This window comes from Streptomyces sp. NPDC054849 (genome assembly GCF_053610945.1).
Window position 1 is genome coordinate 1 of the sequence record NZ_JBSGZI010000076.1, and the last position, 41270, is coordinate 41270.

At 72.1% G+C, this 41270-nt stretch carries 37 protein-coding genes; 14 read left to right on the forward strand and 23 right to left on the reverse strand.

The window, feature by feature from the left end; translation table 11 throughout:
- Nucleotides 1-39 precede the first annotated feature (39 nt).
- The 4 genes from ACWGIF_RS27050 to ACWGIF_RS27065 all read right to left on the reverse strand — a co-directional run bounded on the left by ACWGIF_RS27050 (nt 40) and on the right by ACWGIF_RS27065 (nt 2315).
- Nucleotides 40-492, reverse strand: a complete 453-nt coding sequence (locus ACWGIF_RS27050) for a nitroreductase/quinone reductase family protein (protein ID WP_453501296.1) — start codon at nt 490-492, stop codon at nt 40-42.
- An 89-nt stretch (nt 493-581) separates the two neighbouring features.
- Nucleotides 582-1178: a dTDP-4-dehydrorhamnose 3,5-epimerase family protein gene (locus ACWGIF_RS27055; protein WP_453501297.1), complete on the reverse strand. Its 597-nt coding sequence runs from the start codon at nt 1176-1178 to the stop codon at nt 582-584.
- A gap of 18 nt (nt 1179-1196) precedes the next feature.
- Nucleotides 1197-1859: a sulfotransferase family protein gene (locus ACWGIF_RS27060; protein ID WP_453501299.1), complete on the reverse strand. Its 663-nt coding sequence runs from the start codon at nt 1857-1859 to the stop codon at nt 1197-1199.
- Nucleotides 1860-1877: 18 nt separating this feature from the next.
- A complete protein-coding gene (locus tag ACWGIF_RS27065; protein ID WP_453501300.1) occupies nt 1878-2315 on the reverse strand; it encodes a carboxymuconolactone decarboxylase family protein in 438 nt (145 codons plus the stop codon).
- Nucleotides 2316-2584: 269 nt separating this feature from the next.
- Here ACWGIF_RS27065 and ACWGIF_RS27070 point away from each other — a divergent pair, with 269 nt between their 5' ends.
- The 6 genes from ACWGIF_RS27070 (at nt 2585) to ACWGIF_RS27095 (ending at nt 8739) form a co-directional block, all read left to right on the forward strand.
- Entirely contained in the window at nt 2585-3898 is a 1314-nt protein-coding gene (locus tag ACWGIF_RS27070) for an amidase (RefSeq protein WP_453501301.1), read from the forward strand.
- 2 nt (nt 3899-3900) lie between these two features.
- Nucleotides 3901-4086 carry a hypothetical protein gene (locus tag ACWGIF_RS27075; protein WP_453501303.1) on the forward strand — a complete coding sequence of 62 codons (186 nt, stop codon included), beginning with the start codon at nt 3901-3903 and terminating at the stop codon, nt 4084-4086.
- Nucleotides 4087-4088: 2 nt separating this feature from the next.
- Nucleotides 4089-5594, forward strand: coding sequence for a glutamine synthetase family protein (locus ACWGIF_RS27080; protein WP_453501304.1), 1506 nt, complete (start codon nt 4089-4091; stop codon nt 5592-5594).
- Nucleotides 5595-5702: 108 nt separating this feature from the next.
- Nucleotides 5703-6497, forward strand: coding sequence for a DUF3050 domain-containing protein (locus ACWGIF_RS27085; protein WP_453501306.1), 795 nt, complete (start codon nt 5703-5705; stop codon nt 6495-6497).
- A 29-nt stretch (nt 6498-6526) separates the two neighbouring features.
- The gene (locus tag ACWGIF_RS27090; protein WP_453501308.1) at nt 6527-6862 is read left to right on the forward strand and encodes a 4Fe-4S dicluster-binding protein; all 336 of its coding nucleotides are present in this window, start codon (nt 6527-6529) and stop codon (nt 6860-6862) included.
- Nucleotides 6859-8739: a hypothetical protein gene (locus ACWGIF_RS27095; RefSeq protein WP_453501310.1), complete on the forward strand. Its 1881-nt coding sequence runs from the start codon at nt 6859-6861 to the stop codon at nt 8737-8739. Before ACWGIF_RS27090 ends, ACWGIF_RS27095 begins: the two co-directional genes overlap by 4 nt.
- Before the next feature lie 67 nt (nt 8740-8806).
- On the opposite strand, the gene ACWGIF_RS27100 is transcribed toward ACWGIF_RS27095, so the two are convergent.
- Genes ACWGIF_RS27100 through ACWGIF_RS27125 form a run of 6 tightly spaced genes read right to left on the reverse strand, consistent with a single transcriptional unit; the run spans nt 8807 to nt 15836 of the window.
- Nucleotides 8807-9547, reverse strand: a complete 741-nt coding sequence (locus tag ACWGIF_RS27100; RefSeq protein WP_453501311.1) for an antibiotic biosynthesis monooxygenase family protein — start codon at nt 9545-9547, stop codon at nt 8807-8809.
- A gap of 54 nt (nt 9548-9601) precedes the next feature.
- On the reverse strand, nt 9602-11107 hold the full coding sequence (locus tag ACWGIF_RS27105) for an FAD-dependent monooxygenase (protein ID WP_453501313.1): 1506 nt from the start codon (nt 11105-11107) through the stop codon (nt 9602-9604).
- Nucleotides 11076-12263 (reverse strand): FAD-dependent monooxygenase, encoded by a 1188-nt coding sequence (locus tag ACWGIF_RS27110; RefSeq protein ID WP_453501314.1) that lies wholly within the window; start codon nt 12261-12263, stop codon nt 11076-11078. Before ACWGIF_RS27110 ends, ACWGIF_RS27105 begins: the two co-directional genes overlap by 32 nt.
- Nucleotides 12260-13219, reverse strand: a complete 960-nt coding sequence (locus ACWGIF_RS27115) for an aromatase/cyclase (RefSeq protein WP_453501316.1) — start codon at nt 13217-13219, stop codon at nt 12260-12262. Before ACWGIF_RS27115 ends, ACWGIF_RS27110 begins: the two co-directional genes overlap by 4 nt.
- A gap of 41 nt (nt 13220-13260) precedes the next feature.
- Nucleotides 13261-14748, reverse strand: coding sequence for an FAD-dependent monooxygenase (locus tag ACWGIF_RS27120; RefSeq protein WP_453501318.1), 1488 nt, complete (start codon nt 14746-14748; stop codon nt 13261-13263).
- Between the two features lie 59 nt (nt 14749-14807).
- Nucleotides 14808-15836 (reverse strand): methyltransferase, encoded by a 1029-nt coding sequence (locus tag ACWGIF_RS27125; RefSeq protein ID WP_453501320.1) that lies wholly within the window; start codon nt 15834-15836, stop codon nt 14808-14810.
- Between the two features lie 218 nt (nt 15837-16054).
- Here ACWGIF_RS27125 and fabG point away from each other — a divergent pair, with 218 nt between their 5' ends.
- Together fabG and ACWGIF_RS27135 are read left to right on the forward strand one after the other, a co-directional pair.
- Nucleotides 16055-16840, forward strand: a complete 786-nt coding sequence (fabG, locus tag ACWGIF_RS27130; RefSeq protein WP_453501322.1) for a 3-oxoacyl-ACP reductase FabG — start codon at nt 16055-16057, stop codon at nt 16838-16840.
- A 34-nt stretch (nt 16841-16874) separates the two neighbouring features.
- Nucleotides 16875-17492, forward strand: coding sequence for a mycothiol-dependent nitroreductase Rv2466c family protein (locus ACWGIF_RS27135; protein ID WP_453501323.1), 618 nt, complete (start codon nt 16875-16877; stop codon nt 17490-17492).
- Between the two features lie 10 nt (nt 17493-17502).
- On the opposite strand, the gene ACWGIF_RS27140 is transcribed toward ACWGIF_RS27135, so the two are convergent.
- The 3 genes from ACWGIF_RS27140 to ACWGIF_RS27150 form a co-directional block, all read right to left on the reverse strand.
- Nucleotides 17503-18381: an NmrA/HSCARG family protein gene (locus ACWGIF_RS27140; protein ID WP_453501324.1), complete on the reverse strand. Its 879-nt coding sequence runs from the start codon at nt 18379-18381 to the stop codon at nt 17503-17505.
- Nucleotides 18382-18471: 90 nt separating this feature from the next.
- Nucleotides 18472-18741: an acyl carrier protein gene (locus ACWGIF_RS27145; protein ID WP_453501325.1), complete on the reverse strand. Its 270-nt coding sequence runs from the start codon at nt 18739-18741 to the stop codon at nt 18472-18474.
- Between the two features lie 34 nt (nt 18742-18775).
- Nucleotides 18776-19504 carry an SDR family oxidoreductase gene (locus ACWGIF_RS27150; RefSeq protein WP_453501327.1) on the reverse strand — a complete coding sequence of 243 codons (729 nt, stop codon included), beginning with the start codon at nt 19502-19504 and terminating at the stop codon, nt 18776-18778.
- A 261-nt stretch (nt 19505-19765) separates the two neighbouring features.
- Here ACWGIF_RS27150 and ACWGIF_RS27155 point away from each other — a divergent pair, with 261 nt between their 5' ends.
- The 3 genes from ACWGIF_RS27155 to hemG all read left to right on the forward strand — a co-directional run bounded on the left by ACWGIF_RS27155 (nt 19766) and on the right by hemG (nt 24450).
- Nucleotides 19766-21274 carry an FAD-dependent monooxygenase gene (locus ACWGIF_RS27155; RefSeq protein WP_453501329.1) on the forward strand — a complete coding sequence of 503 codons (1509 nt, stop codon included), beginning with the start codon at nt 19766-19768 and terminating at the stop codon, nt 21272-21274.
- A gap of 49 nt (nt 21275-21323) precedes the next feature.
- Nucleotides 21324-22814, forward strand: a complete 1491-nt coding sequence (locus tag ACWGIF_RS27160; RefSeq protein ID WP_453501331.1) for an FAD-dependent monooxygenase — start codon at nt 21324-21326, stop codon at nt 22812-22814.
- A 157-nt stretch (nt 22815-22971) separates the two neighbouring features.
- A complete protein-coding gene (gene hemG / locus ACWGIF_RS27165; RefSeq protein WP_453501332.1) occupies nt 22972-24450 on the forward strand; it encodes a protoporphyrinogen oxidase in 1479 nt (492 codons plus the stop codon).
- A 91-nt stretch (nt 24451-24541) separates the two neighbouring features.
- On the opposite strand, the gene ACWGIF_RS27170 is transcribed toward hemG, so the two are convergent.
- The 9 genes from ACWGIF_RS27170 to ACWGIF_RS27210 all read right to left on the reverse strand — a co-directional run bounded on the left by ACWGIF_RS27170 (nt 24542) and on the right by ACWGIF_RS27210 (nt 36108).
- On the reverse strand, nt 24542-26293 hold the full coding sequence (locus ACWGIF_RS27170; protein ID WP_453501334.1) for an FAD-dependent monooxygenase: 1752 nt from the start codon (nt 26291-26293) through the stop codon (nt 24542-24544).
- Between the two features lie 151 nt (nt 26294-26444).
- Nucleotides 26445-26897: a pyridoxamine 5'-phosphate oxidase family protein gene (locus tag ACWGIF_RS27175; protein ID WP_453501335.1), complete on the reverse strand. Its 453-nt coding sequence runs from the start codon at nt 26895-26897 to the stop codon at nt 26445-26447.
- Between the two features lie 16 nt (nt 26898-26913).
- Nucleotides 26914-28050, reverse strand: a complete 1137-nt coding sequence (locus ACWGIF_RS27180; protein WP_453501337.1) for a threonine aldolase family protein — start codon at nt 28048-28050, stop codon at nt 26914-26916.
- Between the two features lie 6 nt (nt 28051-28056).
- A complete protein-coding gene (locus ACWGIF_RS27185) occupies nt 28057-29460 on the reverse strand; it encodes an aldehyde dehydrogenase family protein (protein WP_453501338.1) in 1404 nt (467 codons plus the stop codon).
- Complete coding sequence (locus ACWGIF_RS27190; protein ID WP_453501340.1) at nt 29457-30557, reverse strand: hypothetical protein; 1101 nt, start codon at nt 30555-30557, stop codon at nt 29457-29459. Before ACWGIF_RS27190 ends, ACWGIF_RS27185 begins: the two co-directional genes overlap by 4 nt.
- Nucleotides 30496-32337 carry an asparagine synthetase B family protein gene (locus ACWGIF_RS27195; protein ID WP_453501342.1) on the reverse strand — a complete coding sequence of 614 codons (1842 nt, stop codon included), beginning with the start codon at nt 32335-32337 and terminating at the stop codon, nt 30496-30498. The genes ACWGIF_RS27190 and ACWGIF_RS27195 overlap by 62 nt, the downstream gene beginning before the upstream one ends.
- Complete coding sequence (locus ACWGIF_RS27200; protein ID WP_453501343.1) at nt 32325-33338, reverse strand: alpha/beta hydrolase-fold protein; 1014 nt, start codon at nt 33336-33338, stop codon at nt 32325-32327. Before ACWGIF_RS27200 ends, ACWGIF_RS27195 begins: the two co-directional genes overlap by 13 nt.
- Complete coding sequence (locus ACWGIF_RS27205; protein ID WP_453501345.1) at nt 33335-34741, reverse strand: MBL fold metallo-hydrolase; 1407 nt, start codon at nt 34739-34741, stop codon at nt 33335-33337. The genes ACWGIF_RS27200 and ACWGIF_RS27205 overlap by 4 nt, the downstream gene beginning before the upstream one ends.
- On the reverse strand, nt 34741-36108 hold the full coding sequence (locus tag ACWGIF_RS27210; protein WP_453501346.1) for a formylglycine-generating enzyme family protein: 1368 nt from the start codon (nt 36106-36108) through the stop codon (nt 34741-34743). The genes ACWGIF_RS27205 and ACWGIF_RS27210 overlap by 1 nt, the downstream gene beginning before the upstream one ends.
- A gap of 313 nt (nt 36109-36421) precedes the next feature.
- Here ACWGIF_RS27210 and ACWGIF_RS27215 point away from each other — a divergent pair, with 313 nt between their 5' ends.
- Nucleotides 36422-37219 carry a phytanoyl-CoA dioxygenase family protein gene (locus ACWGIF_RS27215; RefSeq protein WP_453501348.1) on the forward strand — a complete coding sequence of 266 codons (798 nt, stop codon included), beginning with the start codon at nt 36422-36424 and terminating at the stop codon, nt 37217-37219.
- Between the two features lie 55 nt (nt 37220-37274).
- Here the strand turns inward: ACWGIF_RS27215 and ACWGIF_RS27220 are convergent, their stop codons facing one another.
- The gene (locus ACWGIF_RS27220; RefSeq protein ID WP_453501350.1) at nt 37275-38552 is read right to left on the reverse strand and encodes an ATP-grasp domain-containing protein; all 1278 of its coding nucleotides are present in this window, start codon (nt 38550-38552) and stop codon (nt 37275-37277) included.
- A 79-nt stretch (nt 38553-38631) separates the two neighbouring features.
- Between ACWGIF_RS27220 and ACWGIF_RS27225 the strand changes: the two genes are divergently transcribed.
- Both ACWGIF_RS27225 and ACWGIF_RS27230 read left to right on the forward strand, forming a co-directional pair.
- Nucleotides 38632-39831, forward strand: a complete 1200-nt coding sequence (locus ACWGIF_RS27225; protein WP_453501351.1) for an MFS transporter — start codon at nt 38632-38634, stop codon at nt 39829-39831.
- Between the two features lie 130 nt (nt 39832-39961).
- Nucleotides 39962-41230 (forward strand): nucleotide disphospho-sugar-binding domain-containing protein, encoded by a 1269-nt coding sequence (locus ACWGIF_RS27230; protein WP_453501353.1) that lies wholly within the window; start codon nt 39962-39964, stop codon nt 41228-41230.
- Nucleotides 41231-41270: the final 40 nt, after the last annotated feature.

Genomic DNA, 41270 nt, shown 5'->3' on the forward strand with positions numbered 1-41270 from the left:
GCCGGTGTCCGAGGACACCGGCTGCCGCTTCCTGTCGTACTACTGAGGGGTGAGCTTGACGATCGGGTACTCCCGCTCGGACTTGCTCTGGTACTTGGCGATGCGGGGCTGGGCGCTGGAGATGAGCTTCCACGCCTCCTCGCGCTCGGCACCCTCGAGCCGGTGCGGCGTGATCTTCACCGCGCCGCGGCCGGGCAGTTCGACCGTCGCCCTCTCCGGGTTGGCCATCAGATTCGTGTACCAGTCCGGGTGCTGGGTTCCGCCGCCCGAGGCGATGCTCAGCCAGGCGTCGCTACCGTCACCGAACCAGGCCACGGGGGTCACCCGCGGCTGGCCGCTGCGGCTGCCCACCGTGTTGAGGAGCAGCACCTCCATGCCCATGAACTGGGCCTTTCCTTTACGGACCTTCCGAATCATCCGGTCGTTCATCTTCTTCTGCATCCACCGGGAGAACGCCCCGGGCGTACCCGGCTTGCGCTTGGTGTCCGGCATCGCCACCTCCAGTCATTTCCCGCGCCTCACGGCGCGATTTCACGTCGGAATTCTTGTCGTCATTCGTCGTGCCCGCCACCCGAATACGTTCAGAGGGCCAGGAAAGGACGCGGGAGGCACTGTTCCCAGGTCGGCAGGAGGCCGGCGGCCGCCGCCTCGGCCAGGGTGGGGGCCACGGCGTCCTTGTCCGAACGGATCGGCGGCTCCTTCAGATCCCACGGCAGTGCCAGCTCCGGGTCGAGCGCGTCGACGTCGATCATCGTGCCCGGCACGTACTCCTGCGAGCAGAGATAGCTCATGCACGTGTCGTCGGTCAGGGCGAGGAACGCGTGCCCGACGCCGTCGGGCAGGTACACGGCCGTCCCCGTCTCCGGGCTCTGGTAGGTGACGTCGTAGTGTCCGAACGTCGGCGAGCCCACGCGCAGGTCGACGGCGATGTCGAGCGCGCTCCCCCGCACACACGTGACGAACTTCGCCTGGCCGGGCGGGACCTTGGTGCCGTGGATGCCCCGGAGGGTGTTCCGCCTGGACACCGAGTAGTTGACCTGCCGGACCGCGAAGTTCCAGCCGCTGTCCGCCAGCAGGGCGCTGGTCTTCACCGACTCGAAGAAGTACCCCCGCCGGTCGCTCAGGGGCTCGGGTTCGACGCGGTACGCGCCGGGGACCGCCATTTCCGTGATCAGCACCGCATGCTCCTCACTGACTCATCCGGTGGTGACCGGTCCGGCTCCGGCCGCCTCGGCGATCCGGCGGCGCATGGCCGCGGAGTCGTTGGCGTGCGGGAAGTCCTCCTCGGGAACCTCGACGCCGAGGAAGGCGCACAGCGGCTCCCACCCCTGCCTCACGTCGTAGACGAGGACGTTGTCCGGGCCGAGGGTGCGCACGACGTCGTCGTTGTGCCGGTGGTAGACCTCGATGGCGTGGTCCTTGTCGGCGAACCGGCCGCCGAAGAGGCCGTCCCAGACCATGGTGTTGGTGAAGTCGAGCAGCCGGGCCTGGCGCGAGCCGGGCTCCGGCGGGTTCTCCTGGCTGCGCAGGACGAACTGGTACAGGGTGTCGTAGGTGCTCCGGTACCAGCCCTCCGCGTCGCGCACCGTGAGGATCACCTTGGCCTCGGGGAACGCCTCGCTGATCTGCTCGTAGTGGACCGCGCAGGGGCCGTCCACCGCGGAGGTGTAACCGCCGAACAGTGCCGGCCAGTCGGGGCGCTCCCCGTCGCAGACGATCTTCGCCCACTGCTCGAGGCGCTGCTCGTCCCCGACGATGTCGAACATGTGAAAACAGGGGCCGAGACCGAGCCGGTCCAGGGCCACCTGCAGTGATGTCGTGCCGGTCCTGCCCAGACCGGCGTTGATCAGCTTCAACACGGTGCCGTGTCCCCTTCCTCAGCGCCAGGCCGCGGGTTCCTGGCTGCTGGCCACGTTCACGCGGTTCCAGAAGTTGACCAGGCCGATGTGCATGACCAGCGCGCCGAGCTGCTCGTCGTTGTAGTACTGGGCGGACTCCTCCCAGACCTCGTCCGACGCCATGTCCTGGGGGTCGGTCATCAGGGTGACGGCCTCGGCCATCGTCAGCGCGGAACGCTCCGCGTCGGTGAAGCAGGACTCGGTCTGCCAAGTCGCCACCTTGGGAAGGCGCTCGTCCGCCTGCTCCGCCTCGTCCGCGAGCGTGTAGACGCGGCCGTTGATCTGGCTGACGCGCAGCCGGACCAGGTCGAGGGTCGTCTGCGGCACGCCGACCTTGCCGATGACCTCGGTCAGGTCGAGCAGGGGCTGCAGGGCGCCGGGAACGACCAGGGAGGGGTTTTCCATCCGTGGAGTCATCGGGTCTTCTCCTGTGCGATTAAGAACGTGGGATTTACCTCGGAAACATGCTGCTCGCCGCCCGCCCCATTCGCAAGAAAACTTGTTCAACTGCGGATTGCACGCAGATGCAACACCCCACAATCCGTAAGTTGCCAGGAATTCAGACGATGACTTGTAGTGGTCTCGTGTCAGAGTCCACCGCAACGAAGAGTAGACAGCCGATCTGCCGCGGCATTCACGAGACGCGGCAATTCCTTCTCGAGGGTCATTCCACGGTCGCCGGGCACGTGCTGGACGTGCTCACCGCCATTCGTGAGACGGATACGGCGATCGGGGCGTACGTCGAGGTCGCGCAGGCCCGTGCGCTGCGGGAGGCCGAGGCGGCCGACCGCCTCATCGCCGGCCTCGGCGCGGCCGCCTTCCGCGACCGGCCGCTGCTCGGCGTGACGGTGTCGGTGAAGGACCTCATCCAGACACGCGAGATCCCCACCCGGCGGGGGTCTCTGCTGCCGAACCGCCGCGCCGCCGCCGACGCGCCCTCCGTCGCCCGGATCCGGGCCGCGGGCGCCATCGTCGTGGGCAAGACGACGACGTCGGAGTACGGATGGAGTGCGAGCACCGTCAGCCGGGTGTCCTCCCCCACCCGCAACCCATGGGCCCTCGACAGGACCGCCGGCGGCTCCAGCGGCGGCTCGGCGGCCGCCGTCGCGGCGGGCCTGTGCACCGCCTCGCTCGGCACCGACGGCGCCGGCTCGGTCCGCATCCCCGCGGCGTTCTGCGGCGTGGTCGGGTTCAAGCCGTCCTACGGGCGGATCCCCTACGTGCCGCCCTGCCCCGAGCGGCTGTCCCATGTCGGGCCGCTCGCGCGGAGCGTGGCGGACGTCGCCGAACTCATGGCGGTGCTGGCCGGCCCCGACCACCGAGACCCCGACTCGGTGACCGCGGCGTCCGCTGCCGCTGCGGCGGCCACCCCGCTGCGCGTCGGCTGGATCGAGTTCCCGGGGACGTCCGGCGCGGTCCGCGACGTCACCGAGGGCGTCCTGCCGGTACTGACCGCCCTGGGACACCGCGTCGACCGCATCGAGGTGCCGTTCCCCGACCCGTACGGCGCCCTGGTGGACATCCTGGCCGCCGCCGACGCGCACGGCACCGCACCGCAGGACGATCCGTGGTGCGACGAGGGCCGGCTCGCGATCGTGCGGTACGGGCGCTCCCTCAGCGGCGCCGCGGTGGCCCGCGCCGAGGCGGCGCGGCTCGCGCTGCGCACGCGGCTCGGCTCGGTGATGGAGACCTACGACCTGCTGGTCATGGCGACCGTCCCGATCGAGCCGTTCGCCGCCGACGCGATCGCCCCGCCCTGGGCCGCCGACCCGGGGGACCTGCGCTGGCTCGCGTGGTCCCCGGCGGCCCACCCCTTCAACCTCACCGGCCAGCCCGCCCTGTCGCTGCCCGTCGGCCTCACCCCGGCCGGGCTCCCGGTCGGGCTCCAACTCGTGGGCCGGGTCGGCGACGACGACCTCGTGCTCTCGGCCGCCGAACTCCTCGAGGCGGCGCTCGGCCTCACCCTGTCTCCCCCCGGCATCACAACGGAAGGAAAATGATCATGGTTTCCAGGTCGTGGTCCCCGTACAGCGACGACAGCGGCGCCGGCCGCCCTTCGCTCGCCGCCGCCGAGCCCGTGGTGGGCCGGGTCGACATCGACGATCTCGTGTTCTCGGCCGCCGAGCTCCTCCAGGCGGCACTCGGCCTCACCCTGACGCGCCGCGGCGTCCCTACGGAAGGTAATTGATCATGGTTTCCAGGTCGTGGTCCCAGTACGGCGATGACGGCGGGGGCGTCGGACGCCCCTCGTTCGTCGCCGAGTTCGGACTCTGGGACGACCGGCAGGCCGCCGCGGCCGAGCAGGTCGAACTGCAGCTGGACGAGGTCGATCTCGTCCGGGTCGTGTTCTGCGACCCGCACGGCCTCGCCCGGTCCAAGACGGTGCCCGCGAACGTGTTCCGCTCGGTGCTGCGCAACGGCATGGACTTCAGCGCCGGGCCGTTCCTCTTCGACACCGGCCACGCCGTCGCCGTCGACTTCCTCGCCGACGCCGGCGTGGGGGTCGCCGAACTGCTCGGTGCGGGCGACTTCGTACTCGTCCCCGATCCGCGCACGTTCCAAGTGCTGCCCAGGAGCGGGCCGAGGACCGCCTGGGTGCTCGGGAACGAGTACCTGCGCGACGGCACTGCGCACCCGCTCTCCGCCCGGGGCGTCCTGCACCGGGTCCTCGCCGAGTACGCCCGGCACGACCTGTCGCCGGTCATCGGCCTCGAGGTCGAGTGGTACCTCACCCGGCTGACCGGCGGCCCGGTGGGCAACGCCGGCAACGGCTTCGGCCTGCAGGGAGCGGCCCCCGAGGTGGAGGCGGTGAATCCCGGCTACCAGTTCAACCTCGACAGCTCCTACGACTCGGTGTCCGACGTCGCCGACCCGCTGGCCGCGATGCTCATGCAGCTCGGCCTGCCGCTGCGCTCGTTCGAGCACGAGTCGGGCCCCGGACAGCTCGAGACGACCTTCAACCCGATGTCGGCGCTGGACGCCGCCGACGCGATGCTCCTGCTCCGCACCCAGCTCAAGCAGGAGTGCCGGCGCCGCGGCTACCACGCGTCGTTCATGACGCTGCCGCGCCTGGAGAGCTTCGACCCCAGCGGCTGGCACCTCCACCAGTCCGTCACCAGCACGAAGACCGGCCGGAACCTGTTCGCCGAAGGCGACGGCCTGCAGGACGCCATCTCCGCCGAGGGCGAGGCCTACATCGGCGGCCTGCTCTCCCGCGCCCGCGAGTTCTGCCTGCTGTCCGTTCCGACCGTGAACGGCTACCGTCGGCTGGCCCCGGAGTTCACGCTCGCCCCGACCTCGGTCGACTGGAGGTTCGAGGACCGCAGCGCGATGGTCCGGGTGCTCAGCGGCGGCAGCTCGACCCATGTCGAGAACCGGATCGGGGAGCCGTGCGCCAACCCCTACCTGGCCATCGCCTCCCAGCTGCACGCGGGCCTCGAAGGGCTGCTCTCCGGCGTTCCGTCCGACCGCAGCCCCCACCCGCCGCTGCCGCGCTCCCTGCGCGAGGCGCTGGAGGCGTTCCGCTCCGGCGACAGCGCCGAGCGGCTGCTCGGCGCGCCGCTCAAGGCCTGCCTGGCGAAGCTGAAGGAGAGCGAGGCCGCCAGGTTCGACGCCTGGTCCGCGGCCGAGCTCCCCGGGAGCACCGCGGGCGGCGTCACCGAGTGGGAGCACCGCGAGTACTTCGGTGCCTTCTGATCACCCCTGCACCCTCCCGCACCTGCGCGCCCCGCGCCCCCCTTGCCGCACCAGCCCCCGCTGCATGTCCGCAGCCGACCTACACCCGAAAATAAGGAGCAAACCACTATGTCGCGGTACGAATGGGATGGCACCAACCCGGCTATCGAGACGCTCAAGGACGCCATCCAGCCGTCCCGTCAGAAGGTCCTCGGCCACCCGATCTACCACCAGCTGACCAGCGTGGACGCGGTCGTCACGTTCATGGAGCACCACGTGTTCGCGGTGTGGGACTTCATGTCGCTGCTCAAGTCCCTCCAGCGCCGCCTGACCTGCGTCGAGGTGCCGTGGGTGCCGTCGGCCCTCACCGGGAGCCGCCGCCTCATCAACGACATCGTCCTCGTCGAGGAGAGCGACGAGCTCGGCGACGGCTTCATCAGCCACTTCGAGCTCTACCTCGACGGCATGCGCCAGTCGGGCGCCGACACTTCGCGCATCGACGCCTTCATCGCCCTGCTGCGCGAAGGGCGTTCCGTCCCGGACGCGCTTCAGGAGGCGGGCGTTCCGCAGTCGGTGGCCGAATTCGTGGGCACGACCTGGGACTTCATCGACCACTCCCCCGTGCACTGCCAGGCCGCGGCGTTCGCCTTCGGCCGCGAGGACCTGATCCCCGACATGTTCGACCAGGTCGCGGCCCTCAACGCCGGCCACGGCACGCTGTCCACCTTCGTCGACTACCTGCGGCGGCACATCCAGGTGGACGCCGAGGAGCACACCCCGATGGCGATGCAGATGCTCGCCGACCTGTGCGGCGACGACGAGGTCAAGTGGGCCGAGTGCCAGGACACCATCGACCGCGCGCTCGCGGCCCGGACGCGGCTGTGGGACGGCATCTCGGACGCGATCACCGCGCAGTCCCGCTGACGGGCCCCCTCTTGTGAAGGTGAGACACCATGCCGTGGGTAAAAGACACTCCCTCCGTAGCCACCACAGCCCGTACCGAGCGGATCGCGCGGCAGTCCCGCGATGAGAACTGGCGGAAGCCGCCGCGCCGCATCGAGACGTCGGAGTGCATCACGTGTGACACGTGCGTGCGCAGCTGCCCGCCCGAGTTCGGGGCGATCTTCGATGACGGGCTCAACGTCGTGATCGTCCCCGAACTCTGCTCCGGCTGCCCGGTGTGCGTGATGGTCTGCCCCGTCGACTGCATCTACGTGGACGAGGACTGGACCGCCACCGAGGCCCGGATGTGGGACCACGTCGACCTGACGGTGAGGGGATCTTCATGACTCTCCCCACCGAGCGGGACGACAGGCTCCCCCGCAGGGCCGCCCTGGCCAAGGCGCGACAGAGCCGCCGGCCCAGCAGGCTCGGCCGGCCGGCCGGCGCCGCGGGCGAACCCGACTACCTGACCCCCGAGGACGCCGGGTTCCCGGGACTCCTCAAGCAGACCTGGCGGCGGGCGACCGCCGCACCGGACCTGGCCACGGCCGTGGACACGCTGCTCACGCTCGCCGGGCACGTTCCGGCGGACATCCAGCTGCGGGCACTGCCCGTCGAGGACGAGACCGCACTGAAGGTCCTGGTCGGCCGGTCCTGGCGGGGCGACCGGCCCACCGACCGGGCCGAGGGCGCCGCCACGGCGTTCCTCGGCGAGATCGGACTCGACAAGAGCGGCCGGGTCGTCGTCCGGGTCCCGTCGAAGGGCCCGCTGAGCGGCGAGGCCGACCTGGTCGACGGCGTACTGCGGGTTCCGTGGTCCGCCGAGGACCTGGCGGACTACCAGGTCGAGCTGGCCCTGGCCGCCGACCGGTGGGACGCGTCGGTCGCCGACTGCCGCCAGTGGCTGATGGCGGCCGGCGCCGACGGCCGGCGTGGCCTGCTGGAGGACCTGACGGAGGCGGCGATCAGAACCGCCCCGTTCATCCTCTACGCAGGTGGACGCCAGTACACCAATTTCCGCGACCAGAACACGCTGACGGGCAAGACGCTCCGGCCGGGTCACCCCGACTGCGCGCTGAGCAGCCTGGCGTCGGTTCCTCTGGAGCTGTGGTCGGACAGCGACGTGCTCCTGGTCGTCTGCCTGACGCTGCTGGTGCGGTCGGCCGGGTACGCCCGTATCGAGGAGGCCAACGGGACCCAGCTCACGCTGGACCACGTGGCCCTCCTCTTCGAGCGGACGCGTACGGCGTACAACGCGGCCTCCGGAACGCTGCCCCCCGTGCCGGCGCCGGCCTCGCACGGGGTGGCCGCGCTCGGCGAACTCGCACAGGCGCTGGCCGCACGGCGCCGGGAACTCATGGGGAGCGTGCAGCTCTACCGTGAGATCTACGGCCCGCTGATGCACAAGATCGAGCGGGTCGCCGGTCCCGTCAAGGACGACGCACGGCAGCTGGAGGCCGCGCTCTGCGCACGCGTGCGCGAGCGGCTCCCGGTCCGGGGTGGCACCTTCGCCGAGCTGACCGCGGACCTCGAGGCGTCGCCGGGCTGGCTGGCCGAACCGCACGGCGGGTACGGCTCGGGCCTGGAGTCCCTGGTGTACGAGACCGTGCGCGCGGCGACGGAGGTGTTCGACGCCGACTTCGCGATGAGCCGCGGGATGCGGTCGCTGCCCGCGCTGATCGCGGCGCTGCGCTCGGAGGAGTTCCCCAAGATCGCCGCGTGGGACATCCCGCACTTCTTCTGCTGTGTCGTCCCGTCGCAGGAGGCCCGCCGGTTCTTCGGCGGCTCCGCCTCGCACCTGGCCGACACCGCGTGGGCCATCTCCTCGCGGATGCAGTACAACTCGTGGCACTTCCTGGTCGGGAACCTCCCGAAGGTCCCCGAGATCGCGGCACGGGACCACTTCGTGCCGCCGGTGATCCCGGACATCGCGTACTACTCCGACCAGCACCACAACGGCCACGTCGCGGCCCGGGTGCGCTTCACCGTCCGCAGTCCGCAGCCGGTGGAGGTGCTGGGCCGGCAGTTCAACGGGTTCATGGACCTGCGGCTGCTGCGCTGCGAGGGGCTGCCCTTCGACGAGCAGGACCTGCTGGCGGCGCACCGGACCTCCGGGTTCATCGCCAAGGCGACGAGCCTGGCCGCCGCGCTGGTGGCCGGCGGGGCGGACATCGAGATCGCCTCGTTCGACTCCCAGTGGCACTGGGACGAGATCGCCGCGTAAGTACGGACCACGCGTTGGGCCCGTGGCGGGACCCCTGGGGCCCTACGCGTGGTCGGTGTGCGGGGGGTCAGACCTTCACGGGCTGCTCGGCGGACCGGGTGTGGACGGCGCGGTAGCCGTTCCAGTCGGCGCTCACCGTCAGCGAGTCGCGCTTGTCCTGGAACCCGCGCCGGGCGGACGGCCACTCGGACTCGGCCAGCGTGCGGAAGGCGTCGTAGGACTCCTTGCCGTCCCACTGGGAGTAGACGACGACGAAGTCGTTGTCCGTGCCCACGGTCGCCAGGGTGCCCTCGCCGCCCTCCAGGTTGCGGGAGCGGATACCGCGCATGACGCTCTGCGAGCGGTAGCCGGGGACGTCCACCAGCCAGGAGTGGGCGGTGCCCTGCGCGGCGACCAGGGCACCCTGCTCGCCGGGGGTGACGCCGAGGATCTCGACGACCGTGTAGTCGTCGCGGTCGGGCGAGACCTCGGTGACGTCGACGCCGGGGTGGCGCTGGCTCAGCTCCACCTCGGTCTGCATCAGGCGGACGTAGTTGGTGATCTCCCGGAAGACCGGCACGGTGTGGTGCTTGAACTCGCTGTCGTTGTAGCGCGACTCCAGGTCCTGCATGCCGCGCCACTGGATGAAGTTCAAGGTGCCCGGCGTGTGCTCGCCGCGGTGCACCGTGCTGGAGATCCAGCCGGGGTACGCCGCGACGTCGACGATCTTCTTCATCTCCGTGACGAGCGTGTCCACGCGCGCGCGGGTGTCGGTCTTGAACAGGTTGAGGACGGTCAGGTGCCCGTCTTCGGGGTTGATGAACGGCATGGTGTCTCCTCGGTAGCGGTAGAGCGCCCGCGACGGCGGGGCGTCGTGTCTGTCTCAGTGGGTGTCGCGGGGAGCGCCGAACCAGCGGTTCAGGGCGTCCGTCAGGCCGGCCGTCCCGGAGCCGCCGGAGCCGATCCAGGCGATGTAGCCGTCCGGACGGACCAGCAGCGCCTCGACGTCCGCGAGCGCGCCCTCGGGCCGGGAGTCCGTGGTGACGACGTCGATCCGGTCCGTCCACGGCTCCGCGGCGGCGCTCAGCTCGCTGCCGCCGCGCAGGTCGAGGACGAAGCCGCGCCCGCCGTGCAGGAGTTCGTAGGCGGTCGTCTCGCCGTCCGAGCCGGCCGTGAGCCCGAAGTTCGGCAGCCGGCGGCCGTGCAGCGGGTGCTCGCCCGCGGCGCCGTCGTAGGCGATGTCGAGGCCGGTGACCATGCCGACCAGGAGCTTGCGGACGTCGTCGTACGCCATCAGTTCGGCGAAGACCGCCCGCATCGGCTCCATCTCGGGGCCGCCGAGGTACAGGCTGCGCTGGGTGAGGGTGTTGGCCAGGATGCGGGCCCCGACGGGGTGGCGCTCGGTGTGGTAGGTGTCGAGCAGGCCGTCCGGGGCGTGGCCCTGGATCACGGCGGCGAGCTTCCAGCCGAGGTTGACGGCGTCGCCTACGCCCGCGCTGATGCCCTGAGCGCCGATCGGCATGTGGATGTGCGCCGCGTCGCCCGCGAGGAAGACCCGGCCCTTGCGGTACTCGGCGGCCTGGCGGCTGGAGTCGGTGAAGTAGCTGAGCCACACCGGGGTGCCGCTGCTGATGTCCTCGCCGGTCACGCGCTTGAATGAGTCGGCCACCTCCTGGAAGGTGGGGGGCTCCGACGTCGGACGCACGCCCGCGCCGCGCTCGAAGACGACGACGCGCGTGGTGTTCGGGCCGACGGGGAGCACGACGACCATGCCCGTGTCGCCGAGCTCGCCGGTGGGACGCAGCCGCACCTGGACGTCGGTGACGTCGGCCATCAGCATCTCGAGGGTGGCCTCGTAGCCGGGGAAGTCGATGCCGGACAGCTTGCGGACGACGCTGCGCGCGCCGTCCGCACCGACGACGTAACGGGCGCGCAGGGTGCGCGGGCCCTCGGGGGTGTCCGCCGTCACCACGACGCCGTCGTCACCGTCGGTCAGCCCGCTGAGCTCCCAGCCGCGGCGGACGTCGGCGCCGAGGCCGGCCGCCCACTTGTTGAGGATCGCCTCGGTGAACGCCTGCGGCACCCCGCGCACGCCGAAGTTGCCGCCCGGTATGACGGTGTAGTCCAGGGGCATCCCGCCGAAGTGACCGAAGGGGATGACGCCCATGTCGCCGAACTGCTCCAGCAGTCCGCGCTGGCCGAACTCCTCCATCGTCCGGGCCGAGAAGCCGAGGGCGCGCGACTGCCGCATCGGCTCGGTCAGCCGCTCCAGCACGACGGCCCGGACGCCCTTCAGGCGCAGTTCGCCCGCGAGCATGAGCCCCGTGGGGCCCGCCCCCACGATGATCACGTCTGTGTCAAAGTCCTGCACTGTCTTCCTGCCTTCCATACGTGTCGTTCGGTCGAATCCGGTGGTCGAGGTTGCCGGCCATCGCCGTCAGATGGGCGCGGACCCGGTCGAGGCCGATCAGCTCGGAGAGGACCGCGCGCAGCGGCTCGGCCTCGGGGCCTGCGAGCATCAGCTGTTCCTGGGCTGCGACGTGGTCGAGCACACGGGCCGCGACGGGATGCCGTCGGTCGTGGTAGATGTCGAGGGATCCGGGCGCGGCCCGGCCGTGCACGGTCCCGGCGAGTGCGCGGCCCAGGTCGACCGCGTCCTGGAGCCCGGTGTTGAGCGCCTGCCCGCCCACCGGCGGATGCCAGTGGGCGGCGTCGCCGGCGAGCAGGACGCGACCGCGCCGGTAGGTGTCGGCCTGTCCCCTGGCGTTGTCGAATGCGTCCAGCCACAGGGGGGCGGCGGCGGAGATGTCCTCTCCGGTCACCTGCTCCCAGGCGTGGACGACCTCCCCGAACCCGGGCGGGTCCGTGCGTTCGGCCACTCCGGTGCCGAACGCGTGCACCATCACCCGGGTGACGCCGTCACGGGTCGCCGCGACCGCGAAGCCGCCGGCGAGGCGTTCGAACCGGCGGTCGCGGATGCGCAGTCCCGTGAGGTCGGCCCGCAGCAGTTCCTTCGTCGCGGCCGTGGCCGTCACGGGGAACCCGGCCAGCCGGCGCACGGTGCTGTGGGCCCCGTCGCAGCCCACCACGTACTCGGCCCGGATCTCCAGAGGGCCGTCGGGGCCCTGGATCCCGCACAGGACGTGGTCCGGCCCCTGGGCGAGCCCGGTCAATTCGTGCGCGCGCAGCACGGTCGCGCCCAGCTCGACGGCGCGCTCGCCCAGGGCGGCCTCCGTGCGGTACTGGGGCACCTTCCAGTTGCCCGCGTAGGCACTGTCGACGCGGGAGAGTACGAAGCCCAGCCCGCCGAAGTGCGTACGCGGCTCGTGCGCGGCCCCGGCGAGCAGCGCGTCGAAGCCGCGCTCGTGCAGCAGTTCGGCGGTCCGCGTGGTGAGCTGGCTGGCCCGGGACTCCGTCATCGGACCGGCCAGCCGCTCCACGACGACCGCCTGGACCCGGGCCCGCCTCAGCTCGCAGGCCAGCAGGAGCCCGACGGGGCCCGCACCGACGATGACGACCTGCGCATCCGCCCGGGACGGGTTCACCGCGCCGTGCGCCCGCCGCCGACGCCCTCGGCGTAGGCCTTCGCGAGGCCCAGGGTGGCCAGGCTGTTGCCGCTCAGGGCGGTGCGGACGAACTCCTGCGCGGTCTGCACCGTCGCGTCCTCGCCGAGGACCTTGGCGATGTTCCCGGTGTTGATCCGCACCGTGTGCCGCGACGTCACCGACACCCCGCCGCCGTCGCGCTCCTCGATGAGCCAGCGCCCGGTGTGCAGCGTCATCAGCGCGGGCAGGACGATCTGCTTGTACACGATGGCCGTCGCCGACCGGCACACCCGCACGGACCGCGTGGTGTGGGTGCTGCCGTCCTTCGTGCGGGTGTCCATCTCCAGGATCTGGAGCCCGGGCTCGTCCTCCTCCAGCGACACCCGGGCGACGTGCGGCAGCCGCTCCTGCCAGAGCTGCGCCTCGTTGAGGAAGTCGTAGACGTCCTTGCCGTTCCCGTCGACCGTCACGGTGTCGTCGAAGGTGATGAGCTCGTCGGGGCCGGCGGCCTCGGCGCTCGCCTTCAGCGCCTGAAGCTCCGACGCGCTGTTGCGGTCGACCGCCTCGCTGATCCAGTCCAGGTCGGCGGGGTCGTCGGTCGCCGCGCGGAAGTCGTGCAGCAGGAGCACGCGGCACGAGGTGTCGGAGACGGGCTCCACCACCCACGCGCCCCCCATGGCCCCGACCGGGTGCTGCGACCGTTCCTGACGGAACGTCACGCTCATGCCCTCCGGGTCGTGCACGCGCCGGGAGGTCCAGGTCTTGGCGGTGCCGTTGGCGGTCGCCCAGAGCCGGATCAGCTCCGTGTCGCCGTCCTTCTCGACGACCTCGGCGTGCACGGTCGGGGGGAAGATCTCCGGCCACCTGGCCACGTCCGCGACCAGGGCGTACACCAGTTCGGCAGGGGCGGATACGTTGATCTCGTGTTCCGTCTCGCGTAGCGCGTTCTCGGTCACGTTCCTTCTCCTCTCGGTAACGGGGGCCTCTGGGACCCGCCCTAGGGCTCGCCGAACCAGCGCCGCAGCGCGGCCGTGAGACCGCCTCCGTCGGGCGCCGTCCAGGCGATGTAGCCGTCGGGGCGGACGAGCACCGACTCGGTCTCGGCGCCGCCCTCCTCCGGTCCGGCGGGGAAGCTCTTCACCCGGACCACGTCGACCCGGTCGGACCACCCGGCGGCGGTACGGCTCGTGTCGTCCGAGGCGTCGGCGGTGATCAGGACGCCCCGGGCCGGGTGCAGCAGGCGCGCGATCCGGTCGTGGCCGCCGTCGGCGAGCTCCAGCTCGCGATCGGCCATCCGGGTACCGAGCAGGGGGTGCGCCGGCCGGTCGGCCCGGGGGCCGTCCGGCTCGTCGCCCCCGTAGGCGACGTCGAAGCCGCTCACCGTGCCGGACAGGTGGCGTGCCACCGCGGGGAGCGCGATGAGCTCCGCCATGACGGTCCGCAGCGGCTCGACGGACCTGCCGGTGAGGTTGAGCGTCCCCTGGGCGAGCGTGTTGCGCAGCACCCGCGCTCCCACCGGGTGGCGCTCGGCGTGGTAGGTGTCCAGCAGGCCCTCGGGGGCCCACCCCTTGACCGTCGCCGCCAGCTTCCAGCCGAGGTTGAAGGCGTCCTGCACGCCGACACTCAGCCCCTGCCCGCCGGCGGGGAGGTGGATGTGCGCGGCGTCCCCGGCCAGCAGGACCCGGCCGCGCCGGTACTCGGTGGCCTGGCGGGTGGCGTCGGTGAAGCTGCTCACCCAGCGCGCCTCGCCGTGGTGGATCGAGTCGCCGGTCAGCCGCTGCCAGGCGTCCGCGACCTGGGTGAAGGTCACTTCGCGGTTCCGGTCCGGCGGCGTCCCGTTCTCACAGACGATGATGCGGGTGTAGCCCTGCTCCAGCGGCGCCGCCATGACCATGCCGTTCGGCAGCAGCTCCCCGATCATCCGCGGCTTGATGTCGCAGCCGCTGACGTCCGCCAGGTACATCTCGCGGGTGGCGTCGGAGCCGGCGAACTCGATGCCCACCAGGCGGCGGACGGTGCTCCGCCCGCCGTCGCAGCCCACCAGGTAGCGGGCGGTGAACTCCTCGGGGCCCTGCGGCCCCTCCACGACCGCCGTGACGCCGTCCCCGGTGTCGGTCAGGCCGATGAGCTCGTAGCCGCGGCGCAGGGACACGCCCAGCTCCAGCGCCCGGTTCTCCAGCATTTCCTCGATCTTGTACTGGGGCGCGCCGCGCACTCCGAAGTGCGAGCCCTCCAGCACCCCGTAGTCGATCGGGATGCCGCCGAAGTGCCCCTGCCGGGTGATCTCGATGTTCTCCAGGCGTTCGAGGATCCCGCGCTGGTGGAACATCTCGGTGGCGCGGGCGGTGAAGCCGATGCCGCGCGACTCCCAGCTCCGCTCCGCCCGCTGCTCGAAGACGACGACGTCGGCACCGCCGAGGCGGAGTTCGGCCGCGAGCGTCAGCCCCGCGGGACCTGCACCGATCACGATGACATCGGTTTCCATGTTTTCCTGTCCTGAGCCTCGACTTCTGCAATGGGGGGGACCGGCTTCGCCCGCCGGTATCAGGCCGGGATCGCCTCGATGATCGAGATCGGCGCGGTGGTGGGGACGGCCCTGGTGACCTTGAAGCCGGCCTTGGCGAACAGCTCGGTGTACTGGGCGAGCGTGCGGTCCTGGGCGCCGAGCATGAGCATCAGCCAGAGGTCGATGGTGTGGCCGAGGTGGTGCTCGTTGTTCTCGGGCAGCACGTACTCGATGACGAGCAGCTTGCCGTCGGGGCCGATCGCCTCGCGCGCGTTGCGCAGCGCGGTCACGGCGTCTTCCTCGGAGAAGTCGTGGATGATGTGCTTGAAGACGTAGGCGTCGGCGCCCGACGGCAGCTTGTCGAGGGGGCCGCCGTGCTCGATCGTGAGCCGGTCCGCGACGCCGGCCGCCTCGAAGAGCGCCGGCGAGTCCGCGGTCGCGACCTCGGAGTCGAACAGCACGCCCTTGGTGTCCGGCGCCTGCTGGAGGATGCCCGCGAGCAGGCTGCCGCGGCCCGCGATGACGTCCACCACGGTGCCGAACCGGGAGAAGTCGTAGGCGGCCAGGATCGGGTCGGTCTCCGACTCCGAGAGCTCGCCGAACGCGCGGAAGAAGACGCCCATGTATTCGGGGGTCGCCTGGAAGAAGTCCAGCGCGCCCATGCCGCGCAGCTTGGGCAGGTTGGGCTCGCCGGTCTCCACGGTGGTGAACAGGTGGCCCCACTCCTCCCACAGCAGCGGGTGGCTCATCAGCAGGGCGAATCCGCGCATCGAGTCCGGGGCGTCGTCACGGAGCTTGTCGGAAAGCGGCGTCTGCTCGAACCGGCCGTCAGGACGGACCGCGAACAGGCCGTGGCCGCCGAGCGCGCGCAGGATCCGGTGGGTCGCCTTGGCGTCGGCTCCGACGCGCTTGGCGATGTCCTCGACGGGCAGCGGTCCGTCGGCGAGCACGTCCGCAATACCGAGCTTGGCCGCTACGGAAATCGCCTGGGTGACCACGGCCCCCTGAATGAGATCGAGCAGCGAGTACGAGAGCGACTGGTCGCGGACCTCGGACGATTCGGGCATGGCTTTCCTTCCAGAGCGCCTTATTCGTGGATTCCAGACACTAGGTCGACGCTTCTCGGACCCGCAACTCCCGGCCTTTATTGAATTTTTCCCCGAACGTTCAACCGGAGAATTTGGGCGGTTGAACGGGGGTACCTCTACCGGCGCTCGACCGGTAATCCGGCCTTCTTTGTCAGCTTGTTCCGACCCTACATACACCCGGAGAAGGAGCAGGCGGAATGGCGGACAACGAGCAGCAGGTGGCGCTGATCACCGGTGGGACGAGCGGAATCGGCCTGGCCATCGCCGAGAACCTCGCGGGCCAGGGGCTCAGGGTCTTCCTCTGCGCGCGGAACCCCGAGACCGTCCAGGAGACGGTCGACAAGCTCCGGGCGGCCGGCCACGAGGCCGACGGCCTGGCCGCCGACGTCCGGAAGCCCGACGACGTCGCCCGCCTCGTCGACACGGTCGTGGAGCGGTACGGACGGGTCGACATCCTCGTCAACAACGCCGGGCGCAGCGGCGGCGGCGCGACCGCGGAGATCGAGGACGAGCTCTGGTACGACGTGATCGACACCAACCTGAACAGCGTCTTCCTGATGACGCGCGCGGTGCTCAAGGCGGGGAACCCCGTCGAGCGCGGCTGGGGCCGGATCATCAACATCGCCTCGACCGGCGGCAAGCAGGGCGTCGTCCTCGGCGCCCCCTACTCGGCGTCCAAGCACGGTGTCATCGGCTTCACCAAGGCGCTGGGGCTCGAGCTCGCGAAGACGGGCGTCACGGTCAACGCCGTCTGCCCCGGCTACGTGGAGACCCCGATGGCGCAGCGGGTGCGGCAGGGTTACGCCGCCCACTTCGAGACGACCGAGGAGGCGATCCTCGAGCGCTTCGAGGCGAAGATCCCGCTCGGCCGCTACTCCACCCCCGAGGAGGTGGCCGGCCTCGTCTCCTACCTGGTCTCCGACGCGGCGGCGCCCGTGACCGCGCAGGCGATCAACGTCTGCGGCGGCCTCGGAAACTACTGATCCCCGACCGCAGACCCCAACAAGGAGGCCGACGTTGCCGCACGACACCCCGACCCCGGTGGATTTCTGGTTCGACCCGACCTGTCCCTGGGCGTGGCTGACCTCCCGCTGGATCCTCGAGATCGCGCGGCAGCGGCCCCTCGAACTGCGCTGGCACATCATGAGCCTGACCGTGCTCAACGAGGGGCGCGCCGACCTGCCCGAGCGCTGGCACCGGAACCTGGCGCTGCGCATGGAGCCGGTACGGGTCTGCGCCGCCGCCGAGCGCGCGTACGGGTCCGAGGTGCTGGGCCGGCTGTACGCCGAACTCGGCACCCGGTTCCACCTGGAGAAGGCGCCCAAGGAACGAGCCACGTACGAGGCGGCCCTGGCCGCCTCGGGCCTCGACCCCGCCCTGGCCGACGCGGCCGGGTCCGACGCGTTCGACGCCGCGGTGCGCGCTTCGCACCACGACGGCATCGGCCGCGTCGGCACCGATGTGGGCACCCCTGTCATCGCGGTGGGGGACGTGGCGTTCTTCGGCCCCGTGGTGACGCCGACCCCGCGCGGCGAGGCCGCGGTGAAGCTGTGGGACGGTGTCCTCGCCGTGGCCGCGACCGACGGGTTCTTCGAACTCAAGCGCACCCGCACCCGCGATCCGATCTTCATGTGACCGCCACCGGTCAGCGTCGGGACGCCACCAGGGGGGCGGTCCAGTTGTCGCGCAGCCAGCTCTCCAGGGAGACGAGGTCCGGCCTGATCCGGCGCAGTTCGGGCAGGTCGGCGTGGTAGCCGTCGCGCTCGAACCAGTCGAACATGTTGGCGAGGTCTTCGCGGGCCGCGCGCAGCGGCTCGATGGGCAGCTGCCGGAAGCGGGTCGGGACTCCGGACACGGCCTCGAACGCAGCGGCCATCTGCGGTCCGGTCAGGTCGTCACCGGCGATCTCGACCACCCGGCCGAGCCAGGCGTCCCGGTTCTCGAAGGCGTCCGCGGCGAACTTGCCGATGTCGCTCGGCGCGATGAGCTGCACCGACGTCTCCGGGTCCAGCCACATGGACAGAACGAGCTCGCCCTCCACCGCGCGCGGGGCTATGTCGAGGAGGATGTCGTGGAACGCGACCGGCCGCAGCACCGTCGTCGGCAGATCGAGCGTCCGCAGGTACTGCTCGATCTTCAGCTTGCTCTCGAAGTGCGGGACCCGGGTGTCGCGGTCCGCGCCCCCGACCGAGCTGTAGACGAAGTGCCGCACTCCGGCGCGGACCGCGGCGTCGGCCACCGCCCTGCCCTGGCGCTCCTCCGCCTCGACCCCGCCGGGGCCCCGGAACGTCTGGACGCTGAACACCCCGTGGACGTCCTTCATCGCCGCCGACAGCGACGCCTCGTCGTCCAGGTCGCCGCGGACCAGGATTGCGCCCGCCTCCCCGAGCGCCCGCGCCTCCTCCTTGCCCGGGTCGCGGACCAGGGCGTGCACGGTCCGTCCGCGCCGCAGCAGTTCGCGGGCCACCGCCCCGCCCTGCCGGCCGGTACCGCCCAGCACCAGGATCGTTCCCTCAACCGTCACTGTCTCTCTCCATGTCTGTTGTCCGCCGGGTCCCCGCCCGGCGCGACGATCGGTTGTGATGGCCGCGAACGGCCTCGCTCCTCCGGGGGATCAGACCGCCGACATCACCTTCAGCTGCAGCAGCGAGTTGACGAAGTCGACGAGTTCCCGGGCGGTGTTCATCAGGCCGACCTCGTCCTCGGAGAGCTCGACGCCGAAGTCCCGCTCGATCCTGCTGTGCGTCTCGAGCAGCGCGAGGGAGTCGTACCCCAGCTCGTCGAAGGGACGGTCGGGCGCCTGCTCGAGCGGCAGCGCGTCCTCGGCCTCGCCAGCGCACTGGTGCAGGATGGTCTGGAGGTCGCTGATCGTGATCTGGAGCACAGCCATTCCTCTTCTCTGTTGATGCCGTTCCGCGCTACCACGGAACGGTTCCGTCGTCCGCCAGGCACTCGCCTGACGGGCCGGCCTCGTCCAGCAGGGCGAGCCGGACCGCGATCACCGCTCCTTCGGCCGGTGTCCGGTGACCGCGGTGGTGGTTGATGTCCGTAGCCACCACTCCGGGGAGGGCGGCGTTGACCTTGATCGGGGTCCCGCGCAGTTCTTTCGCGTACGCGACCGTGACCGCGTTCAGCGCGGTCTTCGAGGACTGGTAGGCGATCATGTCGAGGCCCGCCAGCGGGGACCCCGGGTTCGAGTTCAGGGTCAGCGAGCCCACGTGGCTGGACAGGTTGACGACACGGCCGGCCGGGGAGCGGCGCAGCAGCGGCAGCAGTGCGTGGGTCACGGTGACCACGCCGAAGACGTTGGTCTCGTAGACCTCCCGCAGGTCGGCGGCGGTCGCCTCGCTCGACGCCCCGGTGAAACCGCCTGCGACGCCGGCGTTGTTCACCAGGATGTCCAGGCGTCCGTACCGCCGGTCGATCTCGTCGGCGGCCTCGGCCACGGAGGCCGGGTCCGTCACGTCGAGCCGGAGCGGCACCGCGGTGATGCCGTCGCCGGCCAGCGCGTCGGCGGCCTGCTTGCCGAGCACCTCGTCCCGCGCGCCGACGAGGACGACGACGCCCTGCTCACCGAGCTGGCGCGCAATGGCGAATCCGATGCCCTTGTTGGCGCCCGTGATGAGCGCGATCTTCTCGACCGGCACGTCTTTTCCCTTCGTGAGGGGCGTTCTGCTTCAGGCGCCCCGTGAATTTCTCATGCCCGCAGATTAGTAAGAGGTGAAAGCCGGGGGCACCTCCTACATTGCCATTCGGGCCCGGCGTTCAAGCGTTCAATTCCGTGTTCAAGTACATGGATTCCGCGGTTGAACGCTCCACCGGTGCGCGCATTCGACTCATTGCGGTCGAACATGGCGCTGGGTAGCTTCACAACGGCCAACCATTGCCACAGCGCAGAAGGCCTGAATATGAAAACAACTGACGTCATAGTGGTCGGCGCGGGGCCTGTCGGCCTGATGCTGGCCGGGGAACTCCGCCTGGGCGGAGTGGACGTGGTCGTCTACGACAAGCTGCCCGCCCCGAGCGGGGAGTCGCGCGCCCTCGGCTTCAACCGGCGGGCCGCCGAATCCCTCGGCCAGCGCGGGCTGCTCCCCCGGCTGGGCGAGTTCCGCTGGGGCCCGATGGGGCACTTCGGCGGAGTCCGCTTCGACCTCGGCATGCTCGACGAGGACCACAGCGGAGTGCTCGGCCTGTCCCAGGCCAGGACCGAGGAGGCGCTGAGCGGCTGGCTGGCGGAACTCGGCGTCCCGGTGCGGCGCGGCCACGAGGTGACCGCACTGCGCGAGACCCCCGAGGGCGTCGTGGTCTCCTTCGCCGGCCCGGACGGCCCCGGCGAGGAGAACGCCGCCTACGTGGTCGGCTGCGACGGCGCGGGAAGCACCGTCCGCGCGCTGGCCGGTATCGCGGCACCCGGCTGGGAGGCCACCCGGGGCATGTACACCGCGGAGATCACCGGCGTCGCCCTGCGCCCCCGGCCCATCGGCGAGCGCCTTCCCGGCGGCAGCATGGTGGTGTGCACGCCGCTGGGCGAGGGCCGCTTCCGCGTCGTCATCCACGACCTGGCGCTGCCCGCCCGCCCGGACCCGAAGTCGCTGACGTTCGCGCAGGTCGCCGACGCGTGGCAGCGGCTCACCGGCGAGTCCATCCACCACGCCGAGCCCCAGTGGCTGTGGGCCTGCGGCAACTCCGCCGCGCTGGCCGAGGAGTACCGGCGCGGCCGGGTGCTCCTGGCGGGCGACGCCGCGCACGAGATCCCGCCGCTGGCCGCCTGGGGGCTCAGCGCCGGACTGCAGGACGCCGCGAACCTCGGCTGGAAGCTGGCGGCGACGGTCAAGGGATGGGCGCCCGAGGGGCTGTTGGACACCTACCACGCCGAACGCCACCCGGTAGGCCGGGAGTTGATCCGCAATGCGCGCGCGGCAGGGAAGATCTACCTCGGCGAGGACACCATGAACCCGGTCCGCGAGGTCATGGGCGAGCTGCTGTCCCACAAGGGAGCGGCGGAACAGGTCGCCGGGATCGTGAGCGGCCTCGGCATCCGTTACGGCCTGGGCAAGGGCGACCACCCGCTTCTCGGCCTGCGCATGCCGCCCGACCGCGAACTCACCCTTCCCGACGGCACCCCCACCCGCATCGCCGATCTGCTGCACTCCGGGCGCGGCCTGCTCGTCACCACGGACGACACGACGGACGGCGCCTCCCGACAGCTCACGCAGGCTCTCGCCGACCGCGTCGACACCGTCACCGGCACCTGGACCACCGACCACGGCCCGGGCCAGGGCCCCGCACTCGACGCCGTCCTCATCCGCCCCGACGGCTACGTCGCCTGGACCTCCCCCGGCAGCACCGACGACCTCACCGAGGCCCTCCACCGCTGGTTCGGCACGACGCGCGTCCCGCAGCCCGCCGACCGGTGACCGCGACCGGCGGCATCGACGGAACCCCCAGCAGAAGAGGAGCGTACGCATGGCCAGGGATGTAATCGTCGTCGGCGCGGGCCCGGTCGGGCTGATGACCGCAGGCGAACTCAAACTCCGCGGCGTGGACGTCGTGATCTACGAAAGGCTCCCCGCCCCGCCCAGGGAGTCGCGCGGCGCGAGTTTCACCAAACGCACCGCCGAGTGTTTCGACCAGCGGGGCCTGCTCGGCCGGCTCGGCGGGACCGAGCCCGCCGACAGCCACTTCGGCGGGGTGCGGATCGACCTCGGCATGCTGGCGGAGGACCACCACGGGCACCGGGGCGTCTCCCAGTTCCGCACCGAGCGGATGCTGGAGGGCTGGGTGACCGAGCTCGGCGTGCCGATCCTGCGCGGCTACGAGGTGACCGGCTTCCACGAGACCGACGAGGGCATCGGGATGGCCGTCGACGGCCCCGACGGCCACCAGGAGGAAACGGCCCGCTACCTGATCGGCTGCGACGGCGGGCGCAGTTCCGTCCGCAAGCTGGCCGGAATCGGCTTCCCCGGAACCGACGGCCGGCGCGGCTTCCTCACCGCCGACGTCACCGGGATCGACACCCGCAAGCGGCGCATCGGAGAGGACCTGCCGGGCGGCAGCATGGTCATGGCGATGGACCTGGAGAACGGCGTCACCCGGGTCGTGGTCCACGAGGCCGGGACGCCGCCGCGCGATCGCGACTCCCTCACCTTCACCCACCTCGCCGACGCCTGGCAGCGGCTCACCGGCGAGTCCATCCACCACGGGACGTGCCGCTGGATCAGCTGCTTCACCGACGCCTCGCGGGCCGCCGCCGCGTACCGGCGCGGCCGGGTGTTCCTGGCGGGCGACGCCGCGCACGTGCAGCCCCCGGCCATGGCCCAGGGCCTGAGCGTGGGGGTCCAGGACGCGGTGAACCTCGGCTGGAAGCTGGCGGCGACGGTCAAGGGCTGGGCACCCGAGGGACTCCTCGACACGTACCACGCCGAACGCCATCCCATCGGGGAGCAGTTGGCGCGCAACGCCCGCGCGGCGATCGAACTGCGGCTCACCGGGGAGGACATGGACCCGGTCCGCGACATCATGGCCGAACTGGTCTCCCACGAGGACGCCGCCGGGCACCTGGCCGGCATGCTGAGCAACCTCGGCGTGCGCTACGACCTGGGCAAGGGCGACCACCCGCTGCTCGGCCTGCGCATGCCGCCCGACCGCGAACTCACCCTCCCCGACGGCACCCGCACCCGCATCGCCGATCTGCTGCACTCCGGGCGCGGCCTGCTCGTCACCACGGACGGCACGCGGGACACCACGGGCGCCACCACGGGCGGGGCCGCCCGGGACCTCGCCGACCGCGTCGACACCGTCACCGGCACCTGGACCACCGACCACGGCCCGGGCCAGGGCCCCGCACTCGACGCCGTCCTCATCCGCCCCGACGGCTACGTCGCCTGGACCTCCCCCGGCAGCACCGACGACCTCACCGAGGCCCTCCACCGCTGGTTCGGCACCCCCGCCGTCTAAGGCGGGTCTTTCCGAAAGACCCGCCCTGAGGCCGAGGGTCCAGCCGCCCTCGACCGGGGTTCGGGGGCCCCCGGCCAGACTGCCAAAACCTGTCCCAGGGCCGTCCGTCGGCGCCGGGACGGATCTACGACACCGTAACCATGAAGGAGCTGGTGGAATGGCTGGGAGCGAACGGGATCAGGCGGGCGGGAAGCCCCATGTGGTCATCGTCGGGGGTGGCATCGCGGGACTGTCGGCGGCGTTCTATCTGCGCAACGAGCCGGTCCGGGTGACGCTCCTGGAGGGGTCGTCGCGGATCGGCGGGAAGCTGTCGGTCTCCGAGGTGGCGGGCGTCGCGGTCGACGAGGGCGCCGAGTCGCTGTACGCCAACCGCCGCAAGACCACCGGCCTGATCAAGGAAGCCGGGCTCGGCGACCGGATCATGTCGGCCGGTGTCACCGCGTCGGCGATCTGGACCGGGAACGGGATCCGGCAGCAGCCCGACCGCCAGTTCATGGGCGTGCCCTGCGACATGGACGACCTCGCCCGGTCCGGCGTGCTGTCCGCCGCCGGCCTCGACCGCGCGCGGCAGGATCTCGCACTGCCCTCGTTCGACCGGGACGGCGACGTCTCGGTCGCGTCGTACGTCGGGGGGCGGCTCGGCCAGGAGGTCGTGGACCGCCTCGTCGACCCGTTCCTCGCCGGTGTGTTCTCCGGCCGTGCGGAGGACCTGTCGTTCGAGGCCACGCTGACCCCGCTGGCCGTGGCGGCCCGCAGTCACGTCTCGCTCGCGGACGCGGCGGGCTCGCTGACGCCGCAGCTCGCGGAGGGGGAGAAGCCGCCGCCGGTGAGCGTCGCCACCCTTGAGGGCGGGTTCGGTTCGCTGCCCCCCGCGCTCGTACGGGACGTGCTGACCGCCGCGCCGGACGCGACGCTTCGCACCGGGGCGGCCGTCAGGGAGCTGGCGCGGACCGCGGACGGCTGGCGGCTGACGCTCGGCCCGGTCACCGACCCGGAGTACATCGAGGCGGACGCGGTCATCGTCGCGGTTCCGGCCGGCCCCGCGAGCCGCCTGCTCGCCGGGGTGCCCGGGACCGGCTCCGCCGTCTCGGCGCTCGCCGAGGTCCCGTACGCGAGCGTGGCGACGATCACGCTCGCCTACCCCCGCGCGGCGTTCCCCGGCGGGCTCTCCGGCCGGGGGTACGCCGCCTACCGGGTGCCCGCGGTGGAGGGGAAGCTGGTCAAGGAGGTCACCTTCACGACGGTGAAGTGGCCGCACCTGGCGGGCGAGGTGGAGATCGTCCGCTGCTCGCTCGGGCGGTTCGGCGAGGAGCACCTGCTGCAGCGCGACGACGCCGACCTCGTGGCGGTGGCGGCGGCCGAGCTCGCCGCGGCCACCGGCGTGACCGGCGTTCCGGTGGCGACCCGGGTGAGCCGCTGGGACGACGCCCTGCCGCAGTACACCGTCGGCCACCTGGACCGGGTGAAGCGGATCCGTGAGTCGGTGGCGACGCAGCCCGGACTCGCGGTGTGCGGCGCCCTGTACGACGGCGTGGGCGTCGGCGTCTGCATGACCACCGCGCGCAAGGCCGCCGACCAGGTCCTCACCTGGCTGAAGAAGGAAGCCGCAGCCCGTTCGGTCGCGGTCGGAGTCTGAGGAAGGCCGCCCGGAACGCATCCGTTCCGGGCACAGAAAGTGGCCGTGCCCGAGGATCGGGCACGGCCACTTCTCGTTTCCCCTCGTGCGGTCAGCGGTCCAGGATCGCCGCGAAGACCTCCGCCAGGATCTGCTCCGGGTCCTCGCCGGCGCCCGTGCTGCGCCAGGCCACGTGGTGATCGGGGCGCACCAGGATCGCGCCGGCGCCGGTGATCTGCCGGACGGCCTCCCACCCGCCGTCCACGTCGGCGTACTCGGCGCCTTCGCCGATGCGGGCCGTGACGAGCGGGACCGAGAACTTCTCGGCCACCAGCGCGGCCGCCTCGCACCACGGCGTCCCCTCGGGGCCGGTGATCAGCGCGAAGCCGGTCGTCCCGGTGAGGTCGAGCGTGGACAGCCTCCGGCCGTCCCGGGTGATCCAGGCGTGCGGGAGCCGGTGCCCGGGGCGGGACGTCGGCTGGTGCACGTTCCGCATGGGGACGCGGACCGGCCGCTCGGTGCCGTCGGGGACGAGCGCACCCTCCTCGTAGCCGAAGCCGACCTCCATGTCGAGCGACTGGCATCCGCCACGGTGGGTGTGGAAGATCTCCAGTGCGCGCGCCCGCACGGTGTCGCCGAGCGGAGACGGGTCGAAGTACGCCTCCAGCCGCTGCCCGCGGCGCCCCGCCGGTATGTTGTGGCCCGCTCCGATGGCGTCGATGACCACCTGGTGGTGGCCGGCGGCGGACACCGCCCAGTCGACGTTCTCCCGGCCCACGGGCCGGCGTTCGGCCTCGTAGGTGTCGATCAGGCTGTCGGGCGCGCCGCCGCCCAGGACCGCGGCCAGCTTCCACGCGAGGTTGTGCGCGTCCTGGATGCCGGTGTTGAGGCCGAGTCCGACGGCGGGCGGCTGGCGGTGCGCGGCGTCACCGGCGATCAGCACCCGGCCGACCCGGTAGCGGTCGGCGAGGTGCGCGTGCACGATCCAGTCCGTCACCTTGTGGACGGTCACCTCCAGGTCCGGCAGGCGCAGGAGTTCGCGGATCCGGGGGATGACCGTCTCCGCGTCCCAGCGGCCGGGCGGGCCGGGGGCGAAGTGCAGGCCCCACTGCTCGCAGGCCTTGCCCCAACTCGGCCCCATCTCGATGAGGTTGCTGGAGAGGTCGGGGTCCTCCGGGCTGAGGAAGTGCGTGATGAGCGTGCCCTCCTCCCACCACTGCGACAGGTCGGCGGAGAAGTACGCGGTCGTGGTGTTGACCAGCCCGGGCGGGCCCTGCATCTCGATGCCGACCGCGGGTCCGACGAACCGGCCGCCGTCCGCGCCGATGAGGTACTGCGCCCTGACCGTGGTGATCTCGCCGGTCTCGACGTTGCGCAGCTCGGCGAGGACGTGGTCGCCCTCGTCGGAGAAGGTGGTCAGCTCGTGGTGGAAGAGGATCCGCCCTGGATTGCGCTGTTCCGCGTGGCGGCGCAGGATCGGCTCCAGCCACATCTGGGGCAGCTTGGCGGGCAAGACGGGCCCGACCGCCGCGTAGCTCTCCTCCAGCTCACCGCCGCCGAAGGCGTCCATCTCATGGATCAGGCGCCGGTCCATCGGACCGTCGCCCGCGAGCGTGGTCTGCCAGCGCACCTTGCCGAACATCTCCAGGGGCGCCGCCTCCGCGAGGACGTCCTCGGCGATTCCGTGCTGCCGGAAGATCTCCATCGTGCGCTGGTTGAGATAATGCGCCTTCGGAATCCTCGACGTGTCCGGGTGCCGTTCCACCAGCAGATGATCGACGCCCTGGTCGGACAGGAAAACGGAGGCGGACAGACCGCATCCGCCACCGCCCACGATCAGGACCGGAACCTCGATTGCTTCCATATTCGCCCTTCCAGAAATTGACGGATGCCTTGCCTTCGCAGCCTGGCAAGGCCCTCTTCAGCTCTGGTCAAGAACGACTGGACTCGGCCTGCGCCGACCACTCCCGCCGAGGGGGACGGCCGGCGCACGCGCCGGCGCCGGGCGCCGCAGGTCAGCCGAGCCAGACGCCGTCGCGCATGAGGCCGCGGCCGGCCAGCTCGTTGGCCTCCCGCCAGGCCTGCGTCCGCTGTGGCCGGATCCGGAAGTACTGGTAGGGGTCGGCGAGTTCGCGCGGGTCGAACCCGGTCTTGGCCGCGAAGGCGTCGGCGGCCTCCGCGCCGAGCTCGGCGACGTCCACCGGCTCCGCGACACCGTCGACGATCACGACGTCGCGGGTCGGGCCGAGGCCGAGGCGCACGCGGCCGTCCGCCAGCAGGTTGCGGCCGGTGACCGAGGCGCGCGGCGTCGAGATGAGGAACGCGGTCCCGTCCCAGAGGTACGAGAGCGGGATGAGGTGGACTCCGCCCGAAGCCCCCGACGTCGCGACCCAGAGGTCGACGTCGTTCTCGAGCCTCGCGCGTGTGTCCTTCAGCCTCTCCTCCAGCCCACGCGGTGCGTCCGTCATGCTTCCTCCATCGGTGTCATGGAGATTCCCCGTCCGGGAGGTCTCCGTCGGTTGTCGGCCCGGCCGCGGGCACCGTGGCCGCCACGGCCGCCACGGCCGCCAGCGCCCCCACGGCCTCGCGCACACCGATCATGTCGTGTGCCCGGTGCACGACGAAGCGCACGTACCCGTTCGGAAGCGGCAGGACGCGAACGCCGTGGGCGGCGAGCCGCTCGGCGCACGCGTCCGGGGCCAGCCCGGGCAGCCGCGCCATGACGATGTTGGTCGGCCGCGGGGGGCGCATCAGTACGACGCCGGGCACCGTTGCCAGCCCGGCGGCGAGCGCGGCGGCGATCTCGTGGTCGGCGGCCAGGTCGGGCAGACGTCCGAGCGCGACCAGTGCGGGCGCCGCGACGACGCCCGCCTGGTGCAGGGAGCCGCCCAGCCAGGTCCTCAGCTCGCGGGCGCGGGCGACGTACGCGCGCGACCCGCACAACAGCCCGCCGACGGGCGCGCCGAGCCCCTTGGAGACCGAGAAGGCGATGCTGTCCGCGGGCCGGGCCAGCCGCGCGGGCGGGACCCCGAGCGCCACGGCCGCGTTCGCGAGCCGGGCGCCGTCGAGGTGGAAGTGCGCGCCGTACCGGTGGGCCAGCGCGGCCACGGCCTCCGTCGCCGCGGCGTCGAGGGCGTTGCCGGAGCGCATCATGCTCGTGTTCTCCAGGCACACCACGGTCGGCGCGCCCGCTCCGGCGCGGAGCAGGGCGTTCAGAAGGCCCAGGTCGGGCAGGCCGTCGGGGCGCTGCTCGACGGGCAGCAGCTCGACCCCGCCGAAGCGGCGCAGGCCGTCCGATTCGAGGAACGCCATGTGGGTGTCGGCGCCCGCGATCAGCCGCGGCGCGGGCGACCCCGGCGAACCCAGTGGCCCCGGCGACCCCGGCGACCCGGACGCGGCGAGCGGCACGAGCAGGTTCGCCATCGTGCTGGTGGGCGTGAGCAGCGCGGCCTCGGTGCCGAGCAGATCGGCCACCGTCTCCTCCAGGAGGGCGACCGTGGGGTCGTCGCCGTACACGTCGTCCCCGACCTCCGCCGCGGCCGTCGCCGCGCGCATCCGCGCGTCCGGCACGGTGCGGGTGTCGCTGCGGAAGTCGAGCCGTGGGGAACCGGACTGCGGCATCGCGGCCTACCGCCCCGGCCGGTGGGCCACCCAGACCGCGCGGGGCCTCGTGTAGCCCTCCACCGCGTGGATGCCCAGCTCACGGCCGTATCCGGACTGGCCGAGACCCGAGACGCTGACCGTCTCCTCGGTGTCGCCCCAGGTGTTGACCCACACCATGCCGGCGCGCAGGGCCCTGCCGAAGCGCTCGGCCCGGTCGGCGTCCGAGGTCCAGACGGAGGCCGACAGGCCGTACGCGGTGTCGTGCGCGAGGGCCAGCGCCTCGGCGTCGGTGTCGAACGCCGCAACGGACAGCACCGGGGCGAAGAGCTCCTCGCGCCAGGCACGGCCGTCGGCCGGCGCGCCGTCCACGATGACCGGGTTGACGTAGAACCCGCCGTCGAGATCGTGCCGGACCCCCGAGCAGCCGGGCGGCAGGATCACCTTCGCGCCCCCGGCCGCCGCCTCCTCGACCACGTCGGCCGCACGTTCGGCGGCCGTCCGGCTGATCAGCGGGCCGAGATCGGTGGCGGGGTCCTGCGGCGGGCCGACCCGCAGGGCGGCGGCCAGCTCGGCCACGCGGCCGACGAACGCGTCGTGCACGGCCCGGTCGACGACCAGACGCGTCCCGGCCACGCACATCTGGCCGGTGTTGCCGGTGAAGCCCGTGACGACGGCCTGGGCGGCCGCGTCGAGGTCGGCGTCGCGGAAGACCACGACGGGGCTCTTGCCGCCCAGCTCCAGGGAGACGGGCCGCAGGCCGTCCGCGCAGCGTCGCGCGACCTCGCGTCCCGCCGCCGTCGAGCCGGTGAAGGAGACCATGCCGACGGCCGGGTGGTCGCACAGCACCCGGCCGGTCTCGGCGCCGCCGTACACGGCGGTGAGCACACCCCCGGGCAGCACACCGGCGGCGCGGTCGACGAAGCGCCGGGTCGAGAACGGCGTCTCGGGCGCCGGCTTGACGACGACCGTGTTGCCGTACGCGAGCGCCGCGGCGATCTTCCAGACGGCCAGCAGGAGCGGGTAGTTGTTCGGGGCGATCGCCGCGCACACCCCGACCGGGACGCGGTCGGTGTAGGTCCGCATGCCGGGGGCGCTCGGGTGGGTCTCCCCCACCGGGTAGCGGGCCGCCGCCGCGAACCAGTCGACCACCGTGGCCGCGAAGTCCACCTCGCCGAGGGCGCGTGCCGTGGGCTTGCCCGCGCCCTGCCGCTCCAGTGCCGCGAGCTCGTCGCGGTCGTCGCGCAGCAGGTTCCCGAGCTCGCGCAGGAGACCGGAACGGTGGGCCGGGGAGGTGTCGGCCCACACCCCGCGGAAGGCGGCGTCCGCCCGGGCCACGGCGTCGGCGACGCCGGGCGCGCCGGTGTCGGGCAGACGGGTGACGGCCCGGCCGGTGGCGGGGTCGAGGATCGGCCGGCCCGTCGCGGTCATCCCAGCACCCCGGCGTTGCCGGCGAGCCGCAGCGCGGCGTCGATCTCGGCGACCAGGCCGAGGAACGCCTCCCGCCCCATGCCCGTCCCCGCGCTGCCGAGCAGCCTGAGGTCGTACCCGCCTGGGTGCTGCCACCAGGCGTCGCAGGCCCCGTACTCGGCGTCGACGTAGCCCAGGTGCACCGGGCGGCCGCCGAGGTCGCGGACCTCTGCGGCGGCGGGGTGTTTGTCCCGCGCCGGCGGGAACGCGAGGCGCCCGCCGCCGGTGCGCTGCGCCGTGAGGCGCAGCTCGCCGCCGGACGCCGAGGTGTAGACGACGTCCAGCTCGCGGACGCCCGCCCCGTCGCCGAACGTCGCGGCGCTGTCCGCTCGGAATCCGCCGGCCGTCACCGGCACTCCCTGCCCGGTGAGGAAGGAGGTGACGTCCCGGGCCGGGACCCAGTCGCCCTCGTGCTCCCGCCCGCGCCGGTGGAAGGAGAAGACGCCGGTGGGCACCGACACCATGTCGGCCGCGTGCCGGGCCCAGTAGCTCAGCTCGGAGAACGGCGTGGCCGGCACCCTCGCCACGGCCTCCGGCACGGCCGGCCGCAGCGCGGCGAACAGCGCGACGATCTCGTCGTCGGAGAACTCCCCTTCCAGGACGGAGAGTTCGACCGTGGTCCGCGCCATCCGGGCGCTGCCCGCCTGGTGGCCCAGGTAGTCCGTCCCGAGCCAGGCCACCCGGCCCTCGCCGATCTCGAACGGCCGGGTCTCGCTGCCCCACAGGCACGGGTGGTCCGCGGCGGGGAAGGCCCAGTCGTACAGGAACTGCTTGAGGCGCAGCCGCCGTCCGCCGCCGGAGATCTCGGTGCGGTAGCCGGACGGGTTGGCGTCGCTCCACGGGCTGCGGCCCTCGGCGTCGACGCGTCCGGGGGGCGCCTCGCGGCGGATGGTGCCGACGCTGGTGTCACAGCCCTCGGGCAGTGCGGAGGGCCGCCACACCACGAAGTTGCACCCGTCCTGGGCCGCCTCCTCCGTGATCACCGGGGGGACCGGGTCAAGATCGGCCGCGCTGTCCAGGATCTGCCAGCGCCATTGCGGGACGGAACTGCTCACCATGACTCCTCGGGTCGGTTCTGAACTCCGCGAGGTGGTCGAGCCAGGCGGAGGTGGAGGCCAGGAACATCCATTCGCCGACGCCGAGTTCGGCGCGGAGCCCGGCCGGGACGGGCGGCAGCCCGAAGGGGGTGCCCATGCCGTCGGCGAGTTCGGTCAGCCGGCGGACGTAACCGGGGTCGGCGGGGCTGGGGAAGCCCTGCTTGCGGCGCAGCCGCACCGATTCGGGCAGCAGCTCGCCGAGCGCGGACTTGAGGAGCCCCTTGTGCGTGCCGGGCTTGTTGGTGTCCTTCAGGTGCTCGGGGCAGCGGAAGGCCAGCTCGGACAGGGTGACGTCCTGGAAGACGGGCCGGTCCTCCAGGGTGAAGGTCGCCGAGGTGACGTCGACCATGTCGTTGACGTACACGAGGAAGCGCCGCATGAGGTGGTGCCGGCCGCGCTTGAGCGGGGACGCGGTCTTGATCGCCCGGTACTCGTCCATGGTGCGGGCCCAGATCCGGTCGGTGACCTCGGTCATGTCGACGTCGAGTTCATGGGCCATCCAGCTGACGAGCTGGGCCCAGACCGGCCGTTCATCGGCGTGCAGCCGGTGGGTGAGGTAGTGACGGCCGTGGATGTAGGTGGGGGCGAGGGGGTCGACGACGGGGAAGTAGCGGCCGTCCTGGTAGCCCCAGAGTTCGTCGGCGCCGTGCCCGGAGTAGACGACCACGTTCCCGTCGGCGGCGATGGTGCCGTACAGGTGGTGCATGGCGAGTTCGGCGCCGTGCAGGAGCGGCCGCATCAGCCGGGTGGGCAGGACCGGGACGAGTCCGGCGGCCGTGCTCTGGTCGAGGTCGCAGACGGTCAGCGGGACGCCGAGGCGTCGGGCGACCTCGGTCGCGTAGGTGACGTCGTCGCCGGAGCCGCCGATGCCGTCCTGGTAGCGCAGGACGTAGCCGTCGACGGGGGTGCCGTTCGCGGTGAGTGCGGCGACGATCGCGGTGCTGTCGACGCCGCCGCTGAGGACCGCGGCCCGGGGCACGTCGGAGACGGACCGCTGCTCGATCGCGCGGTCGAAGGCGGCCCTGATCTCGTCGGCCTCGATGGGCTCGTCGACGGAGGTCGGCTTCCAGTAGCGGTGGGCGCGCAGGTGCGGCCGGTCGATGATCAGGTACTCGGCGGGCTGGAGGGACCTCACCCCCGCCAGCCAGGTGTGGTCGTCGGCGGCGTCCATCCGGATCCAGGAGCGCAGCACGAACTCCTCGGGCTCCACCTCGGCGGTGATCAGCCCGGTGCGGAGCAGGACGCCCTGTTCGGAGGCGAAGATCAGGCCGCCGTCGACGTGGGCGTAGAACAGCGGCTTGACGCCGAAGTGGTCGCGGGCGAGGACGACCCGGCCGGTGGTGGTGTCGTGCCAGGCGAGCGCGAACATCCCGTCGAGGGGCCGCAGCGCGGGGCCCGGCTCGTCCTCGCGGCAGATCTGCTGGAGGACGAACTCGGTGTCGCAGGTGCTGCGGCGCGGCCAGAGGGGCGGCGCGGGCGACCGGGAGCCGTAGACCTCGCCGTTGTGGACCAGGACGATCCGGCCGGTGGGGTCGGTCATGGGCTGGTCGCCCGCGTGGGAGCGGTCGCGGATCGCCAGGCGGGTGGCGCAGAGCATGACGGTGCCGCAGTCGGAGACGTACGGGGCGCAGGAGCCCTCGCCGCGGTGGGCCATGGCCTTCGTCATGGTGCGGCCCAGGGCGTCCAGCCAGGCGGGGTCGCGCCGCCCGTCGAGGCTGATGAAGCCCGCTATACCGCACACGTGCCGACCGTCCTTTCCGACCAGACGAGGCGGAGTTCCGCCAGGGCGTCGGTGAAGACGTGCTCGATGCCGTGGTGGCCGCCCTCGTGCTCCCGGTAGTGGTGGGGCACGCCGTGGGCGTCGAGGGCGGCGTGCAGGGCGCGGGCGCCCCAGTGCATGCCGTACTCGTCGCGCTGCCCGACGCTGAGGTGGAGGTGGTCGAGGCGGCCGAGCGCGCCCGCGTGGTCGTCCAGCATCCGCACGGGGTCGTGGGTGAGCCAGCGCTGCCACACCTCGTCACGGAAGACGCCGGTCTCCGGGTCGCAGGGCAGCGCGTCGGACGGGCTGGTCCAGGGCTCGTCGGCGTAGCACATGCCCATCGCGATGATGCTCATGGCGACCATGAACGGCACGTCGAGCGGGCCGGTGGAGCGGCGGGCGAGCAGGGCGTCCATGCCGCCGGCGGCCCTGATGGTGTCCAGGGTGCGCGGGACGAGCGGCAGATAGCTGTGCTCGAACCCGGCGTCGGGCGAGCAGGCGATCACCGAACCGAACAGGTCGGAGGTCATGCCGGCGACGAGCGCGCCGTAGCCGCCGCTGGACTTGCCGCCGACGGCGCGCCAGCGCGGCTCGGGCCGGGTGGCGAACCGCCGGTCGACCTCGGCGACGACTTCGGCGAGGTAGCCGGCGTAGCGGCCGGAGGAGGCGGAGTCGATGTACTGGGACCCGCCGTACGCGGTGGTGCCGTCCGGCACGACGAGCAGGGCGGGCGGCACCCGGCCGGCCGTCATGGCCTCGCGGAGACGGTCGGCGACGGAGGCGCCGAAGGCGAGGGCCCGGCCGGACAGGCTGGGGTGGGCGCCGAAGCCGGGCAGCCAGTAGACGACGGGGAACGGGCGCACGCCGTCGTAGCCCGGCGGCAGGTGCACCTCGACCCGGCGGTGGTGCGGGTCGCCGAGCGGGTTGTCGCGCAGACAGGCGCTCTCGTGCTCGAACAGGACGGTTTCGGGGGCCTCGCTCATGCGCGGCTCGCCTCCCGGAGCTCCCGCTCGACGTGGCGGGTGTAGAAGGACGGGTGGTGGAAGACGGCGGAGAGCAGGACGCCGTCGCTGGCCCAGAGGCCGAAGGAGCTGCCGAAGAGGAGGTCGGCGCCGAGCAGGGCCTCCAGGGTGCTCGCCGCCATCTCGGTCCAGCCCTCGGCGCCGGTGACGTGGTCGCGGGCGGGGCCCGCGCCGAGTGCGGTCACCCGGCCGGCGACCGGGTCGAGGAGGTAGGAGGTCTCGTCGCCCGTGTCCTCGTACAGCGAGACGACGTGCCGTCCGGCGCCGTCGTCGAGCGCCCGGTACCAGTAGTCCGTGGCGACGAGCAGGTCGAGGAGTTCGCGGAGCAGCTCTTCGGCGGGCCGGTTCTGTTTGCCGTACCGGTCGAGGGAGGCGTCGAAGGGCGGCACGGGGGTGTCGGGGTCGAGCCGCACCGCGGCGTAGACCTCGTCGAAGTCGTACGCGTCGGGCGCGACCGGCCCGTCGACCAGGGCGGCCTTGCCGCCGGCCACGGAGAGGACCTGGCCGGGGCCCCAGAGCAGCCCGTCGCGACCCCGCTCGGCCAGGCGCTCCAAGGCCTCGGCCGGAGTGAAGGGGAACATGGTGCGGTTGCACCAGTCGTAGTCGCGCTCGGTGTCGCCGCTGACGCGCCAGCCGAAGGAGGAGGGCACCGTCAGGCGGGCGGGGAGGCAGTCCACGTACCGGTCGAAGTTGGCGACGGCGCGGGCCCGCACGCCCTCCGGGTCGGTGAGCGGGCGTCGTTCGGTCAGCACACCGGGCGGCGAGATGCTGTGCGTGGGCACCAGCACGACGTCGAGCTCCGGCGCGTCCTCACGCCGGAAGGCCTCCACGGTCGCCTCGTGCAGGAGCGCGTCGCCGCAGACCATGACGGCCGCGTCGGGGGTCTCCACCAGCACGCTCATCTCGGGGAAGGAGACGGCGGACGGGAAGGTCCGCAGGGTGGCCCCGCCCAGGGTGACGGTGTCACCGGGCCTCACCGGGTGCAGCCGCTCGAAGCCGAAGCGGCGCAGCGTCCAGGAGATCGTCTGGTGGCCGAGGCCGGAGGCGGTCAGCATCGGCGGGACGGGGCCCGCCGGGTAGACGCAGGTGACGCCGCTGCTCTGGCGCGGACTGTCGTCGAAGTCGACGTCGGCGCCGTCCACCAGCCGGCCGAGCGAAGGGAAGTGGTGGTGGTCGAAGTGGTGGTGGCTGAGGACCACGTAGTCGACGCCCTCGTCGAGGACCTGGCGGACCAGGTCGTCGTCGAGCGGCGGATGGTGCTCCCAGAAACGGTCCAGGCGCTGGGTCAGCCACGGGTCGAAGAGGATCCTCTCCTGGCCGGTCTCGACGAGGACGGCGGCGTGGCCGAGGGAGGTGAGGCGCATCAGTTGCCCGCCTCGTACACGCAGCGGAAGCCGACCTCCATGTGCCGGTCGGTGATCAGGTCCTTGCCCCGGTAGAACGTGGTCAGGCAGGCCGGCGGGGAGGTCCAGGTGCCGCCGCGGAGCACGTGGAAGGCTTCCTTGCGGTTCATGAAGTCCAGCGGGTGGCGTCCCTTGAAGAAGGGATCCATGTCCTCGCCGGTGTAGAAGTTGGTCCGGGTCAGCTCCCAGACGTTCCCCGACATCTGCAGCACGCCGTACGGGCTGGCACCCTGCGGGAGGGCGTCCGCGGGCAGCACCGGATGGGCCGGGTTCTCTCCCTGCTCGATGGTGACCAGCAGCGCTTCGAGGGAGTCGAGGTCGGCCACGGCCTCGCCGAACGACCGCTCCACGTAGTTGACGCGGTCGGGGTCCCACTCTTCGCCCCACGGGTAGCGGCGGCCGTCCACGCCGCGCGCGGCCTTCTCCCACTGGGCCTCGCCGGGCAGCGAGCCGCCGGCCCACTTCGCGAAGGCGTGGGCGTCGTACCAGTCGACTCCGACGACCGGCAGTCCGGGTGCGTTGAAGCGCGGGTCGTGCCAGTGCGCGGGGCGGTGCGACCGCTCCAGCGGCTGGTCCGGGTGGTCGAACTCGCCGGAGTCGCCGACCTCCTCCAGAAACTCCCGGTAGCGCGCGTTGGTCACGGTGGTCCGGTCGATGAGGAAGGCGGGCACGTCCTCGGCGCGCAGGGTGGTGTCGTCCTGCGCCATGCGGAAGGCGTCGGGCTCCTCGTTCGCGCCGATGATCGCCGGACCGCCCGGCACCAGGACCACGTCGTCGTTACGCCGGGGCCGCTTGCGGGCGGCCTCGATCCTGGACCGCATCTCCGTGAAGTACTCGTCCTCGAGACGGCGGAGTTCGGCGGGGTCGCGGGTGCCGAAGACGGCGATGAGGGCGCGCTTGGTCAGCGCCGCGCCGCAGCCCACGGGCTTGCGGGCCCAGTCGGGCCGGGTGAAGTTGCTGGGCCAGCCGGAGATCCGGATGAGGTCCGGGACCGCGGCGGCGATCCGGTACTCCGTGATGACCTTGAGCGCGGTGAAGGCGACCCAGTCGACCGTGTCGTGCGTCGCGGCGGCCACGGCGGCGTCGGCGGCGGGGGCGCCCGCGTGATGCTTCGCCAGCAGCCGCACCGCGCCCGCGCGCACCGGCCACTCCGGATGGGTGACCACGAGGCTCTCCAGCAACGGCACGCCGTCGGCGGCCCTGCCCTTCTCCTCCGCCAGGGCGACGACACGCTCCACCGACGCCCAGTAGCGGTCGTCGGCGGAGTAGTCGATCACCAGCATGTCGGCGGGAATGTCGATGACTTGTGAAACGCGATGACCTACCATCTCAACCTCTCTCAGGACGACGAGCCGCCCGTACGGAATTCGATTCCGTACGGGCGGCGCATTTCGCTGATCAGCGGATTACCACTTGCTGGTCTCCTGCTGCGCGTCACGGGTCTCGATAAAGTCACGGTCGCTCATAATTCACTCCCCTCTTCGTGTCGTTCCCCTGGGGCCGATTGACCTCATGGCCCGGAAGCATAGGCACCGGACGGAAGTCGGGACAACGGCCTGAGCCGCGAACGAAGAGAAAGAGCATTCTGCGATATGTGCGGGTAGGTTCGCGGCGATCCGACGTAAGGAAAGGGACAGAAGAATGGTTGACACCGATTCCCGTGACCTGCGGGAGAACGGGTTCGTACGGCTCCCCGGGCTCGCGAGCGGCGACGCGCTCGCCCGGCTCCGGAGCGCGGTGGGCCGGCTGCAGGAGCTCACGCGCGACCGCACGGTCTCGACCGGGGACTTCGTGCTGGAGGCGCCCGGCATCGGCGGATGGGCGGCCTGGCAGCAGGGCGCCGGCGCCCTCACGGGGGTGCTCCGGTCGGCCGACCGCATCCACGTGCACGTCCCCGAATTCGACGCCGTGCAGCGGGAGCTGGGCCTGGCCGACGCTCTGGTGGCCCGGGTCGCCGGCGGGCCGGGCGAGCTGGTCAACGCCTTCCTGTGGGCCAAGCCGCCCGTGGTGGGCTCGGCGAAGCCCTGGCATCAGGACATGGCCTTCGCGCCGCCCGGCTTCGCGGCGCGGCGGCACGGCATCGTGACGATATGGATCGCGCTCGAACCGGCCACCGAGCGCAACGGCTGCCTCGAGTTCTTCCCCGGCTCGCACCTGCTCGGGCTGCTGCCGCACACCGGGGACCGCGAGCGTCTGCCGGGTGAGGCGCCGCTGGAGGGGGCGGTGGAACCGCACGTCGCGGACGCGTACCTGCCGCGCACGGCCGAACCGGTCGCCATGCCCCTCGAAGCCGGTTCGGCCGTCCTGTTCGACGGTCTGGTGCTGCACCGCTCTGCGCCCAACACGACGGCGGCCGAGCCGCGCACCGCCGTCAGCTTCGTCTACAAGGTGCCGCAGCCCGCCTGGGCGCGGCGGGAGCCGGCCGCCGCATGCCCGTGACGTTCGACTGCGGTGGTTCCGCGGTCGAACGGCGCGGGGCGGCCGGCCCGGCCGTTCAGGCGCGGGCCCCGGGGTCGAGGACGTAGAACGCGGCGCCGTCGAGGTGGCGGATCGTGTTCAGGTCGCGCTGCACGACCTCGTCGAGGTCGTGCAGCAGCGTCACGATGACCGGGTAGGTGAGGTCGTCGACCGTCCGGTGGATCTCCTGGCCGGGTTTCACCGGGGTCGCCAGGGCGTGGAAGCTCTCCAGCTCCTGGATCTCCTCGATGCCGCGGTACTCGCTGAGGACGCCTTCCACCGGCGAGACCATGCCGGCGATCGCGCTGTAGCGCCGCACCTCGTAGGGGATCGCGGCCCGGGCGTGGAACCGCTCGGGCCGCAGGCAGGCGTCGACCGTCCACTCCAGTTGCGACTCGCCGATGCCGAGGCCGGCGCCGGCCGGGATGCCGCCGCCGGCGATCCGGGCGCCGACCTCCACCAGGCACGGACCGGTCGGGGTCATCCGGATCTCCAGGTGCGCCGGCCCGTGCCGGATGCCGAGGGCGTCCAGGACCCGGAAGCCGTACTCCGTGAGGGGCGCGACGACCCGGCTCCCCGAGTCGATCAGCGAGAGGGCGTCGCAGAGGTCGACGACGCCGTTCGCGCTGACGCGGCTGGTCCGCCAGACGTCGCACACGTGGTGGCGGCCGTCCCGGCTGACGGTGTTCACCATGTATTCGGTGCCCGGCAGGTACTCCTGCGCCACGGCCCCGTTGTTGGGCTGGGAGAAGACGTCGTCGGCGTCGGCGAGGGACAGGAAGGCGGCGACCGACTCCTGCGGGGTCTCGCAGAAGGAGACTCCCTGGCTTCCCGCGCTGCGCGGGGGTTTCACGACGACGCGCCCGCCGAGCTCGCGGTGCCAGGCGGCGAGTTCACCGGCGTCGGTGGCCCGCAGCTGGCGGGCCGCACGGAGCCCGGCGGCGCGCACGGTCTCGACCATCAGGTGCTTGTCGCGCCGTGCGGCGCTGAGGGCGGTTCCGTTGCCGGGCAGACCGAGTCGCTCCGCGAGCAGGTCCGCGAGCTCCACCCCGGCCTCGCCCCCCGAGATCACCGCGAGCGGCGCGAAGGCCGCCACCGCCGCGACCGTGGCGGCCAGGTCTCCGTCGTGGACGATGTCGGCGACGAAGTCGTCGGGAACGAAAGGAGCCGACCGGTAGACGAACGGCACGTCGGGCGTGCTCTGCACGCGGACGACGGAGCACCCTTGCTCCCGGAATTCCAGAACGAGTGAACGGACTGCGGCATAGGCATCGACCATCACGATGCACGGGTTACCCTCAATGGCTGCTGTCATATGTTCAACGATAGACAGACTTTCCCCTCGCCGAAATCTGTTCAGCTCTGCCATCCTCCAGCCCTTGGAGGGGTACCTGATGACACGTTTTCCTGCCGATTTCCGCTCGCCGCATTTCACTCCCGTATTGCTGTTCGTCAACACCTGCGGGAGTTTCCTGCTTCTCGTGAGCCTGTCCACGCACGTCGGGTCGGTCACCGGATCCGGTCTGCTCGCCGGAGCCGTGCTGAGCGCGCCGTGGCTGCCCGCGCTGCTGCTGGCCGGGCCGCTCAACCGGCTGCTCAGCCGGCGCGCCCCGGAGCGGCTCGTCCGGCTGGCCGAGGCGGCGAGCCTGCTGCTGACCGCGGCCGCCCTCGTGGCGCCGGGCCGCGCGCTGCTGGCGACCGCCACCGCCCTCGTCCTCGCCCGCGGGTTCTTCGAGACGGTCACCCGCTCGGCCACCTCGGTCGTCCTGCGCGGCGCCGTCCCGCCACAGCGGCTGGACCGGGCCAACACGGTGGCCGAGATAGGCAAGTTGACCGGGCTCAGCGTCGGCGCAGCGCTGGCCGGGCCAGCCGCTGCGGTGCTGCCGCTCCGGGGGCTGATCGCGGTGAACGTGGCGACGCTGGCGCTCTCCGCGCTCCTCGCCTGGGCGCTGCCGTCTCGGTGCGAAGAGGCTCCCGAGAGTGCCCGGGACGCTGCGGGTTCCGCAAGCGGCGCCCGGCTGCGCGTCGAGGACCCGGAGCTGCGCCGGCTGTTCGCCCGTTTCCTGCTGGTGGCGTTCTGGCAGGGCTTCCACACCGTGGCCGTCACCGTGATCCCGCTCCACGTGCTGGACGGCGGGACCCGCCTGGTGGGCATGTTCGTCGCGATCTCGGCGGTCGCCGTCTTCGCCGGCTCGCTCGCCGCCCTGCCCGCCCAGCAGTTCCTCGGCCGCGTCCCCTCGTCCGTATGGGCCGTGCTCCCCATGCCGCCGCTGCTGGCGGCGGTCCTGGTCGGCCGCACCGCCGCGACGCTCGTGCTGTACGCGCTCTTCCTCGTCCTCTTCGAGATTGCCTACGTCCACTACAACAACCGGCTGCTGGCCGCGGCTTCCGCCGAGGAGCTCCCGTCGGTGGTGACGCTGCGGGCCACGCTGCTTCCCTCGGGTGTGGCGGTGTCCATCCTGGTCATGGGGGCCCTCTGCGACCTGGCGGGCCCGCTGCCCGCGGTTCTCGTGGTCGCCGCCGTCACCTTCACGGTCACCGCCGCGACGGGCGAGACCAAGCAAACCTGGAGAAGATCCGCAGCCGACGCGTGAGCATGATGGCAGGGGCTCGGAAAGCGTGGCGTCGCCCGTGAACTCCCCACCCCTGAAGCGAAGGAAGTCCGCCGTGCGGGTTCTCATTGTGCCGTTTCCCTTTAAGACGCATCTGTTCAATCTGATTCCGTTGGCGTGGTCCCTCCAGACGGCCGGGCACGAGGTGCGCGTGGCCGGATGGCCGGACCTGCTCGACGACGTCACCGGGGCCGGGCTGACGGGCATCGGTGTGGGCCCCGGCGAAAGCGCGGAAGTGCGACGGCAGCGGGACCAGCAGGCCCAGCGCAGGAAGGGGCCCGCGCCCGACGCCGGAAGCTCTCCGCAGGGGGGCCTGGGCCCGCTGTTCGACGTACGGCCGGATCGCGAGCGGCTGAACTGGGAGCAGGCCACCTGGGTCTTCGACAGCCTGGTGCTTCCGCAGGCGCGGCGGTCCAACGACTCGATGATGGAGGACCTGGTCGGCTTCGCCCGGACGTGGAAGCCCGATCTCGTGCTGTGGGGCGCGAAGGCGTTCGCCGGCGCGGTGGCCGCCGCCGCCGTGGGGGCGGCGCACGCCCGGGTGCTGTACTCGGTCGACGTCTACACCCGCATGCGGGAGGACTATCTGCACGCCAAGGCCCTGCAGCCGCCGGAGGAACGCGTCGACGGACTGCGCGACTGGCTGACGGGCTGGGCCGGAAAGTACGGCGTCGAATACTCCGAGGACCTGGTGAACGGGCAGTTCACGATCGACCCGCTGCCGGAGGCGTTCCGTCCCGACGCCCGGCCGACCACGCTTCCCATGCAGTTCGTCCCCTACAACGGGCCGACCGTCATGCCGGCGTGGCTCGCCGAGCCCCCGCGGGCGCCGCGCGTCCTGATGACGTTCGGTGACGCGGTGAACGACGGGCCGGTGCGCCAACTGCTGCCCGTCGAACGCGTCCAGGAGATCCTCGACTCGGTGGGCGACCTGGAGATGGAGCTCGTCCTGACCCTCCCGCGGGACTCACAGCAGAAGCTGCGCGACGTACCGGCCAACACCCGCCTCGTGGAGTCCGTGCCCCTCGCCGACGTCCTGCCGACCTGCGCGGCCATGGTGCACCACGGCGGGACCTGGTCGTTCGGCTGCGCCCTGCGCTACGGCGTCCCCCAGTTGCTGGTCAGCCGGGCGTTCGACGTTCCGCTCAAGCTCCAGTGCCTCGACCGAACGGGCGCGGGGCTCTCGATGAAGCCCGCCGACGTGGACGGGCCCTCGGTCCGCGCCGCGATCGTCCGTCTGCTGGAGGACGGGACCATCCGGGCGAACGCCCAGCGGCTCCGTCAGGAGGTGCTCGCCATGCCCGCCCCCAACGAACTGGCCCGCACGCTCGAAGTGCTGGTCGTCGCCCACCGGGCCGGCGCGGCCGCCGCCACGCGCTGAGCCGCAGGGAGCGGGCCCCGCATGCTGCTCATGCGGGGCC

What these genes read in the sequence shown, in the direction of transcription:
- ACWGIF_RS27120 (WP_453501318.1), bottom strand. Translation starts at nt 14,748, where the DNA reads ATGGAAACCGATGTCATCGTGATCGGTGCAGGTCCCGCGGGGCTGACG.
- ACWGIF_RS27205 (WP_453501345.1), bottom strand. Translation starts at nt 34,741, where the DNA reads ATGCGCCTCACCTCCCTCGGCCACGCCGCCGTCCTCGTCGAGACCGGC.
- ACWGIF_RS27155 (WP_453501329.1), top strand. Translation starts at nt 19,766, where the DNA reads ATGAAAACAACTGACGTCATAGTGGTCGGCGCGGGGCCTGTCGGCCTG.
- ACWGIF_RS27220 (WP_453501350.1), bottom strand. Translation starts at nt 38,552, where the DNA reads ATGACAGCAGCCATTGAGGGTAACCCGTGCATCGTGATGGTCGATGCC.
- ACWGIF_RS27225 (WP_453501351.1), top strand. Translation starts at nt 38,632, where the DNA reads ATGACACGTTTTCCTGCCGATTTCCGCTCGCCGCATTTCACTCCCGTA.
- ACWGIF_RS27200 (WP_453501343.1), bottom strand. Translation starts at nt 33,338, where the DNA reads ATGAGCGAGGCCCCCGAAACCGTCCTGTTCGAGCACGAGAGCGCCTGT.
- ACWGIF_RS27125 (WP_453501320.1), bottom strand. Translation starts at nt 15,836, where the DNA reads ATGCCCGAATCGTCCGAGGTCCGCGACCAGTCGCTCTCGTACTCGCTG.
- ACWGIF_RS27085 (WP_453501306.1), top strand. Translation starts at nt 5,703, where the DNA reads ATGTCGCGGTACGAATGGGATGGCACCAACCCGGCTATCGAGACGCTC.
- ACWGIF_RS27180 (WP_453501337.1), bottom strand. Translation starts at nt 28,050, where the DNA reads ATGCCGCAGTCCGGTTCCCCACGGCTCGACTTCCGCAGCGACACCCGC.
- ACWGIF_RS27075 (WP_453501303.1), top strand. Translation starts at nt 3,901, where the DNA reads ATGGTTTCCAGGTCGTGGTCCCCGTACAGCGACGACAGCGGCGCCGGC.
- hemG (WP_453501332.1), top strand. Translation starts at nt 22,972, where the DNA reads ATGGCTGGGAGCGAACGGGATCAGGCGGGCGGGAAGCCCCATGTGGTC.
- ACWGIF_RS27170 (WP_453501334.1), bottom strand. Translation starts at nt 26,293, where the DNA reads ATGGAAGCAATCGAGGTTCCGGTCCTGATCGTGGGCGGTGGCGGATGC.
- ACWGIF_RS27090 (WP_453501308.1), top strand. Translation starts at nt 6,527, where the DNA reads ATGCCGTGGGTAAAAGACACTCCCTCCGTAGCCACCACAGCCCGTACC.
- ACWGIF_RS27100 (WP_453501311.1), bottom strand. Translation starts at nt 9,547, where the DNA reads ATGCCGTTCATCAACCCCGAAGACGGGCACCTGACCGTCCTCAACCTG.
- ACWGIF_RS27215 (WP_453501348.1), top strand. Translation starts at nt 36,422, where the DNA reads ATGGTTGACACCGATTCCCGTGACCTGCGGGAGAACGGGTTCGTACGG.
- ACWGIF_RS27185 (WP_453501338.1), bottom strand. Translation starts at nt 29,460, where the DNA reads ATGACCGCGACGGGCCGGCCGATCCTCGACCCCGCCACCGGCCGGGCC.
- ACWGIF_RS27105 (WP_453501313.1), bottom strand. Translation starts at nt 11,107, where the DNA reads ATGGAAGGCAGGAAGACAGTGCAGGACTTTGACACAGACGTGATCATC.
- ACWGIF_RS27160 (WP_453501331.1), top strand. Translation starts at nt 21,324, where the DNA reads ATGGCCAGGGATGTAATCGTCGTCGGCGCGGGCCCGGTCGGGCTGATG.
- ACWGIF_RS27095 (WP_453501310.1), top strand. Translation starts at nt 6,859, where the DNA reads ATGACTCTCCCCACCGAGCGGGACGACAGGCTCCCCCGCAGGGCCGCC.
- fabG (WP_453501322.1), top strand. Translation starts at nt 16,055, where the DNA reads ATGGCGGACAACGAGCAGCAGGTGGCGCTGATCACCGGTGGGACGAGC.
- ACWGIF_RS27190 (WP_453501340.1), bottom strand. Translation starts at nt 30,557, where the DNA reads ATGGTGAGCAGTTCCGTCCCGCAATGGCGCTGGCAGATCCTGGACAGC.
- ACWGIF_RS27080 (WP_453501304.1), top strand. Translation starts at nt 4,089, where the DNA reads ATGGTTTCCAGGTCGTGGTCCCAGTACGGCGATGACGGCGGGGGCGTC.
- ACWGIF_RS27050 (WP_453501296.1), bottom strand. Translation starts at nt 492, where the DNA reads ATGCCGGACACCAAGCGCAAGCCGGGTACGCCCGGGGCGTTCTCCCGG.
- ACWGIF_RS27065 (WP_453501300.1), bottom strand. Translation starts at nt 2,315, where the DNA reads ATGACTCCACGGATGGAAAACCCCTCCCTGGTCGTTCCCGGCGCCCTG.
- ACWGIF_RS27175 (WP_453501335.1), bottom strand. Translation starts at nt 26,897, where the DNA reads ATGACGGACGCACCGCGTGGGCTGGAGGAGAGGCTGAAGGACACACGC.
- ACWGIF_RS27210 (WP_453501346.1), bottom strand. Translation starts at nt 36,108, where the DNA reads ATGGTAGGTCATCGCGTTTCACAAGTCATCGACATTCCCGCCGACATG.